Below are 57,671 nucleotides of genomic sequence, written 5' to 3' on the forward strand. Positions count from 1 at the left end.
CTCTTCCCATTCCGAACAGAGAAGTTAAGCCCGCCCGAGCCGATGGTATTGCCGTAACAGGTGGGAGAGTAGGTCGGTGCCTTTTTTTATACAAACCCCTTATCAGTAAAATGATAAGGGGTTTTTTGTGTTTAGAAACTTTTTATATCTACATTTTTACAACATCTTAACGCAAATAGCTTTATCTTGTGTATTCGTTTGTAGGGCAAATAGATATCTAAACTTATGAGTAAAAAAGCCATAATATTTTTGAGCATTGGATTATTGATCGTATTGGGATTGGTGACATATCGTATTATTACCAATACCAAAAAAGATGAAGCAAATAAATCAGCTGGGGGAGCTAACCGCGCAGGAGGGGGAAATAAAGTCTATGGACGTGTAGTACAAGGTCAACCTTTTGCAGATTACTTATCTTTGAGTGGTTCTATAGAAGCCAATGAAGTAGTTGAACTGCATTCCGAAGTGTCAGGAATAGTAGAGAATCTGAATTTTCAAGAAGGAAGTCAAGTGTCTGCTGGACAAGTACTACTTAAAATAAACGATGCCGAATTACGCGCACAGTTAGCTCAAGCAAAAACACGCTCGGAGTTAGCGGGTGAAAACGCACGAAGAGCCAAACTACTTTTAGAAAAAGAAGCGATTAGTCAGGAAGAATACGACATTGCATCAGCAGATTTCCGCACTTCTGAATCCCAAATACAATTAATAAATGCACAATTAAGCAGAACTTTAGTTCGTGCGCCATTCTCAGGAAAAATTGGTTTACGCAATATTTCAAAAGGTAGCTACATCACACCTGCTAATGTTATTGCTAATCTTGCAAATACAGCACAGGTTAAATTGCTTTTCTCCGTTCCCGAACGTTATGCCCATATGGTAAATAAAGGAAGCCAAGTAGAATTCTCTATTCAAGGAGATGAACAGAAATTCTCAGCTGTTGTTTATGCTATTGAGCCTGTGATTGAAGCGAATACACGTACACTTCTAGTTAAAGCCATCAGCAAAAATAGCAGTAACAAACTTATTCCTGGCGTATTTGCTAATGTGACCTTTCCACTTGAAACGGTGGATAATGGTTTATTGGTTCCAGCTGAAGCATTAATCCCGATTCAGAATGGTAAAAAGATTTTTGTATTACGCGAGGGTAAAGCCAAAGAAGTTATCGTAGAAACTGGTGGCCGTACAGATGCTGATGTGTTAATCACAAAAGGTTTGGTAGAGGGAGATACCATTTTGACTTCTGGCGTGATGTCGTTGCGTGATGGCTCTCCAGTTCAAGTTATTTTACGTTAATCTATAGAAAATGAGTTTATCCACCTTGAGTATAAAACGTCCGGTTCTGACCATTGTCATGAACTTGATGTTAATCTTGTTTGGAATCATCGGCTATACTTTCTTAGGTGTACGTGAGTTTCCATCCATTGATCCTGCACAGATTTCGGTACGCACCATTTATGCAGGCGCGAATCCAGATATTATTGAATCACAAATTACAGAGCCTTTAGAAAAGGCGATTAACTCCATTGATGGTATTCGAAACATTACTTCTACGAGTTCACAAGGTTCGAGTAACATCAACATTGAGTTTAACCTCAATAAAGATTTAGAAGCTGCAGCAAATGATGTGCGTGATAAGGTATCACAAGCTATGCGAAGCTTACCTCAAGATATCGATGCCGCACCTGTCGTTTCAAAAGCTGATGCAGACTCCGAACCTATTATCTCGATGACGCTGCAAAGTCGTACGCACAATGTGTTGGAACTTTCTGATTATGCCGAAAATGTTATTTCACAACGTTTACAAACTATCCCAGGCGTTAGTTCCGTTCAAATATGGGGATTGCGAAAATATGCCATGCGTCTTTGGATTGACCCAAACAAATTAGCTTCTTATGGCTTGACGGTGATGGATGTACGTAATGCGTTGAATAGTCAAAACGTAGAATTACCATCCGGAAAGTTGACGGGAGCGAATACAGAATTGACGGTTAAAACAATAGGAAATCTTTCGACCGAAGAACAATTTAATGATATCATAATCCGTGCGGATCAAACTAGGGTAGTGCGTTTGGGCGATATTGGAACAGCAGCATTGGAAGCAGAAAATTTCGAAACCAAAATGTCGGATTCTGGATTCCCGATGGTGAGTTTAAATATTATACCACAACCTGGAACCAATTACCTAGAAATCGCAAACAGATTCTACACAGAATTTGATAAAATGCAATCCGACCTTCCCGAAGGATATGAAATGAATATCGCTATTGACAATACACAATTTGTGAAGAAATCGGTATTGGAGGTCGTCGAAACATTGATTATTGCCGTAATATTGGTGGTCCTCATTATTTATATATTCTTCCGTAATTGGTCTATCGCATTCCGTCCATTGATTGATATTCCAGTATCCTTGATAGCTACATTTTTCATCATGTATCTGTGTGGCTTCTCTATCAATGTATTGACTTTACTGGCTATTGTATTGGCGACGGGTTTAGTTGTGGATGATGGTATTGTGGTAACAGAAAATATTTTCAAAAAGGTCGAAGAAGGAATGTCTCCAATTGAAGCTGCTATCAAAGGTTCCAATGAAATATTTTTTGCGGTAATATCCATATCGGTAACATTGGCTGCCGTTTTCTTACCTGTGATATTTTTAGAAGGATTTGTTGGAAGTTTGTTTCGAGAATTCGGAATAGTCATCGGTGCCGCGGTATTGATATCTGCTTTTGTTGCCCTCACGCTGACACCTATGTTGAATGCCTATCTGATGAAAGGTGGTGAACAGAAGAAAAGTAAATTTTACGAACGTACAGAAAAGTATTTTGTGGCAATGAATACCGAATACGCCAACTCACTCAAAGGATTTTTAAAATTCAAATGGCTAAGTTTCGCAATTCTAATTGCTTGTTTTGGATTAATTTATTTATTCTTCCAACTTTTACCCAAAGAAACGGCACCTTATGATGACCGTAGTTATTTGAGTTTACGCGTGACTGCGCCAGAGGGCGTATCGTACGATTACATGGATAAGTTTATGACGGATTTGACCATGTTGATAAATGATTCTGTACCTGAAAAGAAAGTAAGTTTGGTGATAACTTCGCCTGGTTTTGGTTCGGCTTCGGTAAATAGTGGGATGGTTCGTTTAGGATTGGTAAATCCTGAAGATAGAACGCGTTCGCAAGAAGAGATAGCAAATGACTTATCGAAATTGACACGAAAGTTTTCTGAAGCTCGCGTTGCAGTATCACAACAACCAACTATTTCTGTTAATAGACGAGGTGGTTTGCCTATTCAATATATCATACAAGCTCAAAACTTTCAACAGTTGGAAGAAAAAATTCCGCTTTTCATGGAGGAGTTGTCTCACGATCCGACTTTCTCTATCACAGATGTGAATTTAAAATTCAACAAACCTGAAATTTATGTCACAATTGACAGGGAAAAAGCACAATCTTTAGGCGTATCTGTATTGGATGTCGCACAGACATTGCAAATGTCACTTTCTGGACAGCGCTTTGGTTATTTTATGATGAATGGTAAGCAATATCAAGTCATGGGACAATTTGATCGTAAAGATCGAGCGACACCCAATGATTTGGCTGCGATGTACGTGAAGAGTAACAAAGGTGAGTTGATTCAACTGAGTAATATTGTCGAATTGGAAGAGCGCAGTAGTCCACCACAATTGTATCACAACAACCGCTATATGTCTGCTACAGTATCCGCAGGATTAGCTCCGGGTAGAAGTATGGGCGAAGGTATTGAGGCAATGGAGCGCATACGCGAGAAAGTGTTGGATGAAACTTTTACCACGGATCTAGGAGGAGAGTCTCGAGATTTTGTCGAGAGTGGTTCGAATACGATGTTCGCGTTTGGTCTCGCCGTTTTATTGATATTCCTAATCTTAGCAGCACAATTTGAAAGTTTCACCGATCCAATTATTATAATCATTACGGTACCATTAGCCGTAGCAGGAGCTTTATTTTCATTATGGCTTTTTGGCCAAACTTGGAATATCTTTAGCCAAATCGGAACAATCATGTTGATTGGATTAGTAACCAAAAACGGAATTTTGATTGTTGAATTTGCGAATCAATTGCGAGAGCAAGGAATGGATAAATATACTGCTGTAGTTGAAGCGGCGGAAGCGCGCTTAAGACCTATTTTAATGACATCCCTAGCAATTGCTTTTGGAGCATTGCCAATAGCTATGTCATTAGGAGCAGCATCGACAAGTCGAGTCGGAATGGGTGTTGTAATTGTAGGTGGAACTATGTTTTCATTAATTTTGACACTTTTCGTGATTCCTGCATTTTATTTAATGATGTCCCGTGAAAGAAAACACAGACCAGAGTTTGATAATTTAGAAGATTAGTATGAGAAGGGTGATTAGAATTGCAATATGTATGTTGCTTTGTACGCAGGTAGGCAGAGCACAAGAATTACTGACAGTAAAAGAAGCCATAGCTATTGCATTAGAAAATAATTACGATATCAAATTATTTCAGAATAATTTAAGAGTCGCACAAGAGAATGTTACGCCTGGAAATGCAGGCATGTTGCCAACAGTAACTGGTAATTTCAACCAAAATAATAGTTTATCCAATTCTAATCAGACCCAAGCGAATGGTGATGTAAGAGCTTTAGACAATGCGAAGAATAACAGTCTCAATTATGGAATTAGTGTCGGTTGGACTGTATTTGACGGATTAGGGATGTTTTCCCGTTATGAGACGCTGAAAGAGTTACAAAAACAAGGTGAAGCCGAATTGCAACGTTCGGTGGTGACTCGTATTTCGGATGTGATTTCTACTTATTATACAATTGTCGAACAGCAAAATTTGCTGTCGGCTATTGATTCGAGTATAGTTATTTCGCAAGAAAGATTACGGACAGCCGAAAATAGATTTTCAATAGGCAAAGCTTCGCGTTTGGAAGTATTAAATGTTCAGGTAAATCTGAATACAGACGAATCGAACCGCATAAAACAGGAAAATGTCGTTAAGAATCTTAAAATTGTTTTAAATAATCTTTTAGCAAGAGAATTGCAACAAGATTTTCAAGTTATTCGAGAAGTTGCGATTGATGAAACCCTTACACTTGGCAATTTATTAGAACAGTCAAAATCTACTAATCCTGATTTGATTTTAATCAGCATAAATAGAAGATTGGCCGAATTGGAAGAAAAAACGGTAAAGGCCAATCGTTATCCCACAGTTCGGTTGAATGGAGGGTACAACTTTAGCGAATCTGAATCAAGTTTGGGATTCGTTGCGCAATCCAAATCTCGGGGATTGACGTATGGCGTGACCGCTTCGGTTAATATTTTTGATGGTTTCAATCAAAGAAGAAATGAGCGTATCGCTAAGCTTCGAATAGAAAATGCAGATATGCAGATTGAACAAATGAATTTGCAAATTGAATCAGAAATTGCTCAAGCTTTCAATGTTTACAAAACCAATTTAGAATTGGTGAAATTGGAAGAGAAGAATGAACAGATTGCACGTCAAAATATGAACATAACATTGGATAAATACAAAATCGGAACCTTAAGTGCTGTAGAATTTCGGGATGCGCAAGAAAATTTTATAAATGCGGTATCTCGATATAATTCTGCTAAGACACAAGCAAAGTTGTCGGAAACCTTATTGATGGAATTAATTGGTAAAATCGAATTGTAACAAACGAAATAGGCAATCGAATTCGTAAAATAAGACAAACGTTTGCGTTTGTGAATGATTTTATAATCTGATAATTATAAATTATAATTGTTAAAGATAATACGAAGAACATTATCATATAAACCATGAAGACCTAAGAAAATTAATGCATTGGTTTTCTTGTTAGTGACTGTTTAGTTTGTTTTAATATAGGTGATTTTTAAGGGGGCTTTTTGCCCCTTTAATTTAAGACAAAGATTTATAAATCAAAATTGTATGAGTACAAATAGAAGAGATTTTCTCAAAAAGGCATCATTGCTATCCGCTACGGCGATTTCATTACCCGCATTACATGTGAAAGCAGCTGAGGCTCCAAGATTTAATATGTCTGGATATGCTGCGCCAAAAATTGATAAAGTACGTGTTGCTTTCGTAGGGTTAGGTAATAGAGGATCTGGTGCTGTAGATAGATATACATATATCGAAGGCGCGGAAATCGTAGCATTATGTGATAAGCATGCCGATAGAGTAACCAAACATCAGAATACGGTAACACAGCGTGGATTGAAAAAACCTGCTGCTTTCTCTGGTGAAGATGGGTGGAGAGAGATGTTGAAATCTGTGAAAATCGATTTATTGTACATTTGTACACCGTGGGATTACCATACGGAGATGAGTATCGAAGGTATGAAAGCAGGTGCTCACGTTGGTTGTGAAGTGCCTATTGGTTTGACAGTAGAAGATTGTTGGAAAGTGGTTCGCGTGTCTGAAGAGACGAAAAAACATTGTATGATGTTAGAAAACTGCTGTTACGATTTCTTCGAATTGCAAACTTTAGGAATGGCAAGAGCTGGTGTTTTCGGTGAATTGATTCACGCAGAAGGTGCTTACATCCACGACTTATTAGATTTAAATTTCAGCAAAACATATTACGATGATTTCTGGAGATTAAAAGAAAATATTCGTTTCAACGGTAACTTATACCCAACGCATGGTATTGGTCCAGTAGCACAATGTCTAAATGTAAACCGCGGTGACGTGATGACTTCATTAGTGAATGTGGCTTCAAATGATTTCCAAATGGGTGAAGAAGCTAAACGTTTGGCAAAAGAAGATCCGGCTACATATGGTCAATTTGTGGGTGCGCAGTTCCGTGGAAACATGCACACGACATTGATTCGTACGCAAAAAGGTAAAACAATCATGATTCAACATGATGTGACTTCACCTCGTCCATATTCACGTATCCATATGCTGAGTGGTACAAAAGGTTTCTGTGAGAAATACCCTAAAATTGGTATTAGTTTAAAATCACACAAAAATGGACATGATTTCCTACCAGAAGAAGAATTAAACAAATTGCGTGAGCAATATACACCAGAGATCGTAAAATTCATCGGTGAGCAAGCTAAGAAAGTTGGTGGTCATGGCGGTATGGATTTCATGATGGATTGGAGATTGGTAGACTGTTTACGTAATGGATTGCCTTTGGATCAAGATGTGTATGATGCTGCAGCTTGGTCTGCTATTGTACCATTGAGTGTGGAATCAACTAAAAAAGGTAAAACTGTTGAATTTCCTGACTTTACACAAGGTACTTGGATTTCAAATAAGCCTGTTGAATTGACATTAAAAGGTGGTGGTAACACAGGAATTCGTCCAAAAAAAGACGCCAAAGGAAATCAATTGAGTGTTTAGTTCATAGATTTTTCTATAATATTTGGGCTTCAAGTGTTTTTTCTTGAAGCCTTTTTTTATTTTAGTAAGTTAAATCGCTATTATGAAAGTCTACTACCTATTACCTTTTATATTTTTTTATTCGTGTCAAGAAAATCCAAAACAACAAACGAAAAAGCCCTTGGAAGATGCAGTGACCTGTGCAATGGGAAGTATACCCAATCGTCTATCGTCTATAGGTGCAGAAAATGTAGCAATTGGTAAGGATTCGGTGCGTATGATTTTAATAGAAGGGGCAAAGTTCTCGTTAGGATCGGATTATTTTGAAGATGCTAAACCTAAACATGTAGTCGAAGTAAATTCATTTTACATGGATGAACATGAAGTTACGAATGCGCAGTTTACACGATTTGTAAAGGAAACAAATTATGTGACGATAGCAGAAAGACCGCTAGATCCGAAAGAATTTCCAGGTGTTGATCCAGTGATGTTGGTTCCTGGCTCAGCAGTTTTTGTGGGTAATCTAGAGACGCATGATTTAGAAAATCCATTGTCATGGTGGGAATATGTCAAAGGCGCAAGTTGGAAGAATCCAGAAGGTCCTAAAAGCAGTATAAAAGGGAGAGAAAATCATCCCGTTGTGCATATTGCTTATGAAGACGCAGAAGCTTATGCGAAATGGGCTGGAAAACGCTTACCAACCGAAGCAGAATGGGAATTAGCCGCGAAAGCAAATAGTCATACAAATGAAGATTATTATTGGGGTAAGGAGTTGAAAAAAGATGGAAAGTGGATGGCGAATACCTATCAAGGTGCTTTTCCGAAAAATAATGCTAAACTAGATGGTTTTGCTGGTTTAGCTCCTGTGAAATCATTTCCCGCTAATGCACTTGGGCTATACGATATGGTCGGAAATGTATGGGAATGGTGTTCGGATTACTACCGTTCAGGATACGATACCAATGGCACTAAAGTTAACCCCAAAGGTCCAGGAGATTCGCACGATCCACAAGAGCCAGGCTTAGTCAAACGCGTGCAACGTGGCGGTTCTTTTCTATGTGTAGATAGTTATTGCGAACGCTACAAAGCTGGCGGTAGAGGCAAAGGTGAAATCAATAGCCCAACCAATAATGTTGGATTTCGTTGTGTTAAGGATATTTAACATTTTTGTTTCTTTAAAATTTATATTTTTAAAGAAAAGAATACAATGAAATTAAAGTACTCATTTTTTATACTGCTATTTGTATTATTTCAAGTAAATCTAGCGAAGGCGCAAACTTCTTTTAATAAAGTCGATAGTTTGCTTACTGAATTAGAGGATAATAATATAGCTATTGGCAGTGTATCAATCTTTAAGGAAGGTAAAGAAGTATATAATCGAAGTTTTGGACAAAAGAATATTCCTAATAAAATTTCTCAAAAGAATAATCGTTACCAAATAGGTTCTATTACAAAGATGGTTACAGCTACTTTGATTTTCAAATTGATAGAAGATAATAAGTTGAGCCTGGATACTAAACTAGAACAATTTTATCCGGAAATTCCTAATTCTGATAAAATAACCGTTAAAAATCTATTAGAACATTCTAGCGGACTTGGAGATTATGTGTCGAAAGACGGCGATGAGACTTGGTTAACTCAACGCGTATCATCTCAAGATATTATAAATGAGATTATCAGACAAGGGGTGCTATTTCAACCTAATGAAAAAACCAAATATTCCAATTCTGCATATTATTTATTAGCTGGAATTTTAGACAAATTATATAAAAAGGATTATAACAGTATCATTATCAAAGAAATAATAAAACCTTTGAGATTGAAAAGTTTCAAATCCTATTTACCAAAGCAAAATAAGATTTTTAGAAGTTTTAGTTTTTCTGATAAGTGGGAAACGGTAAAGGAGTTTGATTTTTCGAATGTAATAGGAGTAGGAGATATAACGAGTACAACGCACGATATGAATCTCTTTATCAATAGTTTATTTAAGGGTAAGTTGCTTAGTAAAGAATCTTTGAATATTATGAAGCCTGACACTACTACGAAAGAAGTTTACGGAAGGGGAATGTACATAATGCCTTTTTATAATTTTTCCTTCTATGGTCATGCTGGAGATACTTATGGAACACATACAACAGTTGGTTATAATGCTGACTTAGATTTGAGTTACAGTATAATGTTAAATGCTTCTAGATATGAACGTAATGAAATCTATATTGCTATTTTGAGTAACTTGTTTGAGAAGAATTATGAATTACCGAACTACACAATCATTAAACTGTTTGCAGAAGAATTGGATAAATATTTAGGTAATTATACGAATACCGAAATTCCTTTAGAAGTATTTGTTTTTGTAGAAAACAATGTGCTGAAGGCTCAAGCAAAAAATCAAGAAGCTATAATTTTAGATTGTTATGAAGGAAATAAATTTGTGAACGAAGCAAACGGTTTAAAGATTGAATTTTTACCTCAAGAAAATAAATTGATTCTCCTTCAAGGAGGAGAAAGAGTTGAGATGAACAGAATAGGAGAGTAATCTTGATATAAAATTAGCATTATTAAAACAAAAAAACTCCCTCACAATTGCTTGCAAGGGAGTTCCTTTATAATATTTCTTGTTTGCTTATTGTGCGTTCAAGAACATTGATTTTTTAGATACCAATTCTCTAAAGTAAGGATCTTGCAAATCTTTGATAAAGCGGATCGCTTCACCTGTTGATTTCATTTCAGGACCTAATTGTTTGTCTACTTCAGGGAATTTCGAGAACGAGAATACCGGTTCTTTGATTGCCCATCCTGTTAACTTACGTTCGATAGTGAAATCTTTCAATTTGTTCTCACCCAACATTACTTTAGTCGCAATATTGATGTATGGAACATCGTATGCTTTTGCGATGAAAGGAACGGTACGTGATGCACGAGGGTTAGCCTCGATAACGTATACATTTTCACCTTTGATAGCAAACTGAATATTCAATAATCCTTTTACGTCTAATGCTTTTGCCAATTTGATAGAATATTCTTCCATCTTAGCTTGTACATTTTGTGATAAACTAAATGGAGGTAATACCGCGTAAGAGTCACCAGAGTGGATACCCGCAGGCTCGATGTGCTCCATCATACCGATGATATGTACATCCTCTCCATCACAAATTGAATCCGATTCCGCTTCTTCAGCTCTGTCTAAGAAATGGTCAATTAAGATTTGATTTCCAGGAAGATTTTTAAGCAAGTTTACAACAGCTTTTTCCAAGTCTTCGTCGTTGATAACGATGCTCATACCTTGACCACCTAAAACGTACGAAGGACGAACCAATACTGGATAACCTACCTCATTTGCTACTTTAATAGCCTCTTCTGCTGAAGTTGCTACACCGTATTTCGGATAAGGAATTTCTAATTCTTTTAATAAATCAGAGAAACTACCACGATCTTCAGCTAAGTCCATATTGCCAAATGAAGTTCCTATAATTTTTACGCCTAAAGCTTCTAGTCTGTCAGCCATTTTAAGTGCTGTCTGACCACCTAATTGTACGATAACACCTACTGGCTTCTCTAGCTCGATAATCTCACGTACGTGCTCCCAGAACACAGGCTCGAAGTATAACTTATCAGCCATGTTGAAGTCTGTAGAAACAGTCTCCGGGTTACAGTTAACCATGATAGCTTCGTAACCACATTCTTTAGCCGCTAATAAACCGTGTACACACGAGTAATCGAATTCGATACCTTGACCGATACGGTTAGGGCCTGAACCCAATACGATGATTTTTTTCTTATCAGAAGAGATTGATTCGTTTTCTTCTTCAAAAGTAGAGTAGTAGTATGGCGTTTGTGCTGGGAATTCTGCCGCACACGTATCAACCATTTTGTACACACGACTAATGCCTAATTCTTTACGACGATCGTAAACTTGATCTTCTGTTACATTACCTAACAACCATGAGATTTGTAAGTCTGAATAACCTTTTTGTTTTAAGGTCATGAAGAAATCACGTGGAATATTTGATAATTGATATCTTTTTAATTCAGTTTCTAATTGAACCAATTCTTGAATCTGAAGTAAGTACCATTTGTCTATGTTAGTTGCTTTACGGATAGATTCCAAAGGAACACCTAATTCGAAAGCATCTTTAATATGGAAAAGACGGTCTGCACTTGGATGCTCTAAGCTGTGCATGATCTCTTCTAAATTGCGCAATTGACGACCATCAGCACCTAGACCAGCACGACCTGTTTCTAGCGATTGAGCCGCTTTTTGCAATGCCTCGATGAATGTACGACCGATTGCCATTACTTCACCTACAGCTTTCATCTGAAGACCTAATTCTTTGTTTGCACCTTTGAATTTATCAAAGTTGAAACGAGGAACTTTTACAATTACGTAATCTAATGTAGGTTCGAAATATGCAGAAGTAGTTTTTGTAATTTGGTTTTGCAACTCATCTAAGTTGTATCCGATTGCCAATTTAGCAGCGATTTTTGCAATAGGGTAACCTGTAGCTTTAGATGCTAACGCTGATGAACGAGATACACGTGGATTGATCTCAATCGCGATAATATCTTCGTTTTCTGGATTCACTGAGAATTGTACGTTACAACCACCCGCGAAATTACCAATCGAACGCATCATCTTAATCGCTTGATTACGCATCTCTTGATAACATTTATCCGATAACGTCATTCCTGGTGCCACAGTGATTGAGTCTCCTGTGTGGATACCCATTGGGTCAAAGTTTTCAATTGTACAGATGATGATTACGTTATCATTTTTATCACGCAATAACTCCAATTCGAATTCTTTCCAACCTAATACAGCTTGCTCTACCAATACTTCGTGCGTAGGAGAGGCGTGAAGACCACGGTTTAATGCTGCATCAAAATCTTCTTTCTTGTGTACGAAACCACCACCAGTACCAGCTAATGTGTACGAAGGACGAATTACCAAAGGAAATCCGATTTCTTGCGCAGCTTCTTTACCTTCTAGGAATGAGTTAGCGATTTTTGAAGGCGCAACACCAACACCGATATCAATCATTAATTGACGGAATTCTTCACGGTTTTCCGTTTTTTCGATTGCTGCTACATCAACACCAATAACCTGAACGTTATACTTTTCCCAAATTCCGCGCTCTGATGCCTCAATACACAAGTTTAACGCTGTCTGACCTCCCATAGTAGGCAATACAGCATCGATTTGTTGTTCTTGAAGTATTTGTTCAATACTTTCGCAAGTAAGTGGTAATAAATAAACGTTGTCTGCAACAACTGGGTCAGTCATAATAGTTGCAGGGTTAGAGTTGATTATTGAAACTTTGATGCCTTCTTCTTTCAAAGATAGTGCAGCTTGAGATCCTGAATAATCAAATTCACACGCTTGTCCGATAACAATAGGACCAGAACCTATGATTAAAACGGAGTTAATGGAGGTGTTTCTTGGCATTATTTATTAAATCAAAAAGTTTAAATTACTATTTGTTGTTTGTGAAAAAGCGGTAGAAATGCCTTAGTTTGGAAGAGAATTCCGACTGCTTTGTCGGAGTGCAAAGTTATATATTATATTTTTAAAAACCTTGAGAAATTAGTAATATTTATTGTCATTATAAGGTCTTTTAATAACAAAGCCTTACAAATTTTGTAAGGCTTTGAGTTTTCTATTTCTTTAAATGCATATCAAAGTATCTCGCTATTTTATCGTACATATGTACTCTGTCTTTTCCGCGAACATTATGTTCATGTGATGGGTACAGGAAATAATCAACTTGTATCCCATTTTTGATGCATTGTTCTATGAAGTCCATGCTATGCTGCTGCACAACAACTGGATCCTGTGCGCCATGAATAATCAATAAATTGCCTTTTAATTGATCAGCTTTGTCTAGCAATGAAGTTTTTTTGTAGCCTTCCGGATTTTCTTGTGGCGTATCCATATATCGCTCACCATACATCACTTCATAATATTTCCAATCCATTACTGGGCCACCAGCTACTCCAGCTTTGAAGGTTGTGTTGTGTTTTGTCATTAACGACGTAGTCATAAAACCACCGTAACTCCATCCAAAAATCCCCATATTATCTTTATCAACATAGGCTAATGATTTCAAATAATCAATCCCTACCAATTGGTCAGCCATTTCTGCTTCGCCTAATTGTCTGTGCGTAACTCTTGTGAAATCACGTCCACGTGCATCTGATCCATGATTGTCTAATGTAAAAACTAAATATCCATTTTGCGCCATATACATATCGAAATAGCCAACTCCACCTAACCATCTGTCAGTAATCATCTGCGCGTGAGAGCCTCCGTACAAATAAACCATGACAGGATATTTTTTGCTTGGGTCAAAATTCGTGGGATAAGTGATTCTAGCATTTAATGGTGTCTTTCCGTCTGGAGATATGAATTCTTTGAATTCAATCTTAGGTAAGTTTATTTGTCCTACAAATGGATTTTCAGCTTCGAGAATTGTATGACCTTTTTTGTTTTTAGTTTCAATAATTTGAATTTTATTTGGTGTATTTAAATTACTGAATTGATCTACAACAAATTTTCCTGTTGGGCTAATGGATGCATTATGTAAGCCATTTGTATGAGTTAATTGAACTGTTTTTCCAGATTTGATATCCACCTCGAAAAGGTGACGTTCTAAACCTTTGTTGGTTACACCTACATAGTAAGCTTTTGTCGAATTGCTGTTAAAACCTTTGAAATCATCAACAATAACATCATTGAAACCTAAATGTTTAATCAATTTTCCTTCAATATTGTAGAGGTATAATTGATTATAACCATATTTATCTGTCTGATATAGAAATTGAGTTTTGTTGTTTGGTAAGAATATTAGAGGATGCTGAGGTTCAACCCAAGTGCTTGATTTTTCTTCAAAAAGTGTTTTAATAAAATCTCCACTTTTTGCATTATATTGATTTAGTTTTAAATGGTCTTGACCTCTGTTTAATACTCCCACATACACAAATTCATTATTCGGATCCCAAGTTACGGAAGTAAGATATTGCTCTTTTGGTTCTCCGGTTTTTAAAGTAGTGTGTGATTTGTTTTCAATATTGTAAACAACTAAAGTAACTTCTTCCGATTTCATTCCCACCATCGGATAGCGAATGTCTTTTATAGTGGCCACACGACTATTCCATTGCGGAAGCGGATATTTGGAAACCATGGTTTCGTCTTTGCGATAGTACAATAATTGATTCCCATCTGCGGACCACCACATTCCTTTTTTGATGCCAAATTCTTGACGATGTGTATCCTCGCTGCCATTTACTATCCCATTTATCGTGTCTTTAGTAACTTGGATTTTTTGACCATCACTTGTTATGATTTCAATATTGTTTCCTAGTAAATAGGCTGTATGTTTGCTTGTTTCAGCATTAGTCAATCCATTTGGAATGTTGTTAATAATAGATGCGGATTTTGATTTTACATTGTAGCTAATGTCGTAGAGATTTTTTTCGGCTGATAATTGAAATTTGATATGTTCTGCATCAATCCATTCGTAGGAATAAGGAAATATATTTAGTTTAAATTTATCAGAGCTAATTATTTTGTCTAATGCTGACTTTAATTCGCTAGCAGTAGAAATGGTCTCTTCTTTCCAGTTATTTTTAGCATCACGAGATACTAATTCCTGATAAGTAGGAGTGAGGTGAGTTAGAATATCATTATTCTTAGTCCATTGTACACCGTAGACAGTGGTTGGTGAAAATTTACTTGGTCCAAAGACAGTTTCATCTATAGTGAAATTTCGTTGCGCATATGCAGTGGAGCTGCTTAGTAAGAATAATATGAGTAGCTTTTTCATGATATCGAAATAGTTTTCACACGAAGTTAATTATTTCTAATTACTTCGTGTGAAAGTATCTCAAATCAAATATTTAGAGAGGTCTAATCCAAATATTTCTAAAGCTGACTAGATCGCCATGATCTTGTAAAATAATAGGGCCAGCTCCATGAGGTACTACTTTAGGCATCCCAATGTATTCTGTTGTTCCTTCTATTTGTGTGTTGTAGTGTACAACAACACCGTTGTGTAATACAGTGACAGAACCTTTTGCAATCAGAATGTTGTCTTTGTTGAATTTTGGTGCTGTGTATAGGATGTCGTAGATGTGCCATTCACCGGCAGATTTTACAGCTGATATTAATGGTTGTCTTTGCTTGTAAAGTGATGCTGCTTGACCATTTACATATGTCGGGTTATTGTTATTGTCCAAAATTTGGATCTCATATAATCCCTGTAAGAATACACCGCTGTTTCCTCTACCTTGACCTTCGCCTTTTATGATATCAGGACTTTTCCATTCTAAATGCAATTGGAAATCTTCAAACAACTGTTTGGTTTGAATATCTCCAGTGCCAGGTTTTACCGCTAGTACGCCATCATTTATTGTCCAAGGTGCATTTGTGCCTTTTGTTTTTGCGCTTTCCCATTGGTTCAAATTGGTTCCGTCAAAAAGTACTATTGCATCGCTGGGAGCCTTATTTGGGCTAGTGTGAACAATCTTTGATTTAGGTTCGTAAAATTCGGTGTCTTGAGGCTGGAATTTTGTCTGCGCATACGAAGCAGTAGAAATAGCTAAAAAGAACAAGGTCAATCTTAGAAAATTTTTAGAATAGATCATAGTATTTAAGTTTATACAATAAATATAATTAAAAAGCCCAAAAATGTTTATTTTTAAATCATGATTACACAAAAGGTGGCGCTTAAAGAAGTGCGATTCTATTCGCCAATCGGTTTTTATGAAGAAGAACAAATGCTTGGAAATGAGTTTTTCATCAATCTAGATGTAGTATTCCCATTTGAAAATTCGGATGCTGAAGATTTGAAGAATACCATCAATTACGAGGAACTTTATCAAATTCTAGTTGACGTGATGCGTCCAAAGCGTAAGTTATTGGAGTCAGCGCTAGAAGATATTATAGATCTAGTGTTAAAAAAATATACGTTCGCAGAACATGTGAATGTGTCTATTCGGAAAGTTAATCCTCCATTTGGTGGTGATATAGCAAATTCAGAAGTTTCTTTATTCTACAATAGAAGTTAGAATATTTGTAATTATAATCGAAGAGAAGCCTTTTAGATCACTAAAAGGCTTCTTTTTTTTACGAAAATTGACATTTTGTCTTATTTTGTAGCTAAACCATGTCATTTTGTCTTTGTTTATCTGTTGGTATAGAAGTTGAATAATTGATGATGTAATTAGTTAACAAATTTTTAGAAACAAGAATAGAAACAAGAATAAAATTAAATTGGAGGATTATAAAATGGCATTATTAAAATTTCCTACTAAAGCAGTAAATACAGATGTGGTGAATCCATTTGTGAATAGTGTATTTGACAATTTGTTTAATGATTCATTCATTACTGATCGTTTAGTGACTCGTATTCCAGCCGTAAACATTACTGAATTGGAAAAATCATTTGAGGTTGAATTGGCAGCACCAGGATTAGAAAAGGGCGATTTCAAAATCAATGTAGATAAAAATATTATCTCGATTTCAGTTGATAAGACTGAAGAAAATAGTGTTGAAGGTAAATTATACAGTAAAAAAGAATTTAGTTACACTTCTTTCACAAGATCTTTCACATTGCCAGATACGGTAGATTATAGCAATATAGATGCAAACTACGATAATGGAATTTTGAAAGTTACAATTGGTAAGAAAGAAGATGCGATTATTGCAAAAAGATTGATTGAAGTAAAATAGTTTATTTTTAGTTGTTAAATTGTAAAACCCCTCAATAGAGGGGTTTTATTTTGCTATATGTGTACATTTGAATTCTTTATAGTAGTGAGAAATGATTGCGCTCTTTTCACAAAATCATCCAAAACATCCTTTTCAGATTTTATGAAGGCATTGTCTTCAAGACTTCCTATTACAATATTCATTTCATCTTCACATTCATATACCATTGTCCTGAAAGGGTTTTCGTAATCTTTTTTGCGGGAATTGTAAATTTCGGAATAAATCCATTGTTGCGTAGCTATACTTTCTTCTATTAACTGGGAGATAAACTGTACGTCCCAGTCAATAATTGGATTTTCAGTTAGCTCGGCAAGTGATGCTAAGGCATGTTTCAGTTTTTCTTCTGGATAATTAGCACTCCAATAATGATATTGCTGATGTATTTCGTTCCAATTTTTAAATCTGTCTGCTTTAATATTTTCATAAAGATTTTTTAGATCATCTTTAGGAACTAGTTGTCCCCCAATATTCTCAAATTCTTTTCTCGTAGCATTTTTATAGCTTTTAAGTTTAGTTAAGATTTCTGTGAATTCATCAGATGTATCTACGAGTTGTTCAAGGATTTGGGTTACGGCGTAATGGCGGATTAATTTTTTGAATAAGTTATAGCTTTCTCTTGCTTTCAATAAGACGACTTTTCGTTTAGAGCATTCAACGTTTTCAAGATATATGTCTTGATTAATCCTGATTTGATTATCTAGTAAGATTTTTTTACCCTCTATTTTGTAATTAGCCCAATTAGGATATATTGACTTGCCTACTGCTTCTTCAATAATATCTAGAGACTCAAACATTTCGTTGATTGTATCCGGTGCAAGCACATCATATTCGAGATATTGATTTTTCATTGTCCTCCTATCGCGCGCAACGAATTTTTTTGAATTACGCATCACTGCATACATATTGTATAAGAACCAATATCCCGGAACGATAATTAATCTATCATTCTGTACATCAGTACTGATGAGTGAGAATGGAGTTTTTATATTCAGTTCATACAAAAAATCACCTTTGACAATGAGTGAATAAGAAGCAAATTTGGAATTATGTTTTAAACTCACGCATAATCCTGGCCAGAAACCACGATTAGCAATTATTTCTCCATCCGCAGAGCGAGAGTTGTGATTTGACCCTATTGTTGCCCCCGCAGCCATGTTGCTTTGTCCCATGATTAGTGCAGCGCATAAAAAAGAATTGTTATGATGCTGCTCATGCGCTGGAAAGAGTAATGAATTCAAAACTTCACAACATGAAATTGTTGAGTTGTCACCTAAAAATGAATTTATTAATCGAGCGCCATATTTCAATTGTGAAAAAGATGATAAGATGAAACGTACAGCTTTTACACCATAAAAGATGCGACAACCATAGCCAATTATTCCATTAACTATTTCGCAACCTTCGCCTATTTGGGTAAAAGCAGTTTCTGTGGAGTGTACAGTGACGTTTTTGAGTTTATTAACACCTTTTATATAGGCATAATCACCAATTATCACATCATTGATCATGTTGCTGTTTTTGATTACAACCTGATTGCCAATTTCACTATAATACCCACTTTTTTTAGAAAAAGCTGATTCCGTAATCTCTATAAATTTGTCTTGTAAAGTTTTGTCATGACGATTGCGTGTCCAAATATACGCATCTGTAGCTTGCATACCATCGAATGGGAGAATAGGTCTTCCACCATTTTCATTACATAATTCAATCCATATTCTTTTTTCCTCTGCTTCATCTTCCTTGATAATTCCATTTCCAAATTTGGCATTTTTGCTGGTTTCCATGTCGTTTATATTTAGCAGGATAACGTCATTTCCTGTTATATAATTTGACATATAGCGTACATGATGAATAGCATTATCATGACCAATTTCACAATTTATAATTTGACTATTGTAAATTCCAGCAGGTAACTTCAGGTCTTTGTAATCTAAATAGTATGGGCTTAAATTACCTATTCGTATGTGTCCATAGAATTTTGAATTTTTAACTAAAACAGGATCGAATAGATCAGAAACTAAAATATTCTCCCAGTTGGGAGAATAGTTTTGGTTTTGTATTAAGGCTGATACCTCTGTATCTGTTAAGTTGCGATATTTTATAGTGGTCTTGTGTTTGTTTGATTGTAGATGGTAAGTGTTGTTAAATTTACCTTCACCTAACCAATCATAACCTAGTTTTTCTAGTGGTAGTTTGTTTACTTTCCCCATATCTATTCTACTGTTACAGATTTTGCTAAATTTCTGGGCCTATCGACATCTATTTGGCGTTCAATACCAACATAGTATGATAAAAGTTGCAACGGAATGGTAGCAAGTATTGGTGCTATAATTTCATGGCTTGCTGGGATTTGAATGTTTTCGTCCGAAAGGCTCATAGCCAGTTGATCATCTGCAGTGACTACTGAAATCAGTTTTCCTGAGCGCGCTTTAATCTCTTGCATATTGCTGACAATTTTTTCATGGACTTTATCCTTTGTGGCAATAAAAACTACAGGAAGCGTGTCATCCACTAAAGCGATAGGACCGTGCTTCATTTCTGCAGCAGGGTAACCTTCAGCGTGGATGTAAGATATTTCTTTTAGTTTCAATGCGCCTTCTAGTGCAATAGGGAAGTTATACCCACGCCCCAAGAATAGAAAATCTGTGGCATGTTGGTAATTCTTTGCGATATCCTTTATTCCATCGACTGTGCTATCTAATATGTATTGTACTTTTTGAGGGACTTCGCTCAATTCTTTTGTTAATTGTTTTCTTAATTCTTCTGATGCTGATTGTTTGAATTCGGCAAGTTTAATTGCGAATAATAGTAATACTGTTAATTGTGCTGAAAAAGCCTTTGTACTTGCAACACCAATTTCTGGTCCCGCATGTGTGTAAATACCAGCATCTGATATCCGTGCTATAGAAGAACCGACAACATTGACAATTCCAAAAATAGTTGCACCTTTTGATTTTGCATTTTCTAAAGCAACTAGTGTATCTGCTGTTTCACCACTTTGTGAAATAGCGATTATAACGTCATCTGAAGTTATAATTGGGTTGCGGTATCTGAATTCGGAAGCATATTCTACCTCAACATTTACACGACATAATTCTTCGATCCAATATTCGGCTAGTAATCCTGCATGCCAACTTGTTCCACATGCAACAATGATTATTCTTCGCGCAGCGATTAATTTATCTTTTATTTTATCTAATCCGCTAAGCGTAATGGATAAATTTTCTGGATCCAACCTTCCGCGAAGAGAATCAAAAATAGCTTGTGGTTGTTCGTAGATTTCTTTGATCATGAAATGCTCATAGCCACCTTTTTCTATAGCAGCTAATTCAAGGTCAAGTTTTTGCACATAAGGAGTTAATGTTTCATTCCCGAGATTCTTGAGAATGAGTTGATCGGCCTTAATTATTGCCAGTTCATAGTCATTAATATATACGACCTCTTTCGTGTATTCTAACATTGGTGAAGCATCTGAACCTAAGAAATGCTCACCTTTTCCTATTCCTATTACCAAGGGGCTTCCTTTGCGTGCTGCGAAAAGCGTATCTGGATATTCTATTGATAGTATAAGGATTACATAGGCTCCAGTTACTCTTTTTAATGCGATTCGGATCGCTTCCTCTAATGAGCAATCGTTGTTTTGATAAATGTCTTCTATAAAATTTAATAGAACCTCTGAGTCGGTATCACTTTTAAATTGATAACCTTTCTGCAATAATTCTTCTTTAAGAGAAGCATAGTTTTCAATTATGCCATTATGCACAAGGGCTAAATTTCCAGAGTTTGAATAATGAGGATGTGCATTTTCATCAGAAGGAACGCCATGTGTAGCCCAACGCGTGTGTCCAATTCCTAATGTTGATTGTGTATCTTTAGTTCTGAACGCTTCCTCTAATGCTGCAACTTTGCCTGTTTTTTTAACGACTTGAAGGTCGTTAGTCTTGTGAAGTGCTATTCCAGCACTGTCATATCCACGGTATTCTAATTTTTTTAAGCCACCAATAAGGTATGGATATGCTTGATTTTGTCCAATATATCCGACAATTCCACACATATTTTAATTAAGTTTTTGAGTTAATAGGTGTGCAAATATATGTAAACGCAACCGTTTGTTTTGTGAATTGGAAGCGTCAATAGTTAATAAAGTTTTTATTAATATTTTAAATTTATTGCAATTCAATAATCCTCACTAATCATTTATTAAATAATAGATTGTTTAGAACTTTTTTTGAGCTAAATAGTTTAATGAGCTAATGAATGTGAAGATGAAATATTATCGAATCAAACGAGGTAAAGGCTTTTCGTATCAAGATAAAGAAGGGGAGCCTGTCAAGGATGATAAACTGCTTTCCTTATTCAAATCTTTGGTAATACCGCCTGCATGGACTCAAGTCGAAATTAATGCTTCGCCACGTGCAAAGATTAGAGCTACAGGATTCGATGCCAAAGGACGAAAACAATACATTTATAACAGTAGCTTTAGACTGCGTCAAGAGCAAAAGAAATTTGACCGTATTCTTCAATTTGCCAATCAGTTGCCACATATGCGCGCTATCACTGGGCGGCATTTGCGCAAACGTAAATTGGATCGCAACAAGGTTTTGGCCTGCATGGTACGACTACTTGATATAGCGTTCTTCAGACCAGGTAGTGATATTTATGCAAAGCAAAATAAAAGTTATGGACTGACAACTCTCCGATCTAAGCATTTAAAAATTGAAGGTAATACGATAATGTTTAATTATGTTGGTAAGTCTGCTCAAAAGCAGGAAAAACACATAGTGGACAAACAGTTATCAAAGATTGTGCGCGAAATAGATGAGCTGCCTGGTTACGAAATATTTAAGTTCATCGATGAAGATGGAAGCATTCAGGATGTCAAAAGTCAACACCTTAATGCATACATCCGTGAAGTAATGGGAGAGGAGTTTTCAGCAAAGGATTTTCGTACGTGGGCAGGAACAGTGATTGCGGCTATGAGTTTAGATGAATTAGGGGCTATTGAGGAAGTTGATCAACGGAAACTAAACAAAAACATACGCGAAGCGGTTATTAAAGTAAGCGAACGACTGGGCAATACACCAGCAATAGCACGTAAATCTTATATCGATCCGCGAATTATTGATAACTATACGAAAGGAAAAACATTATGTTATTTCAAGAAAGAAGTGAATCGGTTATTAAAAAAGAATGAAAATCTTTCGGTAGAAGAATTAGGTGTACTTTGTTTGCTAAAAAAAAGACTGCAATAAATTTGGACAATTATGAGAGCAATTTGGAATGGAGCAATTGGATTTGGATTAGTAAATATTCCCATCAAGCTGTATTCAGCTACAGAATCAAGCACGTTGGACTTGGATATGTTGGATAAAAAGGATTTGAATAATATTCGTTACAAGCGTGTCAACGAAGAGACAGGAAAGGAGGTAGCTTGGGAAAATATCGTCAAAGGCTATAAACTTGATGACAAATATATCGTGTTGGAGGATGAAGATTTTGAAGCGGCGAGTCCTGACAAATCCAAAATAATATCCATTATGCAGTTCGTAAAAGAAGCTGAAATTGATTCCGCATTATTCGAAACGCCATATTTCTTAGAGCCACAAAAAAATGGTGAGGCAGCGTATAACTTATTGCTGAAAGCCTTATTAAAAACAAAAATGGGTGGAATTGGATCTTTTGTGATGCGTGAAAGAGAAATATTGGCATTAATTCGTCCTTATGATAATAAAATGTTGATGCTGAATCGAATGCGTTATCCTGAAGAATTGCGTAGCTATGCAGATTTAAATATCCCGATTCGAAAGGCAACACCAAAGGAAGCAGAACTGAAACTAGCGGAATCGCTGATTAAATCATTGGCAAAACCTTTTGATCCCAAAGACTATACGGATACATACAATGAGAAATTGTTGAAAATAATCAAACAAAAAGCAAAAGGTAAAAAAGTTAAAATATCTGCTGCAAAAGAACCTGATGCAAAAGCATCTGATTTGATGGCTATGTTGAAAGCGAGTTTGGAGAAAGGTAAGAAAAACGCAGGTTAGTAAAGGTCAATACCATGGGACTAGAGGTTTATAATCAAAAGCGAAATTTCAACGAAACGGCCGAACCCGAAGGTAAGAAATCGCGTAAAAGCAAAAGACTACAGTTTGTGGTACAGCGTCATGCTGCTTCGCGCTTGCATTATGATTTTCGATTGGAAGTAGATGGCGTACTCAAAAGTTGGGCAGTACCTAAGGGGCCTTCGTTGAATCCAAATGATAAACGGCTAGCAATGATGGTCGAAGATCATCCATTTGCTTACCGTACATTTGAAGGGACGATTCCAAAAGGAAATTATGGCGCTGGAGAAGTTGAAATTTGGGATAAAGGCTATTATGAACCATTAAATAAAACCAAACGCGTATCTGCAGATAAATTGATGCAGAATGAGCTTGAAGAAGGGTCAATAAAGATTATTCTGCATGGTGAAAAGTTGCAAGGGGAATTCGCATTGGTAAAAATTAAAAATGCTGATCAGGATAATGCGTGGTTGCTTATCAAACATAAGGATGAGTACGCTGTAACTAATAAATACGACGCTGAAAAATATACAGATTCTGATTCCAAAGTAACAGCTTACTTAGAAAGTAAAAAAAAAGTTAAGTCCAAAGGGAAAGAAAAAGTTATCACCCTTTCGAAAAAATCAACTTCTTCCAATTCTGGAAGAGATAAAAAACTTCCCGAAACCATCACACCAATGCTTTGTAAAGTTACTGATAAGCCCTTTGATAGTGAAGAATGGGCTTTTGAGATCAAATGGGATGGTTATAGAGCGATAGCAGATTTGCGTAATAACAAAGTTCAACTCTACTCCCGAAATGGTCTTGATTTCTCTCGAAAATTTCCCAAAATATTCAATGCCTTGAAACTACAATCATATGAAATGGTTTTAGATGGTGAAATCGTAGCGTATGACTCCAATGGAAAGCCAAGTTTTCAGCGCATCCAAGATTTAGATGAAGATGATCAACAAGCGGTTATTTTTCAAGTTTTCGATTTATTGTGGCTCAATGGACATTCTACCCAAGATCTGACTTATTTACAGCGTAAAGAGCTATTAAGTGAAGCGTTAGTGTCAAATGAGGCCGTTCAATACCATGATTTTGTACTGGAAAAAGGAAATTCTTTTTTTAAGGAAGCTAAAAATCTTGGTTTAGAAGGCATAATAGCCAAAAAAGTGGATTCTTACTATTCACCCAAAGTCCGAAGTTCGGAATGGTTGAAAATTAAGGTTCAGCAAACGGAAGAAGCGCTTATTTGTGGTTTTACAGAAGCAAAAGGGGCACGAAGTAAGTTTGGTTCTTTGATTTTGGGGAAATATCTTGGTGAGGAATTGGTGTTTTGTGGACATGTAGGCACAGGTTTCAAAGAAAAGGACCTAAAAGATTTGCACAGTCAAATGCTACCTTTAGTACGTAAAACTTCACCGTTTAAAAACGTGCCGAAAACAAATGGCAAAACAACATGGGTAAATCCTGAGCTAATAGCCGAAATCAAGTTTACCGAACTCACCAAAGATTTAATCTATCGACATCCTGTTTTCTTGCATTTGCGAACCGACAAGGCTTCCAAATCGATTTATTTTTCCTCCGAAGAAAGGCAAATAACAGAAAAATATACTTCTCCTATGAAAACAACTACTTCTAATAATTCTTCTATCAGGAAGAGAGATATAACCCAAAAGATTGGGTCACAACAATTGAAATTAACGAATCAGGATAAAGTATACTTTCCCGAATTAGGGATTACCAAAAGTATGGTTATTGATTATTACCAAAATATGGCAACATTCATTTTGCCTCATCTCAAAGACAGACCGCAATCCTTAAATCGATTTCCAAATGGCATTAATGGATTGAGTTTTTATCAAAAGGATGCAGCCGAGGAGACACCTAATTGGATTCCCACAGAAGAGATTTTTTCGGAAAGTACGGACAAATACATTGATTACTTGGTGTGCAACGATAAAGCGACGATGGCTTATCTGAATAATCTAGGCTGTATAGAGTTTAATCCTTGGACGAGTAAAACTTCAAACCTTGATAAGCCATCTTATCTGGTGTTAGATTTGGATCCTTCGGATAATAATTCCTTTGATGATGTCATAGAAGTTGCTCAGGCTGTCAAAATAATCTTGGATCAAGGTAAAATCGAAGGTTATCCAAAGACTTCAGGCAGTACGGGAATACACATTTATATTCCAATGAATGCCAAATATACCTTTGAGCAAGTCAAAGATTTTGGACATGTTTTGATGCAAATGGTACAGATGAAATTGCCTAAGTTAACTACTTTGGAAAGAAGCTTGCAAAAGCGTGATAAAAGTAAAATATATCTCGATTATTTACAAAATCGTCGTGGACAGACTTTAGCAAGTGTGTATAGCCTCCGACCTAAAAAAGAGGCGACAGTTTCTATGCCCTTGACTTGGGATGAAGTCAAATCTGGATTGAAGCCTACTTATTTTACCATATTCAATGCCTTGGATAGGATAAAAGAAAAAGGCGATTTATTTAAACCAGTATTGGGAAAGGGAATAGATATTTTGAAAGCGATTAAAAATCTTGAATACGAAAATTAATTCTATGAAAGCTTAAATTATGGAAGATGAATTTTTATTAGAAATATTATACCGCACCTGCATTATGTTTGTGGTCATCTTATTGGTGCTGAGGTTATCTGGACGAAGAGGAGTACGTCAATTGACGCTTTTTGAAGTGGCGATTATTTTAGGGATGGGATCTGCGGCAGGAGATCCGATGTTTCAAGAAGAGGTGCCTTTGCTGTATGGTGTGACTGTTCTTTTTACGATTTTGGTGATATATAAAGGAGTGACATTGTTGAGTGTGCGTTTGAAATTTCTGCATGAAATTTTGGAAGGTAAATCTATGGTCATTGTACAAGAAGGTGAGTTCGAAATTAAACATGAAAAAGATGCTGATTTCTCTCAAATGGAATTTTTTGCAGAACTACGAAATCAATCCGTAGAACATTTGGGACAAGTACGTTATGCGTTACTTGAAACCGACGCCACATTAAGTGTTTTATTTTATCCTGACGATGATGTTAAATACGGATTGCCTTTATTTCCTAATCATTATAAAGCAATCAAAACTTTACCCATTAATAAACCTTGTGCTTGTATGTTTTGTGGTAGAGTAGAAGAAGAATTACTAGCGATAGATGCGGTTTGTCCGCGATGTCAGCATAAAGAATGGGCTTTAGCGCTGAATACGAAACGAATATCTTAGGTTTTAATATTTTTGGAATGATTTTCCACTTAGCCCGTCATCTCGACGAAAGGAGAGATCTATAGGTCATATTTCTACCAATTATAGATAATTTTTAGATTTCTCTCTTCGCTATGCTTCGTTCGAAAAGTCGTTTAAATGAAACAAATCGTAGTAATTATATAACATTAATGCTAGTGCCTTTAATTTTAGAAAATTGTCGCCTCACAAACTTTCGCGTAATTGTACGAATGGAAATCCATTGTTGCGAAAGTTTTCAGCGACACGGTTTTGCTTCCTTTTGACAAGACAAAAGGGAGAGCCCCTCGCGGCTTGAGCGAGAATATTTTTGTTTAGATTTCACTCTTCACTATACTTCGTTCGAAAAGACGTGTTTCTTATAAAGAATCTCCTTTAGTTCGTCATCTCGACGTAAGGAGAGACCTCTAGATTTTAATTCTCTTTTTATAAGAGTTTATATCGAATAGTCAATTTCAAAAACAAAAAATAATTGTATAATTAAAAACAATGCGCTATCTTTGCAACTCATTAAAGAAAATTAAATAAATAACAATGTACGCAATAGTAAGTATAGCCGGACAGCAATTTAAAGTTGCAAAAGACCAATATCTTTTTGTACACCGTTTACAAGGAGATGAAGGCGCTAGTATTGAATTTGACACAGTATTGTTGGCAGAAGATGGCGGCAAATTCACTGTAGGTGCTCCAAGTATCGCAGGTGCTAAAGTTTCAGCAACGATTTTGTCTCATTTAAAAGGTGATAAAGTTATCGTTTTCAAGAAAAAACGTCGTAAAGGCTACAAAAAGAAAAACGGTCACCGTCAACAATTCACTAAAATCCAGATCACTGGTATCAGTTTATAATCGAATTTTTAATCAGACGCAAGTCTTAAATTAAGATAAAGAAATGGCACACAAAAAAGGTGCGGGTAGTTCGAAGAACGGCCGTGAGTCACACAGTAAGAGATTAGGTATCAAAATTTTTGGTGGTCAAAAAGCTATCGCTGGTAACATCATCGTACGTCAACGTGGAACAGTTCACAACCCTGACGCTAACGTAGGTATCGGTAAAGACCACACTTTGTTTGCTTTAGTAGACGGTACAGTAGTTTTTCGTAAAAAAGCTAACAACAAATCTTACGTTTCAGTAGTTCCTGCTGAGCAAAACTAAGATTGCCTAACAAAATCACAAAGCCGCTAAGTTACTTGGCGGCTTTTGTTTTTTAGAGGAATATATCCTTTTGATAATATTGCCAAATTTTTAACACGAGGCTCTTTCGAATTTTTTTTGCAAGGTCCTCACAATATAGTACATGAAGACTTTCAAAGATTTAAAAGTAAGTGCACCAATCTTGGATGCACTGGACAAACAAGGTTATCAACATCCTACGCCTATTCAAGAGCAGGCAATTCCAGAAGTATTAAAAGGTAAAGATTTATTAGGTTGTGCGCAGACTGGTACAGGTAAGACTGCAGCATTTTCTATTCCTATTTTACAATTACTGAATAATTTCAAACCCAAAGATCACAAACGCGGAACTATACGTTCTTTGATTTTGACGCCGACACGCGAGTTAGCTATCCAGATCAATGAATCTATCGAATCTTATGGTGAAAACTTAAAATTGAAACATGCTGTAATTTTCGGTGGTGTGAATCAATTTAGCCAAGTGCAACAATTGCGTCAAGGCGTAGATATCTTGGTCGCTACACCAGGACGTTTATTGGACTTAGTGTCGCAGAAAATCGTTTGGTTGGATAAGATTGAAATCTTAGTATTAGACGAAGCGGATAGAATGTTGGATATGGGATTTATTCACGATGTAAAACGCGTTTTATCTTTAGTACCAGAGAAAAGACAAACGTTATTTTTCTCGGCTACCATGCCTAAGCAAATTCAAGCTTTAGCAGATTCTATTTTGCGCAATCCCGTAAAAGTAGAAGTAACGCCTGAATCTACTACGGCAGAAACAATACAACAAACATTATATTATATTGAAAAAGCAAATAAGCCAAAAGCTTTATTGCAATTGTTGAATACGCGTGTAGATGATAGTGTATTGGTGTTTGCACGAACCAAGCACGGAGCTGACCGTTTGGTGAAGTTGTTGCATAAGAATGAAATTTCTGCAGCTGCTATTCATGGAAATAAATCCCAAAATGCACGTCAAAATGCATTAGAAGCATTCAAGAAAAAAGATATTAAAGTGTTGGTCGCTACGGATATTGCGGCACGTGGTATTGATATCGACTTGTTGCAATATGTGATTAACTATGAGATTCCAAATATGCCTGAGTCGTACGTACACCGTATTGGTCGTTCGGGCAGGGCAGGAGCATCTGGTTTCGCAATATCTCTATGCGATGTAGAAGAGATTCCATATATCAAAGATATTCAATATACGATTGGTTTTGAATTGCCTGTAGAAGTGATGGAAGGATTAACTATGTCACCTCAATTTGTGCAGAAAAATCAATTTATCGCGTCTCAAGGTAAAGGCAAAAAAGGAGGAGCTAAAGAGCAACCAAAAGAAGGTGCAAAACCTGATTTTCGCCATAAAAAGAAAACTAAACCTACAAGTAAAGAACGTAGAAGAAAGCAAGCCGGTAATTCTGGTGGAGGTTCTAGAACAAGATAAAAGTAAAAGGGAAGCGAAAGCTTCCCTTTTTTATTTCATGATAAATTTTTAGATTTAAAATATGCGCAGATTTTCTGTTTTTCTTTTATTATTGTGCTTTGCCTGTAATTCTGACAAAGCATCTAAACAGCATGAAGAATACTATATGCATGTGGATGGTCGAGATACCTCAAGGCTGCGGTTAGTCAGATACGAAAATAGATTCTTTGGTACATATACCCATACAAAAGGAGGCGTTGCTCCTGTAATAGGTGAAATAAATGGTGACATAAAAGGCGATACGCTTATCGGAGATAATCACTATACGCCTTACCGTTGGAAAGAAAAGAAGCGTGTCCCTATAGTACTCCTCAAAAATGGAGATACTTATATCGAAGGTGATGGTAAAAAGATTGAATTTATGGGTGTATTAACTTTTATAGAATGGACAATACTATTCGATCCGCCTAAAAGGGTTTATAAAAAAGTAGAATAAACGAACGCCTATTCTAAAATAAATTTTGTTGTTATTAAAAATAATTAGTTAACTTTTGAGAAATTTTTCTTAATTTTTTAAATTAAACTGAATAAACTCTTATAGTTATGTTTTTATCATTAAGTAAAATAGATGTAGGTAAGTATCAGGATACACGATTAATAAATCCAATAAATCCAAATAACCCATTAGTTTTAACCTTTTATAGGACAAAATCACATGCAGCTTTTTTTACAGTATACAGTAAGCAAGTGGAGCCAGTATTTTGGGATGGGGTTACACAAAAGAGAATATCTAGAGGAAAATGGTCCCAAAAAATGCATGCATTCGTTAAAAGAAATATTAACGATGTGCAAAAGCCTCCTTTTATTTTTAAGTTTACAATCGTCGGATGGATTTTCGTATTAGCATTAATTGGATTCTTTTCTTATCTAACCTACAATGGATTAAAACCCGCTGGCCCCAAATCTGAACGGTTTGTTGCAATGCATAAAAATCCTGTTGCTGGAGATATTTATTTTGGAAGATTTGAGCAGTTTAAAACTAAAGACGATCGTATAGCTTACAAAAATGGATTTGGTTGGTTTAAGGTTGTAAAAGTAGATGACTCAACCTATTACATGTCTAAATCTAAGGAAATGAGTAAATCTGCGTTACCAAAAGAATCACTAAATAGTGTAGATTTTGAGAATGAATCTGTTCCTGTACTAATTAAGGAACTCGGCTTTCAAATCAGTATGGAATCTGTAGATGGATTATTAGAAGTTTATCTAACCGATAAAAAGTAATTTTTTTATGTTAAGAAATGGAATTAAAAGAATAAAAATATGAAGTTGCAGTAAACGTACCTTTGATTTTTATAATATATGCAACACAGAAGAATTTTATATATGCTGTAGATTGAAAATTTAGCGTGCTAATGGAGGTAAAGTAATTTAAAAATTGGATATCAGATAAATAATGTTATCTTTGGGTATAATCAGGCTCTGCCTTGCTTCTCTAGAACCGAATAGTTTACTTTTCTTTTTTAGTTTTCGCTTTACACAGCTAATGTTATCATCAAATTTGATGAAGTAACTATTTGAATTTGTTTCCTTCAAAATCATTTAATTCTTTTCACGTTTAGTTAACGAATGATTATTTAAGATTTAAGGATCTTAAAAAGAATGGCTTTATAGCCTTAACAAATTTATTTATTTTAATACATTACAAAATGCAACAAGGAACAGTAAAATTTTTCAACGAGACAAAAGGTTTTGGTTTTATTACACCTAGAGATGGTGGTCAAGATTTATTTGTACACATGACAGGATTAGTTGACAACATCAGACAAAATGATGAAGTTACTTATAATGTAGAACAAGGACGTAACGGACTAAACGCTACTAACGTACGTATAGCATAACAATACTTCATATTGTATTACTATAAGGGCTAAAACATTCATGTTTTAGCCCTTTTTATTTTGTGGAGTATATCGGATTCGAACCGATCACCTCTTCGCTGCCAGCGAAGCGCTCTACCAAATGAGCTAATACCCCAAAATCAGAAGTTTATTATTCATCCGATATGTTTATCGTATAGCGTAGTCTGTCATTTGCAGCTACTTTTGAAATAAAATCATAGTAGGTTTGGTATTGATCTGCGGAATACGTACCGTCTTTGATTTCTAATTTACGATAATAATTTATTTTTTGCCCTTCTGAAGATATTTTTAATTCATATGTGCCCATTGGACATTCGATTTTCTCGTTTATGGGAACCAAAAAACCTTTTAATTTCTCTTCAAATATAAATTCAGATTCATCAACATCGGTATATCCACGATTAATGTACAGCGGATTAATTCTATTTCTAGATTCTGGAATATGACGCTGTATATTAAAAATATTTGGTGTGAAAATATAATTCATTCCATTCTTTACTACATAATTCCGAATATTCACCGTCAGGTTTTCTACTAATATGGGTGCTGCCTCCGTATTGACTTTGTAATCTATTATGTTGAAAGCAATATTATTGACATCATAGTATTTTTTGAGTTGTTTATTTTGATCTGGAAGGCTGTTAAACATATTGTGAAAATGATTTTCGAATTGTGATCCCGAAAATGAAGTCGCGACTGTTCCGTCTAAACTACCATCTTTGGATACTTTAAATTCATTTTTGCGTATTTGTAAACTCTCGTCAGCAGGGTAGGTATGTGTTCTCAAAACTTTCCCTCCTTCTGCTGTACACGCTAATACAAGACGATCATCTGTAAAATCACCCAAATACCCAAACGGACTTTTGTTACTCGTACATTCTAGCCAAGCGGTATCGTTTTCAAATGGTACACACAAAATAATATGGTTGCCATCTACGGCATTCGCAAATGTTTCATCCAAACTTATTTTTTGATGGCCTGACTCTACCACGCAATATAGTGAAGGAATGTCCACAGCTGCTAATAGTGCTTGCATATAGTTCACTAAGGCTTTACAATCTCCGTAACCGAGTTTATCTACATATGATGCGGGAAAGGGCTCAAGACCACCAATACCTACTTGTATACTAATGTAGCGCGTCTTATCTTGCATAAACTTGTACAAAGCTTTAGCTTTATCTTTTGGATTGTCGAATTGACTGGCAATTTGTTTAGCTTTTTCGACTGTGGTAGCAGGCAAATCTTGTTTTCCTACGAGTAATTCATCATGAATCCATTTACCCATATCCTTCCAATCACGTACTGTTCCACGCTTTTTATAATATTGAAAGGTCTCAGGTACAATTTTTACAACCATTTTGCTAGGATGCTCTATGGGTGAATATGGTTCTATTTTACGAGCATTGAGTTTTGTAGCTGTCCATGTGTATGTTTTACCTTTATCATCCTTACTTACTATGGCTTCTTGTTGAAGATTTTCAGTTTTTATCCGAAGGTTCAGATCTGGCTTACAACTAAATTGGTAAGAACTTTTTTCTACCGCAAGATCACTATTTCTGTTAGGATACCAATAGGGAATAAACAGATTTTGTCCATGTTTAATTTCGTAAGAATATACAATAGTGTATGGATACATCGTCACGCTAGGTGCGTAGTGTTTGACCCGTAAGTCACCATACATAGTACCACCATCTGTAGCACTATAATCTTTAAAATCTTTTTGGTTGAATTTTCCTATTTGTTTGCCGAATTCGTCGTAAACAAAGCCCTTGATGTCCTTTATTACCTTACTTTTGTCGTAATATAGCGTAAGCTGTGCATAATCTTCTCCAGATTGATTTAAGATGGTTACAGCTCGTGTCACTGTTTCGGTGATATTATTTTCAGCCTTCATATCAAAGCTTGTTTGTTCATCACGTACTATAGCTGTTGCTCTGCTTTTTAATTCATTAGGAATGTGACTAACTGCGTAATCTTGGGCGGATAACGCTAAGCTAGAAAGCGACATCGCAATCAAATAAAAATACTTTAATTTCATTATTTAGGCTGATAATTAAATTCATGGTCAATTTGCATATGTTGGATTATTCGAGAGAAAAGTTCTTTAAGACCAAAATATGCGTCACTGGAGTAAATGGCTCTATTAAGAGCAATTTGTTGTGCTACTGTTAGCTTATTGTCCTTTATTTCTGAAGAATAATAATAGCGCGCAGAATTTTCTGGTAATGCTAAATTTACTTTTTTAGGTCCTTGTTTGAACGTAAATCCTTCTGGCAATTCAATCTCAATTGTATGCTTTTCTAAATCTCGAGCACCAAGATCAACATCGTAATTTCGCTCATCAAGATTGAATGGGTTTTTAGTAATTCTAGAAATAAATATTGGATTAAATTGCACATGACCAGCTTTTATTTGATCGGTCACATTTACTTCTATATCATATTTCTCTAAAAGTATTTGATCAGGATTTTCTAAATTTTCAACAGATGATTGTAATATACGAGTATAAGTAAGCTTGTCGTCGTATTGCTCGGTGTATTCTTCAAAACTTGGATAATGCAAAATTTCTTTTCTTTTATTTAGTGCATCTAAGCCGGTATTGGATATCATAAGCGTTCCTTTCAACTTACCGTCTGAATCTAACTTGCCGTTAAAATGGTAATCCGTGACAGAAACAATTTTGTTGGTAAGATCAATCCATTCCGATGATTTGCGAGAAAAAATGATTCTTCCTCGACCATTTATACAATGTAAGGGTAATTGACCAAATGGCACCAAAGGCTCTGTGGCATCAGCTAATGTAAATTCATCATTGATTTTTACAGCAGCAATGACATAGTTGAAATCCGATAAGATGGGGTGTAAATCATGCGGGAGGCCATTATTTCTTGTTGAAATAATTACTGGATAGGCTTCAAGCCCAGCGGCATTAAATGCTGTAATTAAGGCTAAATTAATGTCGCCAACATTTCCATTTCTTTTTTGAAATGCTTCTTCGATCCCGTGTTGACTGTATTTTCCGTAAATATTATTTAGTTTAATGTTTTTATTTATCCATTTGTATATTTCAGTAGCTCGATGGTAATGGTCTGGGATTTCTAGAATTTTCGGATCTAGTTTGTCTTTTATAAAATCAATTTTTTTGAGCTGTCCTCCAAAACTTCGTTCGTTCATCAAGTCCATGTCAACATCTTTCCAAGCTTTGGTGTATTTATCGATTCCTCCGTTTGGATTCGCCATTTCGACCAATTCAAAATTGATAGCGGAGATGTAATTTTTGGGAGCAAGCATGAAAGCTTCTTCTTTGAATGCTGGAATAGCGTTCATGCTGTAGGTAATGTTTGAACAATCAATTCGTCTTCCCATTATCACGACGCATTCGCTTTCTTTTTTAGATTTCGTATCTTCTAATTTCAAAGCCCCTTTTAAAGTCACATTATAGTTGCAGATTGCTGGAATTCGTACATTATATTCGCTACGAGCCTTTGGTAAATTAGATTGAAATTGCCAACTTCTGAAATTAAAAATATCTGGCGATACTATTTGGTATTCAATCTCTATCAATGATCCTACTTTGATGTTAGGGAGTGTAAATTTGGTTAATTTTAAAAACTCACTTTTATTTTCGGTAACTACATTTTTGCGTTCCAATAAGGTTTCCGCTAAACGTCCATTTTCTAAATTGTAGGTTTTACCAACCACATTTTCAACATACTCAAAATCCTTCCCAAAACTATATAGCGGTATCGTAAAATTTGCTTCGTCAAATCCTTCCTGAGTTAGAATCTTTATGCGAGCCTTGTATGTGTGGAATATACGAAGACCACGATCACGCTCACTAACATCCATGTGAGTACGTCCTTTTTCAAGTACAACAAATGCATCAGCATTGGGATCTGGATTGCTCTCAGTGTTGGAAAAAGTGCCTATGGTTACTGGCGGAAAATCAATCTGCTGTGCTTGTGCTATATAATAGAAATTTATCGCAAAAAATAATAGAATAATTTTCATTCAATTTAAATTATAATTGTTTGTTGAAAATAACAATTATACTTCATATTCCCATAAAATTACTCTTGTGATTGCAATAATTGTTTGTCATAAAGATCTGCATATTCACCACCTAATGCAAGTAAGGTGTCGTGATTTCCTTCTTCGATGATTTTGCCATTATCCAATACCAAAATATGATCTGCGTTTTTAATGGTTGAAATCCGGTGAGCAATAAATATGGACGTTTTATTTTTCATAATCTTACTTAGATTATGCAGGATCTCTTCTTCCGTTTTGGTGTCTACAGCCGATAAACAGTCGTCAAATATTAATATTTCTGGATTTTTTATTAATGCTCTTGCAATCGAAACACGTTGTTTTTGACCACCCGAAAGAGTGATTCCTCGTTCGCCAATATGCGTATTAAATCCTTCCTCAAAACCTATTATATTTTCATAGACAGCAGCTTGTTTAGCTGCTGTTTCGACTTGTTCATCGGAGTATTTGTCCAAACCAAATGCAATATTATTGGCAATAGTATCCGAAAATAAGAATACATTTTGCGGTACGAAACCTATTTGATGGCGTAAATGTTCGTAATCAAAATCTTTAATATCTATACCATCAAATGTTATATTGCCATCATCTGCATCATACATTCGTAACAAAAGGTTGGCTAGGGTACTTTTACCCGATCCTGTTTTACCAATAATTGCAACTGTTTGCCCAGCTTTTATACTGAGGTTGATGTTGTCCAGAGCTTTTATGCCAGTTTCGGGATAAGTGAAAGAAACATTTTCTAAGCGGATATTGCCTTCCAAATCCTTAGTGACCGTGCCGTTTGGAATTTCGGATTTGGTATTCAAAAATTCGTTTATTCGCCTTTGAGATGCAGCAGCACGCTGTATCAAAGAAGTAACCCAAGCCAAAGCTAAAGCAGGGAAGGTCAATTGATTTACATAAATAATAAATTCTGCAATGTTTCCAGCTGTAATTGTTCCTTTATTTACTTCTAAACCGCCCACATATACAGTAATAATCGTGCTAAAGCCTACTAAAAAAATAATTAATGGAAAAAAAACTGCCTGCACGCGAACCAAATCCAAAGAGGTATTTCTATACACATTACTTTCTTTTTTGAATTCTTCGATTTTGCTGCCTTCCTGGGTATAAGTTTTGATAACACGAATTCCAGAGAATGTTTCTTGTACAAAAGAAGACAATTTTGATAATTGTGCCTGAATTTTTGTGCTTCGTTGGTTAATCATTTTGTTGATAAACAAAATAATTACCATGATAATTGGAATAGGTAATAAAGCATATGTCGCCAATGTAGGATTGACATCGTACATGGCATATATCACCATAATGGAAAGCGTAACCGTATTGATGGAATACATGATGGCAGGGCCAAGGTAGTTGCGTACTTGATTCACATCTTCAGTCGCGCGGTTCATCAAATCTCCAGTATTATTGCGTCTAAAAAACGAAAAATCTAATGCTTGATAATGTTTGTAAATTTCATTTTTTAAATCATATTCTATATATCTCGATATAAGAATAATGGATTGGCGCATCAGAAAAAGGAAGATTCCACGCAAAAGCGCAAGTAATAAAACTATACCTGCAAAATATAAAAGGCTTTTTCCAAAAGCGTCATAGATGGACTGTTGATTTTCAAAACCATCATAGAGCTTATACAAATCAATATTTTCCTTTACTAAATCAAAGGCTTCACGGATTACTTTTGCGGGTAATATGCCAAAATAATTGGAAATAATAACAAAAATAACTCCTGGAATCAGACGCCATTTATATTTTATAAAATATTTATTTAAATAAGCTAGATCTTTCATGATTTGCTAACAAAGGTAAGGGTTTAGCTTTAATATTTTCATTGTAATGGTTGTATTAAAGTCATACTTTCATAAATGCATCAAAAGGTAATTTTAACAAAATTAATTTCTTATTTTTGTACAGCCTTTGAGAGGCTTAATGATTAATAATTTTGGTTATGCAAAATTCCACTATTTTCAATCTGATGGCTACTGCCGATCATCAGAACCTATTCTTTTGTAATGATCCTGCTGTGGGTCTTAAAGCTATTGTAGCTATTCATGATACTACATTAGGACCAGCAATTGGCGGTGTCCGCATGTTGCCGTATGAGTCTGAAGAAGAAGCTATCGAAGATGCATTGCGTCTTTCCAAAGCAATTACTTACAAATCATCATTGGCAGGATTGAATTTAGGAGGAGGATGTGCCGTAATTATTGGTAATAACCGTACCGACAAAACAGAAGTTTTGATGCGTCGTGTAGGTAAATTTATCGAAGGATTGAATGGTAATTTCATTGCTTCTATAGATGTAGGCACTACACAAAAAGATCTTGAACACATTCATGCAGAAACTAATTATGTAGCGGGTCTTCCAACTTCGATGAATGGAGGAGGTGACACGACTGTTTTTGCAGCCCGAGGTGTTTTTTATGGTATCAAAGCCGCAATTAAAGAGTTGTACGGAGATGATTCTTTAGCAGGTCGTAAGATCGCAGTGCAAGGTGTTGGCTCAGTTGGTGAACATTTGGTATCTATGTTGCGCAATGAAAATGCACGTGTGTATGTCTCAGATATGACCGAGGAGCGTAAATTGAAAGTAGCAGCAAAATATAAAGCTGAGCCTATTCAATATGCTACAAGCTATGAGTTGGATGTGGATGTGTATGCGCCATGTGCATTAGGCGGTACTGTCAATCCTGACACTGTTCCTAAGATGCGTTGTAAAATCATCGCGGGTTCGGCAAACAATCAACTAAAAGATGAAGAAGAAACTATCAAATTATTAAAGGAACATAATATTCTTTATGCACCTGATTTTCTAATAAATTCTGGGGCTTTAATTAGCTGTTATTCAGAGTTAGAAGGATATGGTACAGAGCGTACAGAATCATTGATCCGTAATATATATACAGCAACACGTCATGTGTTGCAGCGTTCGAGAGAAGAAAATATCACGACTTATGAGGCTGCCAAACAATTAGCTGAAAAGCGAATTGAGGATATGTCCAAACTGAAAAGGTAAGCGTAATAGTCTTCGATTTTAATACGTTCTTTATAAATAAATTCGTTCTTATACACTTATGTTAAACAGAAGACACCTTAGAGTTAAGGTAATGCAAACGCTTTATGCGTACAGTTTATCGGAAGATAAACAAATTAAAGATTTTGAAAAGGCACTTTTCAAGAATGTAGATGAAGTAAATGAAATGTACATCTGGACATTAAATTTACTGGATGAAGTAGCAGAATACGTAGTTTTAGATGCCGATAGTCGTGCCGCAAAATTTTTGCCAACTGAAAAGGATAAAATTTTGACAACAAAGCTGAATAACAATACATTTATTGAGTCTTTACGTCAGAATAGAGTCTATTTGGAATTGGTGAAAAAGTATAAGGTGTCTTGGGGATTTGATCCAGAGATAGTTCGTTCGATCTTTGCACAGTTAAAGGATTCTGAAGCATATTTAGAATATCTACAATCCGAAGATAGAAGTATCAATGCTGAAAAGGATATTATCAAGTATATTTTCAAAAAGATAATATTGAAATCAGTAGAAATTGAACAAGTTTTCGAAGAAAAGTTTATCAACTGGACTGTTGATAAAGAGGTATTGCAAGCGATGATTGCAAAAACATTCAAAAACTTTAGTTCAGAAGTTCCTTCTCAAAACAAGTTGGCAGATTTGACACCTAACTGGTCAGAAGACGAAGATTTTATCGCTGATTTATTAAAGACAACGATTCGTTATTCGGAAGAATATCAGTTATTGATCGCAGAAAAGACAAAGAATTGGGAAGCTGATCGTATTGCATTGATGGATACTATTCTAATGCGTATGGCGATAAGTGAGCTTATTAATTTCCCGTCTATACCTGTAAAAGTTACTATCAATGAGTACATAGAATTGTCAAAAACATTTAGTACATTGAAAAGTAATACATTTATAAATGGTATATTAGACAAAATTCTTGCAGACTTGACAAAACAAGGTCGTATCAAAAAGTCAGGAAGAGGACTAAAAGATTAAATAGAATGAAAAAAGTACTATTCATTGGAGCAGCATTATCAATGTTGCTGGCATGTAATAACCCGTCAGGAAAATCACAAGAATCAGGAGATTCAACTCTAACTGTTGCTACTAGTAATGATGAAGCCGGTAAGATTGTGTTTGATTCGGATGTGTATGATTTTGGCAGTATAAAAGAAGGTGAAGTAGTGGATCATACTTTCAAATTCAAGAACGAAGGTAAACAACCGGTTATTTTAGCGCAAGTAAGTGCTTCATGTGGTTGTACTACACCGAGTTATACAGTAGATCCAGTTTTGCCAGGTAAAGAGGGTGAAATAAAGGTTAGTTTTAATAGTGCAGGACAACCAGGTGTACAACAAAAAATTATTACAATATCGTCAAATGCAGAGAATGCTGTAACGACAGTACAAGTAAAAGGAACTGTAGGAAAATAAATTTAAATTATTAATTATAATATGATATCAACTATTTTATTACAAGCTGGCGGTGGCGGTGGTTTGATGAGTATGCTACCAATGGTATTAATCATTGTGGTATTCTACTTCTTCATGATTAGGCCACAGATGAAAAAACAAAAAGATCACAAAAAGTATATTGAAGAATTAGGTGTTAATGCTAAGATTGTGACGACTGCAGGTATTCATGGACGCATTGTAGAAGTGTCGGATACTACATTTTTAGTAGATGTAGGTTCTGGTGTACGCATGCGTTTTGATAAATCAGCAGTTTCATTAGACGCTTCAAAAGCTGCTAATGCGGAGCCTAAAGCTTAATTAAAATAAAATTTATAAAAGCCATTTGCCCTTGGGTGAATGGCTTTATTATTGTATATGCCCTGCATACATATATTTTTTTAACTTTGTGTGTATGAAGCAACGTAGATTTACAAAAATCCATAAACGTAAGATAAACATCTTTTTGCGTTGTCTTCTAATTTCTTTTGTCGCTTGGCTGCTGATAGCTGTTTCAAATCAATATACATTTTCGATAAAGGCGGGAATTCAATATGTAAACATGCCAGAAAAGCGTGCTTTTCACCCCTTACAATCTGATACTGTAAGCTTAAAGGTGCGGATGAGTGGATGGAATGTATTATTAGCAAAGTTGCGCACGGATACTACTAATATTCAAGTTGATTTGAGTGGGTTAAATAGTAGGAATTTTGTTGTTTTCTCCAATCAAATTGGTTTCATTAATCGACAGTTTCCTACAGACAAACGTGTAATAAGTGTTTCTCCAGATACTTTATATTTTGATTTTTCACGTCAGACACAGCGTAAAGTTCCTATAAAAGTGCCAACAAGTATTACTTTTAAGAAACAATATGGTTTTGTTGGGAGAACGAATGCTAATCCGTCGTTTGTGACTATTACCGGCCCAACAGAAGATGTTGCTAATATCGAATTTTTAGAAACTGATACGATTAAGGGTGACTTAGTCTTTACTGATATTCGAACTATAGCAAACATTAACAAAAATAATAAAACTAACATAACTATCTATCCGCGGATGACAGAAGTAGTTATTCCTGTAGGTGAATTGACAGAAAAAATTATTGAAGTACCGATCAAAATTATCAATGCTTCTCGCTACAGTTCTGTACGTACGGTTCCAAGTAAAGTCAGTATGACAGTAATGGTTCCATTAAAAGATTATGTAAAATGGACTGCAAGTGATTTTGAAGCTGTAGTTGACCTCGAGAATTGGCAAGATCAACACGTGAAAAGTTTGCCTATACGTCTCACCAAAATTCCAGACTTTGTTCAAGTAATTAAGTTGGAACCCCAAAATGTAGATTTTTTTGTGCGGAAATAATAATAGTATGAAATCCATTAAAGTAGGTATTACAGGCGGAATTGGCTCGGGAAAAAGTTTTGTAGCTAAGATTTTCAAAACATTAGGTGTTCCATTTTATGATGCGGACAAACAAGCGAAAATCATGATGGTCAAAAGTGAATCCATCCGTCGAGGATTGATTGAAACATTTGGTGATGAAGTATATTTTGGAGATGGTAGTTTGAATCGTAAGTGGTTGTCCGCTCAAGTTTTCAATGCTCCAGACAAATTGGAACTTCTCAATAGCATCGTGCATCCTGTTGTCATCCAAGATGCTGTAGATTGGGCTGCTGCGCAAACTTCATGCTATAGCCTCAAAGAAGCGGCTTTATTATTCGAGTCAGGTTCATTTAAGACATTGGATTATACAATTTTGGTGGTGGCACCAGAGGAAATTCGTATTGATCGTGTGATGGCTAGAGATAATGTTTCACGTGAGGAAGTGTTAAATAGAATAAACAAACAACTGCCAGATGAGGAAAAGTGTAAATTGGCAGATTTTATTCTTATCAACGACGGAAGCGAGCCCTTGCTTCCACAGATTTATAGATTACACAAGCAGTTAACAAGTACATGCTAAATACAGATATTTTAGAAGATTTTTTGATAGAAAATGAGTTTGGTTATTATTGTGCGTATGGTGATTTCTATATTGATCCGAAATATCCAGTTGGCAAAGCTGTCATTTCACATGCTCATGGTGATCATGCCGTGCCAGGACATAAAATGATATTTGCGACCAGTAGTACAATTGTTTTTATGCAGCATCGGTTTACGAAGCAACCTATTAACTCTTATTACGAGCAATCATATAATGAAACTTTCAAAATAGGTGAGGTTGAAATTTCCTTCATTCCAGCAGGCCATATACTGGGCTCTGCTCAAATATTGATGGTATATGATGGTGTTCGATATCTCTACACAGGCGATTATAAACTGCAAGAAGATCATACATGTGAGCCTATCGAATACATAAAGGCTGATGTTTTGATTACGGAGACTACTTTTGCTGATCCAGCGGTGAACCATCCTGACCCTATTGCCGAAATACAAAAACTTAATTCAACTTCGTTGAATATTATGTTGGGCTGCTATGCATTAGGTAAAGCACAACGTATAACGAACCTTATTAATACCTATTGTCCCCAAAAAACAGTCTATACACATCACAATATCGCTCCTATACATCGCATTTACGATGACAAAGGTTTTGTAAAGCTTACTTATGAAATTTATAATCGTAAGGCTCTGAAAGATGGTCAGGATAAAATATATTTGGTACCGCCGATGACCTTTCATAATTATTTCAGAGCAAAGAATGTGGTTCGCGTGTTTGCATCTGGCTGGAAACGTTTGCAAAATCATAATGATATGATGTTATTCATTTCAGATCATATAGATTGGAATGATTTAAATACTTTTATTGCTAAAGTTGAGCCGACAGAAATTTGGACTGTTCATGGTGAAGGTATGCACCTCAAATCTCACTATGAAAATAAAATCAAAGTGAGAAATATTACAAAGAGTTAGTATTAAATTTTTAAAACTTTCTTTGAAGATCTTGGTTATATATGGTATCACATAATATTTACCAAATATGAACAAATTATTTAGAGCATTAATAGCAGGCTGGGGCGCTAAAAAAATGGGACTTGGTTGTTTCGGAACAATAATCGTATTTATTATTATTTACTATCTATTAGGCTATTTAGGATAGTATTGTAAAAGTATTTTTCTAAATCTTAATGACCTCAATTATAAACCTAATTGAGGTCAAATATTCTTTATTTTAATTTATTAAGGGCTACTACAACAGTTTCCGAAATACTATTTATGCATTACGTCATGTTAAATTATACTTCTTTAATCCTTGTGTAACAAATTACTTAAGTATTTGCAGTAACTGTTCCAATCAGAAGAATAATCCTTTTCTAAATACCAGTTTAATCGTATTCTAGATATTGTTTGGTTGTTAACATCCTCCCCATAAGGACATGCTTTGGTCACTTTCGTTGGACAACCATTCTATAAATTCTGATTTAGAATCAAATTCTGCGATAACCGAATTAATACCAAATCCATCGTATACTGTACTCAATATGAATTTTTCATATTGAATAAATAATCCTATTCCACAAGAGTCTCGGTGTGAAAAGTATAATCTTTGTCAATTGAATTTGATATAGTCAACTTTTCGGCAACTTTGTTTGAAAGATCTATTCCAAAATTTTCAGAATTAAGGTTATTGTAAACTTGCATTTCTTTTTCAGAAAGGTCATCTAAAGAAATTTTTGGAATCAGTAATTTCATTAATATTTTTTTCTTTTGGTGACTTTATTATTCTTGTATTCATAGATGTAATCTTTATCTTCTGCTTTTCCGTTATTGTCAATAATTTTAAAAGTTTCTACATCAATGGTTTTTATAATACTTTTATTGGACAAACAGTACACTACAAAGTTATCTTTAGCCCAAAATTTATCAAGAATTTCAAAGCTCGCACCGTGCAAAGCCTTTTTAATAGTCTGTCCATTAGCTATGTACACATTGTTTTTGTCTTTCGCATAATCAAACGAAGTCAAAGGTGGTTCAGAGATTTTTTCAAAAGTAGCTGCATCTGCTTTCTTGTAAATTTTTCCAAACCAATACACATTGTTTTTATCTTTTGCCCATACGTCATTGATCACTTTAAATGTATTTGGATCTGAATTTTTTAATACCAATAATAACTCAGCATATCCACTATATTGATCGATTTTAGCAGTTGAACTTGCGTAATCATTGTATTGGTCTTTTGCATAATGGGTTTCGTTTCTTTCAGAAGTATATATAATCTCAAAGGTACTCGGACTTTCTATTTTTGCAATTCTTCCGTTATACCAAATACCGTTTTTATCTTTTGCAAATAACTGATCGATAACCTCAAATGAGTCAGCATCAGCTTCTATTTTTTGAGAAAAGAAAAACACTTGATCTTTGTCTTTGGCATAAATGTAATTAAGCACTTTAAAGCTCTCATAATCCACATTATTGAGCCTTAAAAAACAATTTCCTCCAATTTTGTTGCCTCTTGATACATGTGAACTTATAGTTGGGTAATCATAAAAATTCCCATCATCTAGGAAATGATAAAATACGTCTTTTTTGTTGGTGTAATGATGCGTCGACAAGGGTATCAATTTACTATCAAAATCAGTGTCAAAATTCCACCAGGCATCCGCTTTTGGAAAGGTGTAAATGGAAAATAAGAATGCAGCAAAATTGGTAATTTGGAGTGCAACATATTTGGCAATAATAAATACACAATCCATTTCAAAAGTATGCTATAAAATTTATTTGTCCAAGAATGATTTTCTATTCTGCAATCTATAGCTTTCTCCTGTTAGATTTATGACTTCGCACCGAAACAAAATTCTATCTAAGAGTGCCGTTGCAATCACCTCATCTTCGAGTATTTTAGCCCATTCAGTTGGTTTCTTATTAGTGGTTACGATAATAGATGTTGATTCATATATTTGNGGCTCGTACCATCTTTTTGTATTCTGCTGTTTGCGAACGTACGAAGTCCTTGGTTTTTAAGGTAGAGACTATTTCTTCCATAGTTCTAAAGTATACATGATACCCGGCCTTTACAGCATCCTTAGCTAATCCTGCCGCTAGCATTGTTTTTCCTGTACCACTTGGTCCCATAAGAACTAGGTTAAAGAGTTGATCTATCCCGTTAAGCTCTCTAAGTGTGGCTAGTCTTTTATTAGTAAGTCCATTACGTTTAGCATCATAGTTTGATAAATCGTTATTACGGGGAAGTGAAGCAGATTTCATACGTCTAACTTCATCTCTTTGTTGGCGATGTTGCTGCTCTGCTTTCAACAATCTTGTTAGGAGTTCTAGGTAGACAATGTCTTCACTTTCAGCTGTAGCTATTATTTGATCCAAATTTGCAGCAACCGCTGAGATTCTGAAGTCTGAACAAAGTTGTTTTACCAGTTGAAACGGATAAATAGTAGAGGCATGGCACAAGCAAATAAACACGTGTTGATGGCATCGCTGTGTTACAATCTGAAAAAGTAGCTGAAATTCGTTCGCAAACGACCACATATCATAGTCCAAAGTATGACCGTAATGCAAGGACTACTTTTGTTGCTTCAAAACGCAATTAATAGCCTTCAAATTAAGGTATCTAAGCCTGTTAAAAATTCTGCTTATCAAATATTTTAAAACTAAAACCTCGCTTAATGAGGTTTAAACGAGGTCGAATATTTTTAGTTTATAGCTTTTAACAGGAGTTGTGCAACAGTTACCGATGTTGTGTGTAGCCAGAATTATTCATCCAATCGGCTTTTAATGTCCATTTGTTGATGTAAAATTCTGATGATTTCTATTTCGTTTTCTTTCACGTTAATTCGATAAAATATGAAATGTGATTTTACTTTCGAGCGATAATAGCCATTTCGGATATGATTATAATCTTTTCCAGAAGTTGGATGCTGAGTTAAATATTCAATTTCGTCAAGAATTAAGTTGAAATATCTGTCGGCTTGTTCCGCAGACTAGGTTTCAAAAGTGTAAAGCCAAATGTTTTCAATGTCAATTTGAGCTTCATTACTGATTTTATAAGTCATTATTTTGAAACATGCTTTTGATGAAGATTTTCTAAGAATGCTTCTCTATTAAAGTTTTTTACAAATCCAGATTTCTCACCTTTTTTAAGTTCTTTAATAAGCTCTGTTTTTTTTGTTTCCTCATGTTCAAACATTCTCAAAGCTGCTCTTACAACTTCACTTGCAGAAGAAAATTTTCCAGTTTGAATCTGTTCGTGGATGAATTTATCAAAGTAGTCACCAAGTAATATTGAAGTGTTTTTTGCCATAACTGTAATCTTTATTTCAAATATACCAATAATTGGTATTTTAAGCAATTTTCTAATAGTTAAATTTATGACGGACTGTTCGGAACTGGTTACAATTAACGGGCCGCAGCTTGGCGAAGTGCGGGCTTGAATTGAGCGAAAGTTCAATTCAGAACCAGACGTAGCCAAAGCTGTGAGCCTTTTGTAAATTTAATAAAAAAACAAAAGTGAAATAGCTTTTTGCGGAATAGAAAGCCGAAACGTCAAATTTTAGCCTAAACCCGCCATTTCGCCAATACGATGTGTTTGTTGCACAACTGAATATAGTTAAAAAAAGTCGTATCTTTCTGTATGCAAGGACGTAAAAAATTCACTCCCCAATTATTTTATCAAACTAGTTTGGATAGTTTAGTTCCCAAGGATAATTACTATCGTATTTTGTTAGCAGAATTAGACTTACATTATCTTTATGGTGCTACGCAAAAGTATTACGGTAGTGAAGGACAAGAAAGCATTGATCCCGTTGTTTTCTTTAAGATATTGCTGGTTGGTTATTTGAATAATATCAATAGCGACAGAGCCTTGTTGCGCTTTTGTGCAGATAGTTTGAGTATTCGTTTGTTTTTGGGTTATGATTTGGATGAGGATTTGCCATGGCATTCGACTATCTCTCGTACACGACAATTGTATGGTGAAGAAGTTTTTTTGAGCTTTTTTCAAGAAGTTTTACGCAAATGTGTCGCTAAGGGTATGGTTCGTGGGAAGCGTCAATGTGTTGATTCTGCATTTATCAAAGCCAATGCGAGTATGGATAGCTTGTTGGAAAAGGAGGTTGTGGATGATGTTAGGAGTTACACGGCTGAGCTGAACCACCATTCGGAATACCAAGTAAGTATACAGAAGTATAAAGAGGTAGAACAACAGCACGCTTGGAAGAGCGAAGCTTACAAAGGTATGCCAGGTCATGTAAAAACTATACAAAAGGATGAAGACGGGGAGGAGATTCGCCCTAAATTTCTGAGCAATCACACGCATTACAGCCCAGCGGATCCTGATGCCAAGATATCGACCAAACCAGGCAAGCCTTGTCAGTTGAACTATGCGGGTCAGTTGGCTGTAGATGATGCTCATCATGTGATTACGGGTGCATGTGCGAGTACAGCAGGGAGTAAGGATAGTGCTATTTTTAGTGAGATAATGAACCAAACGTTAGCTAATCTGGGAGCAAATGCTATCCAATTAGAAGAAGTTATAGCCGATGCGGGCTATAGCAGTGGAGAGAGCTTGCAGTATTGTGAAGGCCACGATATTGATGCTTGGATACCTAATTTTGGGCAGTACAAACCCGAGCGAAGAGGTTTTATTTACAATGTGGAGGAAGACCGCTACGAATGTATTCAATCGGGAGGAAATAAAGCGATTCTACCATTTAAAGGGATAAGAACGGATAGCAAGGGTTATCAAAAGAAGACGTACCGCAGTAGTGAAAAGGATTGTAAAGATTGTCCTTTTCGTGAGGAATGTTGTGGCAAGGTTAGTAAATTCAAAAATCTTGACGAAAGCATCCACAAGCCACTATATGATAAGATGCATAATAAACTTACTTCCAACAAATCTTATCACCGAAGATTAGTCAAGCGTCGGAGTAGTACCGTAGAGCCAGTTTTGGGTACATTGATTAACCACCACAATATGAAACGCATCAACAGTCGAGGAATGGCACAGGCAAATAAACACGTGTTGATGGCAGCGCTGTGTTATAATCTGAAAAAGTATCTGAAATTCATCCGCAAACGACCACATATCATAGCCCAAAGTATGACCAAAATGCAAGGTCAACTTTTGCTAGTTGAAAACGTAATTAGTAGCCTTCAAATTAGTGAATATAACCTTATCAAAAATTATGATTGCAAACCTAAATAAAACAACAAACCTCGCTTAAAGAAGCTTAAACGAGGTTCAAATATTTTTAGTATATAGCTTTTAACAGGAGTTGTGCAACAGTTACCCTTGTTAGCGGTTCGTTGTTTATTTTTTTCGTTTGTAATGTAACTGAGTTAAACCAGTTTCAAATGTCTTTGCTTTCACAAATTCAAGCGTTTGTTCGGGCCTTCCATTTTTAAAAAGTCTTGTTCCATTACCTAATAAAACTGGAATAACTGAAATAATAAACTCGTCAATTAAGTCGTACTTCAACAGTTCGTTTATTACTTCTGCACCACCGTCACAATAAATGTTTTTACCGTTTTCAGATTTCAGCCGTTTGACCAATTCAGTCAAGTTTCCTGTATAGAAAATCGTTCTGCCTACTTGTGGTCTTTGGGTTCTTGTTATGACATAAACATCTCTTTGTCCATTATCATAATGAGATAAGCCCACTTCTTTAAGTACATAATCATAAGTTCTTCTACCAATAATTAAGGTGTCTATTGTGTCCGTAAATTCCCCATACCCATAGTCTTCTCCTTCTTTTTCTACGAGTTTCAAGAAACTGAGGTCGTCATTAGGTTTTGCAATATAGCCGTCTAAACTTGTAGCAATAAAAAGTGATATTTTTCGCATTTGTTTTAAATCTTAATGTTTCTGCAAAGTTAGTTTTAGACGACCATTTGCACTTTGTAAAAATGCGACATTTTAAAGTTGTGATGGTAAAAGTCCTGTATATCGTTTGATTTCATTAGTAAGATGTGAATGGTCATAATAGCCACATTCAAAAGCAATATCTAAAAAACTTCGATTTTTATTTAAATTTTTGATAATGCTCACAGCCTTTTGGAAGCGAATAATGTTTGAATATTCTTTCGGGGATAGTCCAACAAGCTTTTTAAAATTCCGCTCTAATTGTCTGACAGTTGTGAAATTTCGTTTTGATAATTCGTAAATGCTGATTTGTCCGTTTGTTGAATGAATATCATTAATAACCGATTGTAACGGATTACTTTTGATTTTTAATCTCTCGGAAAAAAATTGGTTTAAATAGTCTGATGGGCTGTTGAGAATTTTATCGACATTGAATGAATTGGATTTTTCAAACTCAACGGTATCATTCGTCAATTCATTTTGTGGGGCGTAATTATAGAAATTAATAAAAGTCGCTGGTTTTAGACACACGCCTAATAAATAAGTATTGTTATCAATAAAACTGTCTTTAAATGAAGTCATCGCACCAACTACATACGTTTTTCCAAACTCCATAGAAAGCGAACCGTTATCTGTTAGACAAGTATCTCCCAAATTGATTAATATACCTGCACAACCGTCCGGAAAAACCCGTTCCCATTGTTTTTCAAGTTCGTTTCCTTTCAGCTCCCAATAAAAATGTATAAAGGGCTTTAAGTCTTTGTCAGGTTTTATCTTTTTGTACTCCATTGGATTTTGTGGTGTCGCTCGTTACAATGACCGCTAACGTTTTGCGGCTTTGCGAAGGAGCGGATTAGAAAGACTAAACTTTCAATTTAGCACAGACGTAGCAAAACCATTTTTTCTATTTGCTAATTTACAGTTTAAAAGCAAATAAAAAATGGTTTTGCGGATTGAAAGCACAAATGTTGAACTTTGCACTTAACCCGCTCTTTTGCAAAACCGTTGTTAGGTGCTGCCCTTATTGGTTTCCCTTTAGATTTTCCGCTATAAATCGTTCGCAGTATTCTTTAATTTGCTGTCTGACTTCTCTGAACTGTTCATTAATTTCTTCGTCTGTTCCTGTTGCTTTTGCTGGGTCTGAAAAGTTGTGATGAAACTTCTTTGCTTTAGTTGGAAAAAACGGACAACGTTCTTTGGCATTGTCGCAAACTGTAATGACAAAATCAAAATCAATGTCGTAATATTCATCAATGTTGTTTGACCTATGATTTGAAATATCAATTCCGTCTTCTTGCATTATTGCAATGGCTTTTGGGTTTACTCCGTGTGTTTCGACACCTGCACTGTAAACTTCTGCATTTCCGTTCGCAAAATATCGTAAATAGCCTTCAGCTATTTGACTTCTGCAACTGTTTCCTGTGCAAAACACTAAAATTTTTTTGTTCATTTAGTTTGAATTTAAACCATTAACCAAATGATATTTATGATACAAAATTTTGGATAGAAGCCCCAAATAAGTTGTAAAATGGTTATCGAAACGGTGATAATGATTGGTTTTTTGTACTTAATTAAAAATTCCTTTTTTGTCATATTTCAAAGGTTTAACAACATCCACCGTCTGGTGTGCAAGAAGCATTTTGATTTACAGACAATTCGGATAAATTCTTTTTTGCTTTCTCGGACGGAATTCCACACGCATCTTGTGCTAAACAAGCAGTTGTTTTGTTTTGTAAAATGAAATTTGTTCCGTCAAATGCCAAGCCGAACTTTCCTATGGTTTCACTTTGATATTCCACTTCAATTTCTGCATCTTCAATACCTAATTTTTCTTCGGAAAGTTTAATGATGTTTAAAAAGTTTAGCAGGTTTTAAACGATGTTCAAAATCATCGGCATCCCATAACTGAAAATTTACGGTTTTTTCTGTACGAATTACTCCGCCACAATCAATGAAGATTTTTGTAACCATTCCGACTTCGGTAACGTGAAAATGTTCTGGAACGAAAGAGCCGTTTTCCAGTTTAAAAGTTACATTTTCTAGAGTTGGTAGAAGTTTTTTTACTTGTGATAATTTCATTTTGGTATTATTTTATGTTAGCAACAATTTTTGTTTTTCAGGGTAAGTTTTGCCGAAATATTTGTAAAATAATTTTGCAGTTCTTCAATAGTATTTTCGTCAATGCAATAGCAAATCGTGTTACCTTCAATGGTTCCTTTAATTAGTTTTGCATTTTTAAGTTCTTTTAAATGCCTTGAAACAGTTGGCTGTGCTAAAGGAAGTACATCAACAATATCTCCGCAGATACAAGTGTCAACTGATAATAAATATTCTATGATAGCCACTCGGGCAGGATGTCCCAACGCTTTTATAATGTGAGCAATTTCGTGTTGGCTGTCTGTAAAATCCTTTGGTTTTGTTTGTTCTGTTTCCATTTCTTTATTTCTATATTGCAATATTACGATAAAGATGTTAATAGTCAATTATTTTTTGAAATAAATTTCAACTGTCTATAAAAGTTAAATAGGTTTGATTTTTTAGAGTATTGTCGATTTATGTACGTATGTTCGATAGGGTTGCACCTAACATTATTATATACGCAATATAAGTTTTTTCTTATAAATATATAATTGACTGTAAGGTGTTGTTTATAAATTGGTTGCGGTATATTTTATAACTACGCATTTTAAATAAACTTAATGAAAATTAAGATAAACATTATATAAAATGCGCAACTATATTTTAATTGTTAAAATACTTTTTTAGGATATTTTCTAAATCAGCAGGTGTGTCGACAGCATCATTCGAATGTGATGATATTGCTGTTTTGATTTTGTAGCCATTATCGATCCAGCGCAATTGCTCAAGCGCTTCCATAGTTTCCAACTCGGAGAGAGGAAGAGCGGTTAATTGTTGAAGGATATCAATACGATATCCGTAGATGCCGATATGATTGTAATATGGTCGTTTTGTAAGCCACTGACTAGTTTCTATACCACGTAAAAATGGTACAGCTTGTCGTGAGAAATAAATAGCTTCACCATTTTTATTTAGCACTACTTTGGGCTTATTCTCATTGAAAAGTTCGTCTTCATTTTCGACACGTCGTATGAGTGTAGCAATTTCAGTTTCTTTATTCTCAAAACAAGATACTAACAAATCAATCTGTTGTGGATCGATGAAAGGTTCGTCTCCTTGAATATTGATAGCAACATCAAATCCAACTAAATTTTTGATGACTTCAGCACATCTGTCAGTGCCCGATTCGTGTGTTTCACTTGTTATCATGACATTTCCTGCGAAGCTCTTTACATGATCGTAAATACGTTGATCATCGGTCGCAACAATAACTTCTGTCAAGGATGAAGCGTGCTTAGCTTGTTGATATACACGCTGAATCATACTCATACCCGCTATATCAATCAGGGGTTTGCCTGGGAAACGGCTCGATTGATATCGAGCAGGAATAATTCCAATTACTTTCATATCCGAAATTTAGGGAATAAATACTTAACAAAAAAAAGTAGCTGTCACAAAATGACAGCTACTTGAATAATTGAAATATTAAGGTTGGTTAGTTATTAGTGGATAAATAACAACTCACGCAATTTTGGTAAAGGCCATTTCGCATCGTCAACGATTTTTTCCAATTTGTTGACATGGTAACGGATTTCATCAAAATATGGTTTTACTGCCTCGTCATACGCGATTGATCTCTCGCGAATATCTTCGATGTTATTTGCTTTTTTACGTTCTTGACGCATCGCTTCCGCTTTCTCCAAAATAGTGTTTGTATGTTTAGAGATACGCTCTACAAGATTCAATTGAGAAGAATATGCTTCTTTGCTCAAACCTAAATCTTTAAGACCTTTTACGTTTTGAATTAATTCATTTTGGTAAGTAAAGGCAGCAGGAGCAATTTGACTATTCACTACATCACCAATTACACGCGCTTCGATTTGAAGTTTTTTGTAGAAGTTTTCTAACAAAATCTCGTGACGAGCTTCTGATTCACGTTTAGAATAGATGCCTAATCTTTCGAATAATTCTAAAGATTCTTCTGTTACGTATACATCTAATGCTTTTGGCGTAGATTTGATGTTTGACAAGCCTCTAGCTTCTGCTTCAGCAGCCCACTCATCACTATAACCATTACCTTCAAAACGGATAGCTTTAGAATCTTTGATGTATTTACGAACTACGTTCAAGATAGCTAAATCTTTTTTCGTTCCTTTTTTGATTTGTTTATCTACTTCAGCTTTGAATTCGATCAATTGAGCTGCTACGATAGCATTCAAAATTGTCATTGGCAATGCTGAGTTTGCCGAAGAACCTACTGCACGGAATTCAAATTTATTACCTGTGAATGCGAAAGGTGAAGTACGGTTACGGTCAGTAGTATCCAATCTCAATTCAGGGATTTTTGGGATACCGTGCCACAAGTTCGTTTCAGCTTTTACTTTTTTCGCTACGCGTGCTGATTCTACCTCTTCTAATATTTCGTCCAATTGAGAACCTAAGAAGATAGAAATGATAGCAGGAGGAGCTTCGTTAGCACCTAGACGGTGATCATTGGAGTGACTCGCGATAGAAGCACGTAATAAGTCCGCATATTCATAAACTGCTTTGATTGTATTGACAAAGAATGTCAAGAACATCAAGTTGTTTTTAGGCGTTTTTCCTGGAGATAATAAGTTGACACCAGTATTCGTGATTAATGACCAGTTGTTGTGTTTACCTGAACCATTTACACCAGAATAAGGTTTTTCGTGTAATAAAACTTTGAAATTGTGGCGAATTGCCACTTGCTCCATTACATTCATCAACAATTGGTTGTGATCGATAGCCAAGTTGATTTCTTCGTACATAGGCGCACACTCAAATTGAGAAGGAGCAACCTCGTTGTGACGAGTTTTCAATGGAATACCCAATTTTAAAGCTTCATTTTCTAAGTCTACCATGAATGCTAATACGCGCTCAGGGATAGCACCAAAATAATGATCTTCTAATTGTTGACCTTTAGCCGACATGTGTCCGAACAAAGTACGACCAGTCAATTGTAAATCAGGACGCGCGTTGTATAAAGCTAAGTCTACTAAGAAATATTCTTGTTCAATACCTAAAGAGGCATTTACTTTAGTTACTTGTTTGTCGAAATATTGTGCTACATCAGTCGCTGCTTTATCTACCGCTGCTACAGCTTTCAATAAAGGTGCTTTGTAGTCTAATGATTCACCTGTGTAAGAAACGAATACAGTAGGGATACATAAAGTTTTACCAGCGATAGTCTCGTAGATAAAGGCTGGAGATGAAGGATCCCAAGCTGTGTAACCACGCGCTTCGAATGTATTACGTATACCACCGTTAGGGAAAGAAGAAGCATCAGGCTCTTGTTGTACTAATGCATCACCTGTGAATTTTTCAATTGCATTGCCATTATCATCAGGTTCGAAAAAAGCATCATGTTTCTCCGCAGTAGTTCCTGTCAACGGTTGGAACCAGTGCGTGTAGTGAGAAGCACCATTTTCGATAGCCCAAGTTTTCATCGCTTGCGAAATTACATCTGCTAATTCGCGTGAAATTTGAGAACCTTCTTCGATTGCTTTGCTTAATTCTTTAAAAACTGTTTTAGGCAAGTAAGCTTGCATTTTAGCATTCGTGAAAACATTCTTTCCGTAAATGTTAATCGCTCTTTTGGTACTTACTTTTTCTTCTGGTAACGCTATTCTTGAGGCAGCAGCGCTAACGGTTTCAAATCTGAAGTTTGACATCTTATGTTTGTTTGGTTGTTTTTTTGTTGTTTTATGTAAAATATGATGATCAAAAATACATTATGATTTTAGATTTTTATAATTTTTTTTGAAAAATTTTGCAAAAAGCATCTTAAAAGTAAGTTTTTGTAGATATTTATATTGGTTTATCTGTGTTTTTTGTTTAAAATTTGATTTTTTGGCAATAAATTTTGTAAAAATTGTGTTTTTGAGTGCTTACTTACTAAAAATGACTATTTAAAAATTTTATTATGTTAACATAAAAGATGTGTTTTGGTTATAATTGAATAGTTGTGTTTGTGTTGTGATATTTAGGATATGATAATTCCTGACAGTAAAAAAGGTTCAGATTTATAGTCTGAACCTTTTTGATCTAATTTAGAAATTCTAGTAATCTGTTTCTTGCAATCCCCATTCGATACCTTTATCAATAGCTTTAACACCATGTTTTATCCAATCGGCAGCAGGCTTACCTTTTAAGAAGTGATCGAAAAACTGTGCTTGGCGTTTTTGAATGTCTTTACGGTTTTGACGTTGCATCAAATTATGTTCATCTCCATTGTAATTTAACAACCACACTGGTTTTTGTAATCGACGTAACGCTGTAAACATTTCTATGCCTTGATACCACGGCACAGCACCATCATTATCGTTGTGCATAATAGCTACTGGAGTAGTCACTTTATCTAGGAAGAACAATGGTGAGTTTTCAATATACAAATCACGATTTTCCCAAAGTGTAGCACCTAGACGACTTTGCGTCTTTTCGTATTGAAATTGTCTGGACATACCTGTCTGCCAGCGTATACCGCCATAAGCAGATGTCATGTTTACAACAGGAGCACCAGACCATGCAGCAGCATACATATCGGTGCGCGTAATCAAGTGTGCGACTTGGTATCCACCCCAACTTTGTCCTTGTATCGCCATTTTTGACTCCTCCACCCATGGGTTTTGTGCTAAATATCTCATGCCTGAATTCACGTATTCTTCTGCCGCTTTTCCAGGATGACCTGTTTGATAACGAATATCTGGCGAGAAAACCAAATAGCCATTACTTACGAAGTAAGAAATCATTAATCGTGATGGCGTAGGAGCTGGCTCGTGGTAGCTGTATAATCCTTCAGTATGCGTCTCGTAGAAATACGATATAATTGGATATTTTTTATTCGGATCGAAATCTTCAGGTTTGTATAGAATTCCTTCGGCTGCATAACCGTTTGGCGTAGTCCATTGTACCAATTCAGCAGTTCCCCAATTATAGTTTTTCTGTTGAGGATTAATGTCTGTAAGCCTAGTAAGGTTTATAAAGTCTTTCGTTAGATATAAATCAGGATATTCAACATAATTCTCGCGTGAAAGTGCGTATACAGTATTATCTTCGTTAGAAATTAATCTTTTATAAACATTTTTAGATTGAATTATTTCTTTTAAACCATTTTTCTTACCTATATCTAATTTGAAAAAACCATTTTCTTTCGTTTTCTCGTTAAATGAAGTCAATAATAATGATTTCTTAGAATTAATTACGTTTGATGCTTCGCGTGGATTATTGCTTCTGAAAAGTTGCGCACGTAATACAATATTATTTTGACGTCCAAAGTTGTTTGTAATATTAACTTTGTTTTTTCCATCTAAACTAAAATACCATATATCATATCTGTCATTTACATATATACCTTTTCCGTCATCAGACCAACCTCCATAATTATATGAACTTGGTAAGGCTGGCACATCATTTAGCTCATCAGCAAAGGACACCGGAATTCCATCAGATAGTGTAGTTTCTTGTTGGGTTTTAATATCATATACCGACCATATTGATTTGTCCATATCATAAAATGCCACATGTGATGCATTGGGCGATAAATAAGCTTGACCTACATGGTTTGATTTGATTAATCGTCTTGTGCCATTATTCGTAGAAATAAGGTAGATGTCCTGAGGATTACCTAACGACCATTGGGTTGCGATTTTGTTTTCTTTAGACATTTGAGATGTTAATGCCCATTCTTCATTTCCACTGGTGGTAGTAAATAACCGGCTAAGGTTTTCGTCAATTAATGGTATTAACCTATTATTGTTGAAATGGTACACAGCTTCATAGCTTTTTGCACGTTCACGTCCTACATTCACGAGTTGTTGTGTCATTAATGATTCATCTTGCCAATGCCATATATCGACTTTCGCATGTTCGAAATCCACTAATGTCGTATCTTTTACTTTTGGAATTGGAGCTAACCCTAATAGCAATTTTTTACCATCAGCACTAAAATTCAAGTTTCCATCTCCTGAGATGTACCAATTTTTAGGAATACTAGGAGTTTGTTTGTCTAATAGAATACTAGCTGTGTCGATTTGCCAATTATAATGATAGACTTTAAAATCTTTTATTTGCGCTTTCTCGGAAGATTTATCCGCTAAAAAGACTAATCTTTGCGATAAATCATCAAAACTTATGTTTTTGTATGTTCCTTTACCATTACTTATCTTCTTTTCTGATTTCTTTGCTAAATCATAAATATATAAGCCTGCAACTCCCGTAGTATCTTTGTCTGCTCCTTTTTTATTGTAAACTAAATACTTTTCATTGTCATCAAAATAATAATTGTCAGCTTTCCAAATTTGAACAGTGTCTTTGCTTTGAAGATTGTAAATAATAAGAACCGTTTCTTTTTTTGCAGGAGTCTTTTTTGTAGCAACAGATTTTGTTGATGTACTGTCCAAATTAACAATCTTTTTCGCTGTATCTTGTTTGGTTAATACTTCTACTTCTTGTTGATATGCTATAAAAGAAGTTGCCAATCTAGGTGATTTCCAGTTTTTAATAGCGCCAAGATTTAAAGATTCTTTGGTCGTAATATTAAAAACAGAAAGAGAATCTTTTGGCATTTCATCAAGCTTCTTTTTCTTAATTTTAGCTTCGCGGGTTTCTTTGAAAAATGGTTTGATATTACTAATAAAAAATCTTTCATTTTCAGTAATTTTAGAGGAAGTTCCTCTTTCGAGCCTAAAAATGAGATTATTTTGCTGATCCTTTAATTCAGTTATTGCATCACCTTCTTGTGGTGAAACAGTGTAGTAAATAAATTTTCCTGATTTGGAAAAATTTTGTGTGGAAATGTTTTTCCACGAATCAAAAACTGTATGATCAATAGGTGGCTTTTGTTGGGCATATCCATGAAGAGATATAGTGATTAGAAGTGCCGTGTGCAGTGTTTTATTTTTCATTAGGGCAATCATTATTGTTTGTGGAATAAAAGTAGGAATTATAGAATTATCTTTTTGCAACAATTTTGGCACGTTAATTACTATTAGTACGTTATAAAGAAAACTAAATATATAATTATGAAATCTACAACCGTAATCGTAAGTATCATTGCTGCTATAGCAGTCATATCGGCGGCTTTTATTTTGGGTAATGCCTATAAATATAAATTCAAGGTAAATAATACTATCAATGTAACTGGTAATGCAAAGAAGGATTTTGAGTCTGATATTGTAAAGTGGTCAGCTTTATACAGCCGTAAATCAATGAATCTGAGTGAAGCCTCAGAGCAATTGCGTCAAGACCGTGATATGGTTAAAAATTTTCTGATTCAA

Annotated in this window: 48 protein-coding genes, 1 tRNA gene, 1 rRNA gene and 2 pseudogenes (1 of these 52 running past the window's edge); 28 read left to right on the forward strand and 24 right to left on the reverse strand. The window is 35.4% G+C overall.

The features are described from left to right. The 7 genes from rrf to GOQ17_RS03905 form a co-directional block, all read left to right on the forward strand. Positions 1-85, forward strand: a 5S ribosomal RNA gene (rrf, locus tag GOQ17_RS03875); the annotation flags it as partial. Positions 86-225: 140 nt separating this feature from the next. Then, entirely contained in the window at positions 226-1,296 is a 1,071-nt protein-coding gene (locus GOQ17_RS03880; protein ID WP_159635079.1) for an efflux RND transporter periplasmic adaptor subunit, read from the forward strand. Between the two features lie 10 nt (positions 1,297-1,306). Next, positions 1,307-4,384 (forward strand): efflux RND transporter permease subunit, encoded by a 3,078-nt coding sequence (locus GOQ17_RS03885; protein ID WP_159635082.1) that lies wholly within the window; start codon positions 1,307-1,309, stop codon positions 4,382-4,384. Between the two features lies 1 nt (position 4,385). Beyond that, positions 4,386-5,690 carry a TolC family protein gene (locus tag GOQ17_RS03890; protein WP_201288517.1) on the forward strand — a complete coding sequence of 435 codons (1,305 nt, stop codon included), beginning with the start codon at positions 4,386-4,388 and terminating at the stop codon, positions 5,688-5,690. A 255-nt stretch (positions 5,691-5,945) separates the two neighbouring features. Next, complete coding sequence (locus tag GOQ17_RS03895; RefSeq protein WP_159635085.1) at positions 5,946-7,367, forward strand: Gfo/Idh/MocA family protein; 1,422 nt, start codon at positions 5,946-5,948, stop codon at positions 7,365-7,367. Positions 7,368-7,449: 82 nt separating this feature from the next. Continuing rightward, positions 7,450-8,508, forward strand: a complete 1,059-nt coding sequence (locus GOQ17_RS03900; RefSeq protein WP_159635088.1) for a formylglycine-generating enzyme family protein — start codon at positions 7,450-7,452, stop codon at positions 8,506-8,508. Between the two features lie 45 nt (positions 8,509-8,553). Next, a complete protein-coding gene (locus GOQ17_RS03905; RefSeq protein ID WP_159635090.1) occupies positions 8,554-9,882 on the forward strand; it encodes a serine hydrolase domain-containing protein in 1,329 nt (442 codons plus the stop codon). An 87-nt stretch (positions 9,883-9,969) separates the two neighbouring features. On the opposite strand, the gene carB is transcribed toward GOQ17_RS03905, so the two are convergent. The 3 genes from carB to GOQ17_RS03920 all read right to left on the reverse strand — a co-directional run bounded on the left by carB (position 9,970) and on the right by GOQ17_RS03920 (position 15,986). Continuing rightward, a complete protein-coding gene (gene carB, locus GOQ17_RS03910; RefSeq protein ID WP_159635093.1) occupies positions 9,970-12,789 on the reverse strand; it encodes a carbamoyl-phosphate synthase large subunit in 2,820 nt (939 codons plus the stop codon). Positions 12,790-13,000: 211 nt separating this feature from the next. After that, positions 13,001-15,166, reverse strand: a complete 2,166-nt coding sequence (locus tag GOQ17_RS03915) for a S9 family peptidase (protein WP_159635096.1) — start codon at positions 15,164-15,166, stop codon at positions 13,001-13,003. Between the two features lie 73 nt (positions 15,167-15,239). Continuing rightward, entirely contained in the window at positions 15,240-15,986 is a 747-nt protein-coding gene (locus GOQ17_RS03920; RefSeq protein WP_159635099.1) for a 3-keto-disaccharide hydrolase, read from the reverse strand. 60 nt (positions 15,987-16,046) lie between these two features. On the opposite strand from GOQ17_RS03920, the gene GOQ17_RS03925 reads away from it, so the two are divergent. Continuing rightward, entirely contained in the window at positions 16,047-16,409 is a 363-nt protein-coding gene (locus GOQ17_RS03925) for a dihydroneopterin aldolase (protein ID WP_159635102.1), read from the forward strand. Positions 16,410-16,629: 220 nt separating this feature from the next. Beyond that, positions 16,630-17,073 carry an Hsp20/alpha crystallin family protein gene (locus GOQ17_RS03930; RefSeq protein WP_159635105.1) on the forward strand — a complete coding sequence of 148 codons (444 nt, stop codon included), beginning with the start codon at positions 16,630-16,632 and terminating at the stop codon, positions 17,071-17,073. Between the two features lie 53 nt (positions 17,074-17,126). Here GOQ17_RS03930 and GOQ17_RS03935 read toward each other — a convergent pair whose 3' ends face one another. Together GOQ17_RS03935 and glmS are read right to left on the reverse strand one after the other, a co-directional pair. After that, positions 17,127-19,322 carry a DUF4954 family protein gene (locus tag GOQ17_RS03935; protein WP_159635108.1) on the reverse strand — a complete coding sequence of 732 codons (2,196 nt, stop codon included), beginning with the start codon at positions 19,320-19,322 and terminating at the stop codon, positions 17,127-17,129. A gap of 2 nt (positions 19,323-19,324) precedes the next feature. Next, positions 19,325-21,166: a glutamine--fructose-6-phosphate transaminase (isomerizing) gene (gene glmS / locus GOQ17_RS03940; protein WP_159635111.1), complete on the reverse strand. Its 1,842-nt coding sequence runs from the start codon at positions 21,164-21,166 to the stop codon at positions 19,325-19,327. Between the two features lie 211 nt (positions 21,167-21,377). On the opposite strand from glmS, the gene GOQ17_RS03945 reads away from it, so the two are divergent. The 10 genes from GOQ17_RS03945 (at position 21,378) to GOQ17_RS03990 (ending at position 30,927) form a co-directional block, all read left to right on the forward strand. After that, complete coding sequence (locus GOQ17_RS03945) at positions 21,378-22,364, forward strand: DNA topoisomerase IB (RefSeq protein WP_159635114.1); 987 nt, start codon at positions 21,378-21,380, stop codon at positions 22,362-22,364. A 12-nt stretch (positions 22,365-22,376) separates the two neighbouring features. Beyond that, positions 22,377-23,159, forward strand: coding sequence for a non-homologous end joining protein Ku (ku, locus tag GOQ17_RS03950; RefSeq protein ID WP_159635117.1), 783 nt, complete (start codon positions 22,377-22,379; stop codon positions 23,157-23,159). Between the two features lie 14 nt (positions 23,160-23,173). Further along, a complete protein-coding gene (gene ligD / locus GOQ17_RS03955) occupies positions 23,174-25,738 on the forward strand; it encodes a DNA ligase D (protein WP_159635120.1) in 2,565 nt (854 codons plus the stop codon). 19 nt (positions 25,739-25,757) lie between these two features. Next, positions 25,758-26,408 (forward strand): DUF421 domain-containing protein, encoded by a 651-nt coding sequence (locus GOQ17_RS03960; protein WP_159635123.1) that lies wholly within the window; start codon positions 25,758-25,760, stop codon positions 26,406-26,408. Between the two features lie 552 nt (positions 26,409-26,960). Next, a complete protein-coding gene (gene rplU, locus GOQ17_RS03965) occupies positions 26,961-27,272 on the forward strand; it encodes a 50S ribosomal protein L21 (RefSeq protein ID WP_159635126.1) in 312 nt (103 codons plus the stop codon). A gap of 43 nt (positions 27,273-27,315) precedes the next feature. Continuing rightward, entirely contained in the window at positions 27,316-27,579 is a 264-nt protein-coding gene (gene rpmA / locus GOQ17_RS03970; RefSeq protein ID WP_159635129.1) for a 50S ribosomal protein L27, read from the forward strand. Between the two features lie 142 nt (positions 27,580-27,721). Further along, positions 27,722-29,047 (forward strand): DEAD/DEAH box helicase, encoded by a 1,326-nt coding sequence (locus GOQ17_RS03975; protein ID WP_159635132.1) that lies wholly within the window; start codon positions 27,722-27,724, stop codon positions 29,045-29,047. Positions 29,048-29,108: 61 nt separating this feature from the next. Next, entirely contained in the window at positions 29,109-29,522 is a 414-nt protein-coding gene (locus tag GOQ17_RS03980; RefSeq protein WP_159635135.1) for a hypothetical protein, read from the forward strand. A gap of 107 nt (positions 29,523-29,629) precedes the next feature. Further along, on the forward strand, positions 29,630-30,310 hold the full coding sequence (locus tag GOQ17_RS03985) for a hypothetical protein (protein WP_159635138.1): 681 nt from the start codon (positions 29,630-29,632) through the stop codon (positions 30,308-30,310). A 425-nt stretch (positions 30,311-30,735) separates the two neighbouring features. Next, complete coding sequence (locus GOQ17_RS03990) at positions 30,736-30,927, forward strand: cold-shock protein (protein ID WP_159635141.1); 192 nt, start codon at positions 30,736-30,738, stop codon at positions 30,925-30,927. A 63-nt stretch (positions 30,928-30,990) separates the two neighbouring features. Here the strand turns inward: GOQ17_RS03990 and GOQ17_RS03995 are convergent. From GOQ17_RS03995 to GOQ17_RS04010, 4 genes are all read right to left on the reverse strand, one after another. Continuing rightward, positions 30,991-31,063, reverse strand: a tRNA-Ala gene (locus GOQ17_RS03995). 15 nt (positions 31,064-31,078) lie between these two features. Continuing rightward, the gene (locus GOQ17_RS04000; RefSeq protein ID WP_159635144.1) at positions 31,079-32,986 is read right to left on the reverse strand and encodes a DUF3857 domain-containing protein; all 1,908 of its coding nucleotides are present in this window, start codon (positions 32,984-32,986) and stop codon (positions 31,079-31,081) included. Beyond that, positions 32,986-34,959: a DUF3858 domain-containing protein gene (locus tag GOQ17_RS04005; protein WP_159635147.1), complete on the reverse strand. Its 1,974-nt coding sequence runs from the start codon at positions 34,957-34,959 to the stop codon at positions 32,986-32,988. The genes GOQ17_RS04000 and GOQ17_RS04005 overlap by 1 nt, the downstream gene beginning before the upstream one ends. 59 nt (positions 34,960-35,018) lie before the next feature. Then, entirely contained in the window at positions 35,019-36,797 is a 1,779-nt protein-coding gene (locus GOQ17_RS04010; RefSeq protein ID WP_159635150.1) for an ABC transporter ATP-binding protein, read from the reverse strand. A gap of 158 nt (positions 36,798-36,955) precedes the next feature. Here GOQ17_RS04010 and GOQ17_RS04015 point away from each other — a divergent pair, with 158 nt between their 5' ends. The 7 genes from GOQ17_RS04015 to GOQ17_RS04045 all read left to right on the forward strand — a co-directional run bounded on the left by GOQ17_RS04015 (position 36,956) and on the right by GOQ17_RS04045 (position 42,398). Continuing rightward, positions 36,956-38,023, forward strand: coding sequence for a Glu/Leu/Phe/Val family dehydrogenase (locus GOQ17_RS04015; protein ID WP_159635153.1), 1,068 nt, complete (start codon positions 36,956-36,958; stop codon positions 38,021-38,023). A 58-nt stretch (positions 38,024-38,081) separates the two neighbouring features. After that, positions 38,082-39,029 (forward strand): transcription antitermination factor NusB, encoded by a 948-nt coding sequence (gene nusB / locus GOQ17_RS04020; protein WP_201288519.1) that lies wholly within the window; start codon positions 38,082-38,084, stop codon positions 39,027-39,029. A gap of 5 nt (positions 39,030-39,034) precedes the next feature. Further along, on the forward strand, positions 39,035-39,466 hold the full coding sequence (locus GOQ17_RS04025) for a DUF1573 domain-containing protein (RefSeq protein ID WP_159635156.1): 432 nt from the start codon (positions 39,035-39,037) through the stop codon (positions 39,464-39,466). 21 nt (positions 39,467-39,487) lie between these two features. Continuing rightward, positions 39,488-39,805, forward strand: a complete 318-nt coding sequence (gene yajC, locus GOQ17_RS04030; RefSeq protein WP_159635159.1) for a preprotein translocase subunit YajC — start codon at positions 39,488-39,490, stop codon at positions 39,803-39,805. Positions 39,806-39,899: 94 nt separating this feature from the next. Beyond that, positions 39,900-40,847 carry a hypothetical protein gene (locus GOQ17_RS04035; RefSeq protein ID WP_159635162.1) on the forward strand — a complete coding sequence of 316 codons (948 nt, stop codon included), beginning with the start codon at positions 39,900-39,902 and terminating at the stop codon, positions 40,845-40,847. Positions 40,848-40,854: 7 nt separating this feature from the next. Next, positions 40,855-41,448 carry a dephospho-CoA kinase gene (coaE, locus tag GOQ17_RS04040; RefSeq protein WP_159635164.1) on the forward strand — a complete coding sequence of 198 codons (594 nt, stop codon included), beginning with the start codon at positions 40,855-40,857 and terminating at the stop codon, positions 41,446-41,448. Next, positions 41,442-42,398, forward strand: a complete 957-nt coding sequence (locus tag GOQ17_RS04045) for an MBL fold metallo-hydrolase RNA specificity domain-containing protein (RefSeq protein ID WP_159635167.1) — start codon at positions 41,442-41,444, stop codon at positions 42,396-42,398. Before coaE ends, GOQ17_RS04045 begins: the two co-directional genes overlap by 7 nt. 442 nt (positions 42,399-42,840) lie before the next feature. Here GOQ17_RS04045 and GOQ17_RS16480 read toward each other — a convergent pair whose 3' ends face one another. The 7 genes and pseudogenes from GOQ17_RS16480 to GOQ17_RS16340 all read right to left on the reverse strand — a co-directional run bounded on the left by GOQ17_RS16480 (position 42,841) and on the right by GOQ17_RS16340 (position 45,906). Further along, positions 42,841-42,966, reverse strand: coding sequence for a hypothetical protein (locus GOQ17_RS16480; RefSeq protein WP_262885569.1), 126 nt, complete (start codon positions 42,964-42,966; stop codon positions 42,841-42,843). A 29-nt stretch (positions 42,967-42,995) separates the two neighbouring features. Next, entirely contained in the window at positions 42,996-43,178 is a 183-nt protein-coding gene (locus GOQ17_RS04050; RefSeq protein ID WP_159635170.1) for a hypothetical protein, read from the reverse strand. Next, positions 43,178-44,179, reverse strand: coding sequence for a DKNYY domain-containing protein (locus GOQ17_RS04055; protein WP_159635173.1), 1,002 nt, complete (start codon positions 44,177-44,179; stop codon positions 43,178-43,180). Before GOQ17_RS04055 ends, GOQ17_RS04050 begins: the two co-directional genes overlap by 1 nt. Before the next feature lie 21 nt (positions 44,180-44,200). After that, a complete protein-coding gene (locus GOQ17_RS16555) occupies positions 44,201-44,383 on the reverse strand; it encodes an ATP-binding protein (RefSeq protein WP_201288529.1) in 183 nt (60 codons plus the stop codon). After that, complete coding sequence (locus GOQ17_RS16485; protein ID WP_201288520.1) at positions 44,376-44,966, reverse strand: ATP-binding protein; 591 nt, start codon at positions 44,964-44,966, stop codon at positions 44,376-44,378. Before GOQ17_RS16485 ends, GOQ17_RS16555 begins: the two co-directional genes overlap by 8 nt. 224 nt (positions 44,967-45,190) lie before the next feature. Beyond that, a pseudogene (locus tag GOQ17_RS16560) lies at positions 45,191-45,403 on the reverse strand (type II toxin-antitoxin system RelE/ParE family toxin); the annotation flags it as partial. An 86-nt stretch (positions 45,404-45,489) separates the two neighbouring features. Further along, the gene (locus GOQ17_RS16340) at positions 45,490-45,906 is read right to left on the reverse strand and encodes a type II toxin-antitoxin system ParD family antitoxin (RefSeq protein ID WP_236537048.1); all 417 of its coding nucleotides are present in this window, start codon (positions 45,904-45,906) and stop codon (positions 45,490-45,492) included. Between the two features lie 162 nt (positions 45,907-46,068). Between GOQ17_RS16340 and GOQ17_RS04075 the strand changes: the two genes are divergently transcribed. Then, positions 46,069-47,640: an IS1182 family transposase gene (locus GOQ17_RS04075; protein ID WP_159635176.1), complete on the forward strand. Its 1,572-nt coding sequence runs from the start codon at positions 46,069-46,071 to the stop codon at positions 47,638-47,640. A 105-nt stretch (positions 47,641-47,745) separates the two neighbouring features. Here GOQ17_RS04075 and GOQ17_RS04080 read toward each other — a convergent pair whose 3' ends face one another. The 8 genes and pseudogenes from GOQ17_RS04080 to GOQ17_RS04115 all read right to left on the reverse strand — a co-directional run bounded on the left by GOQ17_RS04080 (position 47,746) and on the right by GOQ17_RS04115 (position 57,299). Beyond that, entirely contained in the window at positions 47,746-48,279 is a 534-nt protein-coding gene (locus GOQ17_RS04080) for a dihydrofolate reductase family protein (protein WP_159635179.1), read from the reverse strand. A 72-nt stretch (positions 48,280-48,351) separates the two neighbouring features. Next, positions 48,352-49,086: a helix-turn-helix domain-containing protein gene (locus tag GOQ17_RS04085; protein WP_159635182.1), complete on the reverse strand. Its 735-nt coding sequence runs from the start codon at positions 49,084-49,086 to the stop codon at positions 48,352-48,354. A gap of 232 nt (positions 49,087-49,318) precedes the next feature. Then, on the reverse strand, positions 49,319-49,747 hold the full coding sequence (locus tag GOQ17_RS04090) for an arsenate reductase ArsC (protein WP_159635185.1): 429 nt from the start codon (positions 49,745-49,747) through the stop codon (positions 49,319-49,321). A 154-nt stretch (positions 49,748-49,901) separates the two neighbouring features. Next, positions 49,902-50,376: pseudogene (locus GOQ17_RS04095) on the reverse strand (DUF6428 family protein). Between the two features lie 17 nt (positions 50,377-50,393). Continuing rightward, positions 50,394-50,732: an ArsR/SmtB family transcription factor gene (locus GOQ17_RS04100; RefSeq protein ID WP_159635188.1), complete on the reverse strand. Its 339-nt coding sequence runs from the start codon at positions 50,730-50,732 to the stop codon at positions 50,394-50,396. A gap of 307 nt (positions 50,733-51,039) precedes the next feature. After that, positions 51,040-51,783 carry a 3-deoxy-manno-octulosonate cytidylyltransferase gene (gene kdsB, locus GOQ17_RS04105; RefSeq protein ID WP_159635191.1) on the reverse strand — a complete coding sequence of 248 codons (744 nt, stop codon included), beginning with the start codon at positions 51,781-51,783 and terminating at the stop codon, positions 51,040-51,042. Positions 51,784-51,878: 95 nt separating this feature from the next. Next, on the reverse strand, positions 51,879-54,068 hold the full coding sequence (locus GOQ17_RS04110) for a glutamine synthetase III family protein (protein ID WP_159635194.1): 2,190 nt from the start codon (positions 54,066-54,068) through the stop codon (positions 51,879-51,881). A gap of 387 nt (positions 54,069-54,455) precedes the next feature. Next, a complete protein-coding gene (locus GOQ17_RS04115) occupies positions 54,456-57,299 on the reverse strand; it encodes a S9 family peptidase (protein WP_159635197.1) in 2,844 nt (947 codons plus the stop codon). 117 nt (positions 57,300-57,416) lie between these two features. Here GOQ17_RS04115 and GOQ17_RS04120 point away from each other — a divergent pair, with 117 nt between their 5' ends. After that, a protein-coding gene (locus GOQ17_RS04120) for an SIMPL domain-containing protein (protein ID WP_159635201.1) crosses the window boundary here: on the forward strand, positions 57,417-57,671 show its beginning. Its footprint extends 477 nt past the window's final position; only the first 255 of its 732 coding nucleotides appear in the window; the start codon lies at positions 57,417-57,419; the stop codon falls past the right edge of the window.

Origin of the sequence: Sphingobacterium composti (assembly GCF_009829075.1) — a bacterium.
GTDB lineage: Bacteria > Bacteroidota > Bacteroidia > Sphingobacteriales > Sphingobacteriaceae > Sphingobacterium > Sphingobacterium composti.

Coding starts and splice junctions, on each gene's coding strand:
- GOQ17_RS03880 (WP_159635079.1), top strand. CDS start 226: ATGAGTAAAAAAGCCATAATATTTTTGAGCATTGGATTATTGATCGTA.
- GOQ17_RS03885 (WP_159635082.1), top strand. CDS start 1,307: ATGAGTTTATCCACCTTGAGTATAAAACGTCCGGTTCTGACCATTGTC.
- GOQ17_RS03890 (WP_201288517.1), top strand. CDS start 4,386: ATGAGAAGGGTGATTAGAATTGCAATATGTATGTTGCTTTGTACGCAG.
- GOQ17_RS03895 (WP_159635085.1), top strand. CDS start 5,946: ATGAGTACAAATAGAAGAGATTTTCTCAAAAAGGCATCATTGCTATCC.
- GOQ17_RS03900 (WP_159635088.1), top strand. CDS start 7,450: ATGAAAGTCTACTACCTATTACCTTTTATATTTTTTTATTCGTGTCAA.
- GOQ17_RS03905 (WP_159635090.1), top strand. CDS start 8,554: ATGAAATTAAAGTACTCATTTTTTATACTGCTATTTGTATTATTTCAA.
- carB (WP_159635093.1), bottom strand. CDS start 12,789: ATGCCAAGAAACACCTCCATTAACTCCGTTTTAATCATAGGTTCTGGT.
- GOQ17_RS03915 (WP_159635096.1), bottom strand. CDS start 15,166: ATGAAAAAGCTACTCATATTATTCTTACTAAGCAGCTCCACTGCATAT.
- GOQ17_RS03920 (WP_159635099.1), bottom strand. CDS start 15,986: ATGATCTATTCTAAAAATTTTCTAAGATTGACCTTGTTCTTTTTAGCT.
- GOQ17_RS03925 (WP_159635102.1), top strand. CDS start 16,047: ATGATTACACAAAAGGTGGCGCTTAAAGAAGTGCGATTCTATTCGCCA.
- GOQ17_RS03930 (WP_159635105.1), top strand. CDS start 16,630: ATGGCATTATTAAAATTTCCTACTAAAGCAGTAAATACAGATGTGGTG.
- GOQ17_RS03935 (WP_159635108.1), bottom strand. CDS start 19,322: ATGGGGAAAGTAAACAAACTACCACTAGAAAAACTAGGTTATGATTGG.
- glmS (WP_159635111.1), bottom strand. CDS start 21,166: ATGTGTGGAATTGTCGGATATATTGGACAAAATCAAGCATATCCATAC.
- GOQ17_RS03945 (WP_159635114.1), top strand. CDS start 21,378: ATGAAATATTATCGAATCAAACGAGGTAAAGGCTTTTCGTATCAAGAT.
- ku (WP_159635117.1), top strand. CDS start 22,377: ATGAGAGCAATTTGGAATGGAGCAATTGGATTTGGATTAGTAAATATT.
- ligD (WP_159635120.1), top strand. CDS start 23,174: ATGGGACTAGAGGTTTATAATCAAAAGCGAAATTTCAACGAAACGGCC.
- GOQ17_RS03960 (WP_159635123.1), top strand. CDS start 25,758: ATGGAAGATGAATTTTTATTAGAAATATTATACCGCACCTGCATTATG.
- rplU (WP_159635126.1), top strand. CDS start 26,961: ATGTACGCAATAGTAAGTATAGCCGGACAGCAATTTAAAGTTGCAAAA.
- rpmA (WP_159635129.1), top strand. CDS start 27,316: ATGGCACACAAAAAAGGTGCGGGTAGTTCGAAGAACGGCCGTGAGTCA.
- GOQ17_RS03975 (WP_159635132.1), top strand. CDS start 27,722: ATGAAGACTTTCAAAGATTTAAAAGTAAGTGCACCAATCTTGGATGCA.
- GOQ17_RS03980 (WP_159635135.1), top strand. CDS start 29,109: ATGCGCAGATTTTCTGTTTTTCTTTTATTATTGTGCTTTGCCTGTAAT.
- GOQ17_RS03985 (WP_159635138.1), top strand. CDS start 29,630: ATGTTTTTATCATTAAGTAAAATAGATGTAGGTAAGTATCAGGATACA.
- GOQ17_RS03990 (WP_159635141.1), top strand. CDS start 30,736: ATGCAACAAGGAACAGTAAAATTTTTCAACGAGACAAAAGGTTTTGGT.
- GOQ17_RS04000 (WP_159635144.1), bottom strand. CDS start 32,986: ATGAAATTAAAGTATTTTTATTTGATTGCGATGTCGCTTTCTAGCTTA.
- GOQ17_RS04005 (WP_159635147.1), bottom strand. CDS start 34,959: ATGAAAATTATTCTATTATTTTTTGCGATAAATTTCTATTATATAGCA.
- GOQ17_RS04010 (WP_159635150.1), bottom strand. CDS start 36,797: ATGAAAGATCTAGCTTATTTAAATAAATATTTTATAAAATATAAATGG.
- GOQ17_RS04015 (WP_159635153.1), top strand. CDS start 36,956: ATGCAAAATTCCACTATTTTCAATCTGATGGCTACTGCCGATCATCAG.
- nusB (WP_201288519.1), top strand. CDS start 38,082: ATGTTAAACAGAAGACACCTTAGAGTTAAGGTAATGCAAACGCTTTAT.
- GOQ17_RS04025 (WP_159635156.1), top strand. CDS start 39,035: ATGAAAAAAGTACTATTCATTGGAGCAGCATTATCAATGTTGCTGGCA.
- yajC (WP_159635159.1), top strand. CDS start 39,488: ATGATATCAACTATTTTATTACAAGCTGGCGGTGGCGGTGGTTTGATG.
- GOQ17_RS04035 (WP_159635162.1), top strand. CDS start 39,900: ATGAAGCAACGTAGATTTACAAAAATCCATAAACGTAAGATAAACATC.
- coaE (WP_159635164.1), top strand. CDS start 40,855: ATGAAATCCATTAAAGTAGGTATTACAGGCGGAATTGGCTCGGGAAAA.
- GOQ17_RS04045 (WP_159635167.1), top strand. CDS start 41,442: ATGCTAAATACAGATATTTTAGAAGATTTTTTGATAGAAAATGAGTTT.
- GOQ17_RS04050 (WP_159635170.1), bottom strand. CDS start 43,178: ATGAAATTACTGATTCCAAAAATTTCTTTAGATGACCTTTCTGAAAAA.
- GOQ17_RS04055 (WP_159635173.1), bottom strand. CDS start 44,179: ATGGATTGTGTATTTATTATTGCCAAATATGTTGCACTCCAAATTACC.
- GOQ17_RS04075 (WP_159635176.1), top strand. CDS start 46,069: ATGCAAGGACGTAAAAAATTCACTCCCCAATTATTTTATCAAACTAGT.
- GOQ17_RS04080 (WP_159635179.1), bottom strand. CDS start 48,279: ATGCGAAAAATATCACTTTTTATTGCTACAAGTTTAGACGGCTATATT.
- GOQ17_RS04085 (WP_159635182.1), bottom strand. CDS start 49,086: ATGGAGTACAAAAAGATAAAACCTGACAAAGACTTAAAGCCCTTTATA.
- GOQ17_RS04090 (WP_159635185.1), bottom strand. CDS start 49,747: ATGAACAAAAAAATTTTAGTGTTTTGCACAGGAAACAGTTGCAGAAGT.
- GOQ17_RS04100 (WP_159635188.1), bottom strand. CDS start 50,732: ATGGAAACAGAACAAACAAAACCAAAGGATTTTACAGACAGCCAACAC.
- kdsB (WP_159635191.1), bottom strand. CDS start 51,783: ATGAAAGTAATTGGAATTATTCCTGCTCGATATCAATCGAGCCGTTTC.
- GOQ17_RS04110 (WP_159635194.1), bottom strand. CDS start 54,068: ATGTCAAACTTCAGATTTGAAACCGTTAGCGCTGCTGCCTCAAGAATA.
- GOQ17_RS04115 (WP_159635197.1), bottom strand. CDS start 57,299: ATGAAAAATAAAACACTGCACACGGCACTTCTAATCACTATATCTCTT.